We start from the raw sequence: 57,671 nt of genomic DNA on the forward strand, positions 1-57,671 counted from the left end.
ACCGGTTTCGACCTGCGCCGGATGCACATGCTACGGCGGCGGGGCCAACGAGGAGCTCATCGCCACCGCGCTGCACCCGTACCCCGCCGACCTCGTGATCGCCACGAAGGTCGGGGCGGCGCCCGGCCCGACGATCGACGGCAGGCCCGAGGTGCTGCGGGCCCAGGTGCACCGGGCCCTGCGCAGCCTGCGCGTGGAGCGGATCGAGCTGGTGCAGCTGCACCGCGTCGACCCGCACGTGCCCCTCGCCGAACAGGTCGGGACGCTGCGCGAGCTCCGTGACGAAGGGACCGTCGGGCGGGTCGGGCTGTCCGAGGTGGACGTCGCACAGCTCGCCGAGGCCCGCGGGATCGTGCCGGTCGCGAGCGTGCAGAACCGGTACAACCTGCTGGACCGCGAGCACGAGCCGGTCCTGGAGGCCTGCGCCGGGGCGGGGATCGCGTTCCTGCCGTGGCGCCCGGTCGCCGCGGGCGGAACGGGGCAGGAGGCGGAGGTGGCGGCCGTGGCCGCGGAGTGTGGGGCCACCCCGACCCAGGTCGCGCTCGCCTGGCTGCTCGCCCGCGCCCCCGTCGTCCTGCCGATCCCGGGCACCACGCGGATCGCGCACCTGGAGGAGAACCTGGCCGCGGGGGCGGTGCGGCTCACGCCCGAGCAGTACGCGCGGCTGGACCGATTAGGGTCGTCGGGTGCCGATCGACGCCGCTGAGGTCCCCGCCCTGCAGGACATGCCTCCGGGACAGCTGAACGACCGGATGGGGATCGAGATCCTCGCCGTCTCGCGGGAGGAGGTCCGGGGCCGGATGCCCGTGGCGGGCAACCTGCAGCCGTACGGCCTGCTGCACGGCGGCGCGAGCGGGGTGCTCGCGGAGACCCTCGGCTCGGTCCTGGCCGCCCAGCACGCCCTGCCGGAGCGGTTCCCCGTCGGCCTGGAGCTGGCCTGCACCCACCACCGGGCGGTCACCGAGGGCTGGGTCACCGGCGTGGCCCGCCCGATCCACGTGGGGCGCAGCACGTCCACCCACGAGATCGTGCTGACCGACGACCAGGGCCGCCGCACCTGCACGGCGCGGCTCACGTGCCTGCACCGGGACAGCCGCCCCAGGACGTAGCGGCACTCCCGTGCGGTGGGTCCGCACGGGAGTGCCGCTCGTGGGTCGTTACTCGGCCCCGACGCCCTCGCCGAGGTAGGCCTCCTGCACGCGCGGGTCCGCGAGCAGCTCGTGGCCCGTGCCCGAGAGGGTGGTGCGGCCCAGGTCGATCACGTACGCCCGGTCGGACAGGCCCAGCGCCGCAAGGGCGTTCTGCTCGACCAGCAGCACCGTGGTGCCCTCGGACCGCAGCTCCTTGACGGTGTCGAAGATCAGCTGGGTCATGATCGGCGAGAGGCCCATCGAGGGCTCGTCGAGCATGAGCAGCTTCGGCCGCGACATGAGCGCCCGGCCGATCGCGAGCATCTGCTGCTCGCCCCCGGAGAACAGCCCGGCCTTGTTGCCGCGCCGCTCCCCCAGCACCGGGAACAGGTCGTAGACCCGCTGCATGTCCTTGGCGATGCCCTCCTCGTCCTTGCGGGTGTACGCGCCGAGGCGGAGGTTCTCCTCGACCGTCATCCGGGCGAACAGCCGCCTGCCCTCGGGGCTGTGCGCCATCCCGCGGGACAGGATCGAGTGCGCGGGCTGCTTCTGGATCTGCTCGCCGTCGAACGAGATGGTGCCGGACACCGGCCGCAGCAGCCCGGACAGCGTCCTCAGCGTGGTGGTCTTGCCCGCGCCGTTCGAGCCGATGAGGGACACGATCTGGCCCTGCTCGACGTCGAACGACACCCCGCGCACGGCCTGGATCGCCCCGTAGGCGACCACCAGGTCGCGGACCTCGAGGAACGCCATCAGGACTCACCCTCCGTGGTGTGCAGCTGCGCCTCGATCTCCTCGGGCGGGGCGCCCAGGTACGCCTCGACGACCCGCGGGTCGCCGCGGACCTCGTCCGGCGTGCCCTCGACCAGCAGCTCACCCTGGACGAGGACCAACACCCTGTCGCACAGCGTGAAGATGAACTTGGTGTCGTGCTCGATGACCACCACCGACACGCCCAGGTCGCGGATCGCGAAGATCAGCTGCCGGGTCGCCTCGGTCTCCTGGGCGTTCATGCCCGCCGTGGGCTCGTCGAGCAGCAGCACCGACGGGTCCGTGGCCAGCGCGCGGGCGATCTCCAGCCTGCGTTGGTCGCCGTAGGGCAGGTTGCGGGCCAGCTCCTCGGAGAACCGCGTGAGCCCGACGAAGGCGAGCAGCTTCTCGGCGCGGTCTCGCGCCTCGGCCTCGCTGCGCCGGAACCGCGGCCCGTGCAGCAGCGAGGAGACCGGCCCCTGCTTCATCCGGACGTGCCTGCCGACCAGGACGTTCTCCATCGCGGTCATCGACGGGAACAGCCGGATGTTCTGGAACGTCCGGGCCACGCCCGCCTCGGTGACCCGGCTCGGGTCCTGCGGCATCGGCTTGCCGCGCAGGGTGACCGCACCCGACGTCGGCGTGTACAGCCCCGTCAGGCAGTTGAAGAAGGTGGTCTTGCCCGCGCCGTTCGGCCCGATCAGGCCGATGACCTCGCCCTCCTTGAGCGACATGGTCACCTCGTTCAGCGCGCGGAGCCCGCCGAACTGCATGGTGACGCCCGCGGCCTCCAGGATCGGCTCCCGGGTGCCCGTGGCGATGTGCATGTCGTCGGCGAGCTCGGCCTTGACCTCCTCGGGAGGCGCCTCGAGCTCCGGAGGCAGTTCGGTGCTCTCACTCATGTCACTTCACCTCCGTCGGAAGGGCGCCGGGACCCTCGCGGGCCACGTCCTCGGGATCGTCGTCGGCGAGCTCGGCCTTGCGGTGCTTGTCCGCGATGATGCCCTGCGGCCGGAACCGCATGATCAGGATCAGGGCGAGGCCGAACAGCAGCAGCCGGTAGTCCGCGAACTCGCGCAGCTTCTCCGGCAGGACGAACAGGATCGACGCGCCCAGCACCGCGCCCGGGATGGTCCCCATGCCGCCGAGGATGACCGCGGCGAGCAGGGTGACCGACTCGAGGAAGCGGAAGGAGTCGTACGCGACGACGGCGGTCTTGTGGGCGAAGAACGCGCCCGCGAGGCCGGCCAGCATCGCGCCGATGAGGAACGCGAGGATCTTGATGGGCCCGGTCCGGATGCCCATGGCGGAGGCGGCGTCCTCGTCCTCGCGGATGGCGATCCAGGCGCGGCCGAGGCGCGAGTTCTTCAGGTTGCCGAACACCAGCATCACGAACGCCACCAGCAGCACGATCGCCACGTAGTACATGACGCCGCTCGGCAGCCGGAGCGCACCGATGGTGATCGAGTCGTTGAACTGGAAGCCGCCCACACCCACCGGCGGGATGTTCGGGATGGCGTTCGCGCCGCCCGTCAGGCCTGCGATGTTGTTCTGCGCGCTGCGCACGAAGATCTCACCGAAGGCCAGCGTGACGATCGCGAGGTAGTCCCCGCGGACCCGCAGCGTCGGCGAGCCGACGATGGCGCCGAAGATCCCCGCGACGACCGCGGAGATCACCATGACCAGCAGGAACGGCAGGTGGATGCCGACGGCCGAGGCCGCGGCGCCGGACAGGTTGGCCGCCGTGAACGCCCCGATGCCGAGGAAGGCGACGTACCCGAGGTCCAGCAGGCCCGCGAGCCCGACGACGATGTTCAGCCCGATCGCCGTCGCGGCGTACACGCCGATGTTCGACGCGACCGTCATCCAGTACTCGGTGCCCGCGCCGGTGAACGGCAGCGCCAGCGCGCACAGCAGCAGGACCACGACGCTGAACACGCGGTGCCGCTCGGACACCACGCCGACCCAGGTGAGCAGCCCGGAGGCACTCAGCGCGCTGAGCGCCCCGGACAGCGCGGCCAGCAGGGACAGGAACACCACGCCCGCGTAAGGGTTGACGACGCCACCCTGGCCACCGCTGGTCAGCACCTCGGCGACCAGCAGCAGGACGAGCGCGAAGATCACCAGCAGCAGGATCCACTCGACCCACCACGGGAGCTCCCACTCCCACTCCGGCCGGGCCTCGAGCCCACCCGACGTCGCAGCCAGCACGGTGACCAGGCCGCCGATCAGCGCCACGATCGCGCCGAACGCGATCGTCCCGTCCGCCGCGGTGATCGCGCCGAGGCCGCCGCCCTCCACGGTGATCCAGATGCCGTTGAGCAGCGCGACGGCCGCCACGCCGATCCCGAGCCCGCGCACGATCCGGTGCTTCGCCGGGACCGTGAGCAGCGCGATCACGATCGCGGCGATGCCGAGCAGCGTGATGTGCAGCCGGAAGCCGGAGACCCCGAAGGGCTCCACGAACATGTTGAGCGACGCGCGCTCCGGGTAGGCGCCCTCGTTGAGCACGAAGGTCACCCACGGCAGGAAGGCGCCGAGGACCGAGAGCACCCCGCCGACGATCATGCCGATCTTGGCGAACGGGGCCACGGCGTTCAGCACGGCGCCGAAGCGGCCGGTGTGCTGCACGGGGGGTGCGGTGGTCGCCACGGGCGGGTCGATGGTCGTGCTCATGCGCGCACCCGCTCGGACTCGCCGAAGAAGCCTTGCGGCCGGAAGACCAGGACGATGATCAGGACCACGAAGATCCAGACGTAGTCGTAGGCCGTGCCGCCCGGCAGGTACTGCCCGCCGAGCGCCCTGACCAGGCCGATGACCAGGCCCCCGACGACGGCGCCCCGGATGTTCCCGATGCCGCCGAGCACCGCCGCGGTGAAGGCGAAGATGCCGTTCTGGAAGCCCATGTCGATGTTGATGTTGTTGAGGTAGCTGCCGTAGAGCACACCCGCGACCCCCGCGAGCGCGCCGCCGATGGCGAAGGTCAGCACGATCACGCGGTCCGGGTCGATGCCCATCAGCCGCGCGACGTCGCGGTCCTGCGAGGTGGCCCGCATCGCGCGGCCGAGCCGGGTCCGCTCGACGAACCGCTCCAGCGCGAAGGCGAGGGCGAGGGAGACGACGATCAGCAGCACCCCGGTGTAGCGGATGACCACGCCGTCGCCGATCGGGATGACGAACGCGCCGTCGAGGAACAGCGGCGGGAACGGGATCGCCGCGGTGGCGCCGGGATAGAACACCCGGACGGCCTCCTGCAGGGCGACCGAGACCCCGAGCGCGGTGATCAGGGGAGCCAGCCGGGGCGCGTTGCGCAGCGGCCGGTAGGCGAAGCGCTCCATGGCGATGGCGACCAGCATGGCGACCAGTGCGCCCGCGACCAGGGCGATCGGGAGCGCGAAGTACCACTGCGCGACGACGGCCGTGGGCACCCAGTAGGTCAGCGTGGCCAGGCCGCCGTAGGCGCCGACCATGAAGATCTCACCGTGGGCGAAGTTGATCAGCGTGATGATGCCGTAGACCATCGTGTAGCCGATGGCGATCAGGGCGATCAACGAGCCGAACATCAGCCCGTTCGCGATCTGGGACAGGAACGTGGACAACCGAGGGGTCTCCTCCACCCGCGTGCACGAACGGGGACGGGTGTGGTGGCCCGTCCCCGTTCGTGAACTTGCTTCAGCAGCGCCCCTGTAGGGGGCCGCCCGGTCAGCTCGCCGTGTAGGTCCCGGTCTCCAGCGGCTTGAAGGAGCCGCCCTGGACCGAGTAGACGGTCAGCTGCTTGTTGGTGGTGTCACCGAACTGGTCGAACGAGATGGCGCCCGTCGCACCCTGCAGGTTGGTGGCCTGCACCGCGGAGATCAGTCCGTCGCGGGTGGCGTCGGAGAAGGTGCCGTTGCCGACCGCCTTCGAGAGCCCGTCGATGATCACGTTCGCCGCGTCGTAGGTCAGCGCACCGTAGGCGCTGTACGGCTCCGGGTAGCCCGCGGCGGCGTACGCGTCGATGAAGGCCTTCGCGCTGGGCAGCTGCTCCGGCGGGGCGCCGACGTTGGTCGCGAAGTCACCCTCGCGGCCACCGAGCTGCGTGTAGGTGGCGTCGACGATGCCGTCGCCGCCCATCAGCGGGATGTTCAGGCCCGCGTCGGCGAGCTGCTTCGACAGCGGCCCGGCGACCGGGTACTCGCCGCCGTAGTAGACCGCGTCCGGGTTGGCCGCACGGACCTGCGTGATGACACCGGAGAAGTCGGTGTCCTTCTCGCCGACCTTCGCCTGCGTGACGATCGTGGCGCCCAGCTTCTGCGCCTCGGCGGCGAACTGCGCCGCGAGACCCGCGCCGTAGGTCTTGCCGTCGTCGATCACGGCGATGTTCTTCTTGCCCTGCTTCTGCACCAGGAACTGCGCGGCGAACGGGCCCTGGATGGCGTCCGTGGTCGCGGTGCGGAAGTAGGTGGCGTTCGGCCGGTTCGGCGCGGTGGCGTAGTTGTCGCCCTGGGTCAGCGCCGGGTTGGTGTTCGCAGGCGAGATCTCGACGATCTTCTTCTGCGCCAGGATCGGCGCCGCCGCCTGGGCGGTCGACGAGTTCAGCGTGCCGACGACACCGACCACGTTCGGGTCCGACGCCAGCTTGGTGGCCGCCTGGCCCGCGATCTGCGCGGTGCCCTGGTCGTCCTCGGCCTGCAGCGCCAGGCGGTAGCCCGGCACCTTGCAGGCCTGGTTCGCCTGGTTGACCGCGAGGTCGGTGGAGTTCTTCATGCCCAGGCCCAGGGCGGACAGGCTGCCCGAGAGCGGGGCGATGAAGCCGATGACGAGGGTGCCCTTGCTGGTGTCGCAGGTCCCTCCGCCGCCGCCCGACGCCTCTTCGCGGTTCGTGCTGCACGCGGAGAGCGCGAGCACCCCGGCGAGCAGTGCGGCGGTCGTGGCGACCTTCCGCGTCCGACTCATGTTGTGTCCTTCCGTACCAACCACGTCTAGGGCGGCCCCCGAAACGACCCGCCTCGTTCACGATCAGTGCTCGTGAGCGTCGCGGACGTTAGGGGAACGGAAGGGGGGCCGTCATCCCGAGACCGGCCAGCTTTACCAGACCGCAACCGGATATCGCGGAGCGTCACCACAGAGTGACCTACAGTGCGACGTTATCAGATCGTTATCAAGCGCCGAGCCGCTGACCAGCGCAGACGCCGTTAACACGTGGCCAAAGTCGCACCAGCCCCGGGGGCATTACCGCTGAGTAACAGGTGTTTCCGGCTCCGGACACGACTCGGGGCCGCCCCGAAAGAGGCGGCCCCGAGTGGGTGACGCGGTGGTGCGGGCGGGCGGTCAGCCCTTGGCCGGGGCCAGCCCCTCGATGACGGCCTCGGCGACCGCCTTCATCGTGGTGCGGCGGTCCATGGCGGTCCTCTGGATCCACCGGAACGCCTCGGGCTCGGTCATGCTCTGCTTCGCCATCAGCAGGCCCTTGGCGCGGTCGATCACCTTGCGGGTCTCGAACCGGTCGTTGAGGGAGGCGACCTCGTCCTCCAGCGCGCGCTTCTCGGCGAAGCGGGACACCGCCAGCTCGATCGCGGGCACCAGCTCGTGCCGGGCGAAAGGCTTGACCAGGTACGCCATCGCGCCGGCGTCCCGCGCCCGCTCGATGAGGTCGCGCTGGCTGAACGCCGTGAGCATCACGACGGGGGCGATCTTCTCGTCGACGATCGTCGCGGCCGCCTCGATGCCGTCCTTCTTGGGCATCTTGACGTCCATGATCACGAGATCGGGCTTGAGGTCGCGGGCCATCTCGATGGCCGCCTCACCGTCGGGGGCCTCGCCCGCGATCCGGTAACCCTCTTCCCCGAGCATCTCGGTCAGGTCGAGGCGGATCAGCGCCTCGTCCTCCACCACGAGGACACGCCAGCCGACGGCAGGACCGTCGTCGGTCGTCTTGTCCTCGGACACTGGCTGGCTCACGGGAGGTTCTCCTTAGTGGGACGGGTCGAGCGCGAGGTTCAAGAGTACCGGCGATAAGGTTGCTCCCTGGTTGCCCCGGCCGTGTGATCCCGCCCGACGCGAGCGAGAACACACCCTGGGCACCGGTGCGCCCCCGTAGCCCAACGGCAGAGGCAGCGGACTCAAAATCCGTCCAGTGTGAGTTCGAATCTCACCGGGGGCACCACCCTGACCTGCGGAAACGCGGGTTTCACGATCGACCCGCGGCCGCTTGGCCACAGTTTCGGCCACGAACCCGCGAACGAGCTTCTTCTCTTCTCGAGTTCGTGAGCCCGCCGAACACCCCCTCCGACCCCCGCCGACGCGGCACCATCCGCGCCCGCGGCGGGTCGCTGCAGGTGCGGGTCTCGGCCGCAACCGCCCCCGTCACGGGCCGCCGCTCGACGCTCACCGCCACCGTCCACGGCACCGACGCCGCGGCGTGGAAGCGGGCCGAGAAGCACCTGACCCGCCTCCTGCGGCGCGTGGACGTCTCCCGCACCGTCGAGAGCTCGGTGTCCCTGCGCGACGTCTCCGGCGAGTGGCTGCGGGCCGCCGAGCTCGAGGAGAGCACCCGCCGCGCCTACCCCGGCCTGCTCGACCTCACCCTGCTCCCGACCTTCGGTGACTTGCCGCTGCGCGACCTCAGCCCCCGCGTCCTGGAGTAGTTCTACGCCGACCTCCGACGCTGCCGCCTGCGCTGCACCCCGTCGCGGCCGTCGAGACCACGTCTGCCAGCCGTTCGCCGCGTCCACCGCCCGTCAGAGGCACTGGGTCACCAGCGGCACCATGCAGAGCGCCGTGCGCCGGAGCTGGCTGGACAGCAACCTCGCCCGCGGCACCCGCATCCCCCGCCCCAAGGTCCCCGAGCCGGACCCACCCACACCCCGCCAGCCGCCATCCTGCTCGACCGAGCGTTCGCGATGGACGACGACTGGGGCACCCTCATCTGGCTCGTCATGACCACCGGCATCCGCCGCGGCGAGCTCCTCCGCGAAGACCGCGAGCAGGTCTCCGAACGACTGCAAGCGCTGGGCACCCACCTGACCGACAAGACCTTCACCTGACCGACAAGACCTTCGTCTTCTCCGGCCACAGCACCCCGGAGAGCCCTACTCCCCCAACGCCGTCACCCAGCGGTACAAGTCGATGGCCGAACGAGCCGGCATCGACACCCACCTCCACGCCCTCCGCCACTTCTCCGCCACCGAGCTCCTCACCGCCGGCATCGACCTCCGCACCGTCGCGGGCCGCCTCGGCAACGGCGCAGGCGGCGCGACGGCCCTGAAGGTCTATGCAGCCTGGGTCGCCGCCGCCGACCGCAAAGCCGCCGAAATCCTCGCCTCCCGCATGCCACCCCCACCTTTGCGAACGAGAGCGAACGAGGTGTGAGCGGCAGCGAACGAGGATCGGGCCATGCCGAGCACCCGCACCTTCCTCACCGTCCCCGAAGCCGCCGAGCTCCTGAGAGTGGAAACCTCCACCCTCTACCGAGCCATCCGCGCCGAAGAGTTCCCCGCCGTCCGAATCCGCGCCGAGTCGTCGTCTGCGCCATGGCCGCGAACGGAGCCACGCCCGACCGACGCCTCCGACGGGCTGAGCGCGACCTGCGGTGTACGGAGCGCGTGATCGAGGGAGCGACGTTGCACGCCCACGACGCCTTCGTCAGCAGTGACAACGCCTGGCAGCAACGAGCACGGCTGCACCAGTCGCTGTGGCGCGAGGCGCACGGGCTCCCCGCGGGCCAGCACAACGGCCGCCGCCTCGGATCTCGCCTCGAGCCGGCAGACGCCGAACCGCCCACGCTGAGCAACTACCTGACGCCGTCAGCACGGAACCAGGTACAGCGGGCGGTCGAGATGTCGGCTGAGTCGGGAGCGCCGCTGTCCCGGCCCCGGCTCTGGGTCGACCTGTTGTCCAGCCAGCCGCTCTGCTTCAACCTCTTTGGCCCCCTCGCCGAGGATCTCGACCTCGCGACGAAGACCTTGCAGATGATGTGGCCCGACATTCGCACGGTTCGAGAGATTCGCTTCGAGTGGTCGCCGGGCCGCGGCAGCATGCGCTACACGGGCAACCGCTCGGCCTTCGACGTCTTCGTCGACTGCGACGGCGACCGAGGCCGCTCCTTTCTGGGCATCGAGGTCAAGTACCACGAGGACCTGAGCGGAAGCCCCGCGAAAGACGCAGACGGCAGGTACCCGAAGCTCGCAGCCGAGCACGGTGTCTTCCATCAGGACTCGCTCCCGGCGCTGATGCGGCTGCCCCTGCAGCAGATCTGGCTCGACCACCTGCTCGCCCTCCAGACGCTCGCCAAGGACGACTGGGGCAGCGGCAGGTTCGTCCTGCTCTCCCCCATGGGCAACACCGCCTGCACGAGCGCCGCCGCCCATTACCGCCGATGCCTGACCGACGACACGACCTTCGATGCCCGCACGCTCGACGACCTCGTCCAAGCGGCCCGGCTGGCGGCGCCGAGGTCCTGGCCTGACACGGTTCACGCTCGGTATATGGACCCGGCTCTGGTCGATTCGGTCGTCGCACCCGAGGTCGGTCGCCGCCAGACCGTCCGAGAGGACCAGCCGGACTATGTGGTCCACACTCCCCAGCCCGGCCGCGTTGTCGAGGGGTTCTCCCGCGTCCGGCTCCCCTTCGAGCCGAGGGACGGACTGCTCGCCTTCCGACGCGACCTCGCCCAGGCCTGTCGTGCGCTCATGGCGGAACCAGGCCAGGTTCTCCATGCGGTGTACGAGTCAGACGACACCAGCCGCGTCGACATCGAGAACGTCCTCACCTACAACCTCGGCGCCGGCGCTCTTCGAGACGCGGCGCGCAACGGCCTCGTCCTCGAGCGGTCTTACGCCAACCCGCCCCACGACTGGAACCACGGCCACCGCTACGCCCTCTCCTCGGCGGCCGCCCCTTGGGGGTTCTGGCACGAAGGCGACCGTCTGGCGTCGCTCGACCTCGACGCGCCGCCCGACCTGTTCGCCGACCCGAAGGCCGGACGATGGTGGCTCGCGGCCAAGCGAGGGGCGCTGGTCGCTCACACGACCAGCGACATCCCGCCTACCGCTTTCGCGGTACGGCTGACGGTGTCGCCGCCGGCAGGATGGCGTGGTCGCCTGATCGGGCTGCTCAAGCCGCTCGTCGACGGCGTCGTCTCGGCCCTGCACGCACACACCGGCCCGATCGAGACCGTCCTTGACCGCGCCGGCGGCATCGACCCTTCGCTCAGCCGCTCCGAGTTTCATGAGCTGCTGACGAATCCCGCGGTCGCGCCGTTGGGTGGCGTGCGGCTCGTCGTCCCCTGGGGCCAGACACTGCAATGGCACCCCGCCGACGACGGCATCGTCGTCCTCGACGCGCGACTCGACCCGTCAAGTCGACCCGGCCGCGTCACGGCCGAGGTCTGCCACGCCGTCGTTCTGACGGATCCAGCCATCGCCGGAGTCCCAGTAGGCGGCGGCACAGCCTGAGGCGCCTGCTCAGCTAGCCCGCTCGCCCAGACCTGTCCCTAGTGCGTCATAGCCGTGCCAGCAGGCGCACTACCGTCATTCCCGTGGCCGACCTCATTCTCGTGACCTGCGTGAAGGCCAAGCGCTCCACACCCGCCGCGGCAAAGGACCTCTACACCTCACCGTTGTTCACCAAGCAGCGCGCCTACGCCGAACGGCAACAAGCGCCGTGGTTCATTCTGTCCGCCGAGTACGGCCTGGTCGGGCCGGACGAATGGCTCGCCCCGTACGAGCGGTATCTCCCCGACACGCCCCGCAGCTACCGGGCCGCATGGGGTTCCTGGGTCGTCGAGCGACTGGCCCTTCTCGCAGGCCCGCTGGCTGGGAAGACGATCGAGGTCCATGCCGGATCGACCTACGTCGACGCCATCCACGACCAGCTGCTGGCGAAGGGCGCCACAATCACGCTCCCGCTGGCGGGGCTCGGCGTCGGTCAACGGCTGAGCTGGTACGCGTCTGCGGTGGGTGTCGAGGCGACGCGGATGGACGGCGTGTCCACGTCCGTCGCGGCGACCGCCCCACAGCCGAGTATCGCTGAGTTCCTCGCTGATCCCTCCGGGGCTTTGGCCCCGGCGGCCTTCCTTGCCCAGGGCAGCGACGACCTCAAGGTGCCCGGTCTCTACAGCTGGTGGGTCGACGAGGAAGGAGCCGGCGATCTCAGCGCCGGGCTCGGCATCCCGCTGACCGCGGGCCTGATCTACGCAGGGCTCGCGGGAGCGACTCGTTGGCCGAGTGGCCGTCGCTCGACCAACACCCTGTGGTCCCGCATCGCGGGGATGCACCTCGGCGGCCGCCACGAGTTCTCGACCTTCCGCCGGACGCTCGGCGCGATCCTGGCGCACGCCGCGGACTCGCCCGAGATCGACGAAACAGCGCTGACCGAGTGGATGTCCACGCATCTCGTCGTCGTCACGGCGCCCTACCCGGACCCGGACGACCTCGGACGACTCGAGGAGCAAGTCCTCGACACGCTCGACCCGCCCCTGAACCTTCGAGGGAGACCGACCTCACCGATCCGGGCGCGGCTCACTGAGCTGCGCCGCCCACACCGGTAGGAGCATCGTCACTCGCGGGACATGAATACCTTCCTGGCCTCGGCCTGGTCCGGCGTGGAAACGTAGGCCTCCCCCACGCCGAGCTTCTCCAGCGCCACGGACATGTTCTGTCCCTCGCGGCCTCGGAGGAAGCCCGCGACAGTCTTGCTCTGCGGGAAGTTGCAGCGGAACGAGACCTTGGTACCGGCGTTGCTGAGGACGTCCTTATGGAAGTCGTCCACGCCCTGGCTGGCGACGACCACCGCGACGCCGTACTTCCGTCCCTCCTTCATGATCTTGGGGAGGGTGACGTCTCGGGCGAGGCGGTGGGCCTCGTCCAGGACGACGGCGAGGCGCAGGCGACCGGTGGCGCCCCAGCGGAACATCTCCCGGTAGACCTTGCGGAGCACGAACGCTCCCGCCGCGAGCTGGACCTGTTCCATGAGCCCGTGGACGTCGAGCACGAGACCGCGGCGAAGCAGGTCGGCGAAGGTCGGACCGGAGTCCTGGTCCTCGACGAACAGGCCGAAGTCCGTCAGCGGTCGGAGTCGCGCGACGGTGTTCTTGCTCCTCCCGGACGCCTCCAACTCGGACATGATCTCGCCGAGCTCGGTCATCGAGGGCAGGCCGGTCGGTCCACCTGCGGAGCCGAAGCCGTGGCGCTCGTAGAGCTCCCGTGCACCCTCGTAGACGCCGTTGCGCTGGATTTCCCCCATCCCGCAGACGTAGGCGATCACCTCGGACAGCTCCCACGCGGCCTGGGCCGAGCGGCGGTGGTTGTCGTCCCGCATCTCGAAGGGCCGGATGGCGAGGCCTTCGGAGGCGTCGAGCACCGCGGCGCCGCCGGCCGGTTCCGCTGCCATGTCGCCGTGGAAGTCGAGGACGAGTGCGGGGAGGCCTTGGGCCGCAAACGAATTCAGCACGTGCCGGGTCGTCACGGACTTGCCCTGGCCGGGGATCCCGAGCACGAACATGTGCGGGCTACCTGCCGTGCTGATCCGCCAGCGCGCCGGTTCGCCGTGCCCGTCCTGCCCCAGGACGACCTCGACCTGTTGCGGGGCCCGCCGGTCGACACTGCTGGCGCCCAATGTGGCAGCAGGGAGCTCGACGGAAGGTGGTTCGGAACTGGTGGGCACCGGAGGCTCCGGACGCAGCGCGGGCTCGACCGCCGCTGCCGGGGTCTCAGGCGGCGCCACCGGGCGAGGCGCAGCGGCGTCACGATGGTCCGGCTGTGTCCCAGGGACCTCGACCGGCATCGCCGACCGCGGTCGCGGGGACGGACGGGGCCGCGGCGAGGGCCGAGCTGGCGCCTCGCGCAGCTCCTGAGCCTCCGCGACCTCAGGGGCGGGACCCCGACTCGGGTCCTGCTGCAACGACCGCTCAGATCCTCTCTCAGCCGCCGTGGAGGACCCGATAGTCCCCTCGGCCCCGGCTGTCGTCGCCGCCGCGGACTGCACGTCGCCATCCGGGGTGACCACCGGGGCCTTGTGGCTCGCGCGCAGCCCGATCGGCGCGAGGTGCTCGGCGGTGAGCACCTCGATGCTTACTCCGCGATGCTCTCGTGGGAAGACCTCCTTGGCCCCCAGGCTCACGACATACCCCCGCCTGCCGATCTCCGGCACCAGCGAGCCGTCCTCCACCTTCTCGAACATGCGCTCAGCGTCGGCGCGGCGGCGGTCGTCGAGCAGGCCGGTGGCCAGTGCACGGTCCGCGTGATGCCGCAGGATGCCGACCAGCCGGGCGCGCTGGAGCTGGGCGTCGATCCGGGGTGGGTCGGCGCGGAAGAAGGTGTCCAGCAACATGCTGCGGGTGGCGTCGACCTGCTCGACGATGTCGTCGACGAGCGCGGCAGGCAGGGCCGCCGCCTTCCTCGACTTCACCTCGACGCACTCCATGCGGAGGGTGCGGCTCGTCGCCCGGACGAGGATGAGATCGCAGCGCCGCGAGCCGGTTGCGTCGCCGGCGTCTCCGAACATCTCCTGATGGGCGTCGACCGGCACGATCACCGTGTCGTCGAGTTCCCCGCGGTGGCGCAGATACGCGACCAGTGCGGCGAGGCTGACCGCCTCGGTGGCCAGACTCGACTTGCCCACCAGCCGCAGGGCCAGCCGCCCCGACACGATCTGCAGGTTGCCCAGGATGTCGCGGATCGAGTCGTCCACGGTGGCCAGATCGAGCTCGGTCATGGCGTCGGCAAGCAGACGGGTCACCTCGCCGCGATGGCTCGTCGTGACGGTGAGGCGTGGGCCGAGGCCTTCGATGAAGTCCGGCGCGTAGTCCAGGATGTACGGCCGTTCCCGGCCCTCGGCCGCGACCGCCTCGGCGAATAGGTCGATTCCGACGTTGCGGTCCAGGGTGAGCACCCAGTCCGAACGCTCATGGACCGCGTGCAGCGCGGCTACCTCGTCGGAGCCGAGTCGCGCGGTGACCGCCATCCCTGCACCTGGGAAGCCCAGCCGCGTCGCCAAGGCGCGCTGGTAGGCCCGGTGGCAGTCGACGACGTCCGCCGCGCCGTCCCGCCCCCGAGCGCGCAGGGCGGGGGCGGTGCGCCAGGCGATCCCGTTGCCGTCGGCGACCCGGACCGTCGTGGCTGGCGTCAACAGGTTGCGGAACGAGGCGGCGACGTCCTGCGCCTGCTCGGCTCCGGAGGCTGACACCTGCGCGAGGTCGGACACCACGCTCAGCTGTGCGGCGGCGGACTGCTCGGAGAGCTCGTGGTGCGGCCGCACGCTCAGTCCGAGCGCCGGAGTGAGGTAGCTCCGAGTACCCCGGACCTGCTGGGAGGCGACCTGCTTCTGCAGATCGGTGAGCGCAGCCAGGGGGTCCGTGAACGAGGGCCTGCGGCTGTAGGCGATCACCTCGACGCGCGGCGGCGGGGCGACGACGTCGTCGTCATCGGTCGTCTGCTTGAGTGCCGACGCCGCGAGGGCCTGCGCGACGAGCTCACCGGAGCCCGGGTTGTAGGCGAGCATCCGCACCGAGTCCTGACCCGGATGCACGGTGCGGTACGCCTCGATGCGCTCCGCGACGACGGACGGTGGCAGGTCCGGCGGGACGTCACGGCGGTCCAGCCCGACCATGTCGAACACTGCCTGGACGGCGGCACCGGGCTCCGCTTCGCCCGGGTCGAGGTACAGGCCGGTGCCGAGCGTCGCCTCGCGGAGGTAGACCAGCGGCGAGCCCTCGACCGCGAGCACCGTGTACGGCAGGTTCGCGGGGGTGATCCGGGCGGCGAGGCGCGAGTCGACAGACAGCTTCCGTCGCGCCTTGGGCATCCCGGCGTCGATCATTTCGCGAGCCCAGGAGCGCAGGACCGCATCGTGCTCGGCGAACCACGCCAGTCGCATGGGGTGCAGCGGCAGGACGGCGACGGCGGCGATGGGGAGGTGCCCAGCCGTGTCGATGCTGATCGACACCGTGTCCATGGTCAGCAACGCGAACCGGGTCTCGTCGTCCGCCACCGCGTCCAGGGCCCGCCGATAGGTCTGGCAGTAGGCGGCGACCTCCTCGCGCAGTCCCTCGTCCCAGTCGAGGGTCTCGACGACGTCGCGGGGCGCGCGAGCGGCCAGCGTCGCGAAGAGCTTGCGGCGGCGCTCGGCGAGCGTCGGCGGGAGAGCGAGGGCGTGGCCCTCGATGTCCCGCTGGTCCAGCAACTCCCCCTGCCTGCCCTCGGTGGTCCACAGTGTCCGGCGACCCTGCTCCGCGAACGCCCTGCGCTGCAGGTCCACGAGCACGGGACTGAGCCCGAGCAGCACGGTGCGGCGGCCGCCGAGACGCAGCGAGAAGCCTCCGCCGCTCCAGCTCGGGGCATCCTCGGAGAGGTCGTTCTGCCCGTCGAGCGCGGCGTCGAGCCGAGCCTGGGCTAGGGAGAGCGCGGTCGAACGGCGTCCGCTGGTGCTGAGCACCTCCGCCTCCCACCGCAGGGCGAACTGCTCGCCGTCCGCGACGGCCTCGGAGCGGTCGGTGAGCAGGACCGGCTGGCCGTCGGCGTCGAGGCCGGTGACCCGGAGATACAGCAGAGCCGCCCCGGCGAGGTCGTCCTCGTCGAGTTCGATCTTGACGGTCGCCCGGCGCTTGTCCCCCTTCACCGTGGTCCGCGCGACGGGCTCGGCGTCCGCTTCGCGGAGGTCCTCCGGGGGCAGCGCTTCGACGAGCCAGCGATGGACCTCGTCGGACTTGTCCGGGTCCGTCTTCCAGGTCACCGTGACCGAGGCGGGGGTCGACTCGCCGATCTCGGCGTACGGGAGCGTGCCCGGGCCGTCCTGCTTCAGCTTGGTACCCACCCGGAGCAGGCCGTCCTCCTTGAGGAACGGCACGACGGTCACCGTGTGGATCGGCACCGACTGCTGAATCGCCAGCGGCCAACAGTCGAAGGTCAGCTGTTCGTCGACGAGACCGGCCGCCCAGGCGTGCGCATTGGACAGGTCGACGTCCGGGCGGCCGAGGTAGCGGGCGATCCGGTCGCGGACGGCGCCCGCCTGCAGTCCGGCAGCTGTGATCCGGTCGGCGACCGAGGCGACGGCCCGCAGCGGCCGGGAGATCTCCTTGACGCACCGGGCGTTGCGGTCGAGCCGCTCGCTCAGATCGTCACCGCCCAGGTCGGGGATGAGTCCCACTTCAGGGAGCATGCGGCCCAACGTTGTCCACTCCGGGTCGGCGGAGATCGCGGCCACGTACCGCGCCCACGCCTCGACCGGCCGGTTCCGCCCCAGTGCTCGCGCCACCCGCTGGACGGCACGGCGAAGGTCGTCGTCGAGGTCCTGCACCAACGCGTCGGCCGCGGCGCGCAGCAGCCCGGAGAGGTCGGTGCGCTCGAAGCTGTTGTCCAGCGAGCTCGCGGCGGAGCCCGATCCGACGGGCACCATCAAGAGGAGCTGGCGCTCCTTGCGGTTCCGCAACTCGACCGCGCGCTCCGCGGCGATCACCACCTGCCCGTCGGCGGTGGCGGGGTCGTCGGCGAGCACATGGACGTCGGCGACGTCGTTCGGCAGGGCGACCTGCACCGCACGGACGAGCAGCGGTGCGTCATCGGAGCGGATCGAGTCGATCCGCATGCAGTGGCCCGGTGCATGGGCGTCCGTCTGCTCGACGAGCTGCTCGGCGATCTTCTCGACGACGAGGGTGGGCAGCGGCGGGAACGTCACCGGCATCAGGCGGCTCCGAGGGGATGGTGGACGACCTGCACGGAGAAGTCGTCGGAGAGGCTGTCGAAGCAGCCGAGCAGCTGCAGGCGGACCTTGAAGGCCTCCAGGTTGGCGTCCGCGGCGGCACGGGCCTCGGCGCCGTCGAGGAAGGCGGGCGGCCGATCGATGAGAATGCCGAACCGCTCGTGGAGGAGGTCGAGGACGGCGCGCAGAGACAGTCGGGAGCTCACGACTCGGGTGTCCGAGTCGACGAAGACCGCCAGTAGGAGCGCCTGCAGGAGCTCGTCACTCGGGGCGTAACGCCAACTGCGGCGGTGCGGCTTGCTTCCCTGAAGGATCCCGTAGGGCTTCTTGATCCCGCCGACACTGGCGTACCAGTCCACGGAGTTCTTCGTCGCCTTCGACTGGTTCACGTAGTCCAGGACGTCGAGAAGCTTGTCCAGCTCGGAGCTGTCGGACGCCTGGATCCGGCGCAGGAACTCGATCTCCGCCTCGGTGGCGCCCTCCTCGGAGGCCCCGTCGATGAGATCGTCGAGCCGAGCTCCCGCGAAGCTCTCGACCCTTCGATGCCCCTTCAGCGCTGCAAGCGCGACCAACTCGTCTGGGCGCGGGAGCGCGCGGATCCGCTGCATCTCCTCCGGGACGCGCGACAGGGCGTTCTCGACGACGACGAAGGTCATGCGGTCGCGGAAGGCCTGTCGAACCCGGTCGAGGTCACGCTCGATGCAGCGGCGGGACATCCGGTCCGACTCCGAGCCGAGATCACCGGTGAAGTCGCAGTAGAGCTCCAGGCCCGACGCCGGAGCGGACTCCGCCATGTCCGCCGGCCGCTCGCCGGCGAGAATCAGCTCTCGAGCCACGCGGTCGGTGCGCAAGGTGTAGGTGAAGAGTCCCACCGCGAGAAGAGCGGAGAACGTCGACATCAACGCGGGGGTCGGCAGCCGGTCCCCGTAGCACTCCACGTGCGCGAGCAGCGTCGCTCCGAGATCGGCTGCGACTCCGGGGAGCGGACTCGGGAACACACCACCCACAACGGGGCGGGCGTCCCCCATCTCGATGCCCTGGACGAAGCGGAACTCCAGCAGCGCGCCGATGTCGAGCTGGTCGGCATTCATCAGCTGCGGATCCCATCGCGGCTCCGGGCCCAGAGTGAGCCCCTTCCCCGTGGCACGGGCGATGGTCTCGCGGAGGGTTGCCCGTGGGTTGCCGGCGCCTCGGCGCTCCAGATCCTCCACGAGGAGCCTGTATACGACGTCGTCGACTCCCCGGTGTCGCGCTCGCTGGGTGGGTAGGCCCGCCCGATAGGAGGCGAGGCTCAACGGAGCGGCAGCGAGCATCTGCTCGCCCTTTCGACTGAGGCCCACCGTCCCCATCTCCACCACGCACGACCGCAGCCAGCCGTCAAGCAGCACCCGGTCCGCCTTCTCGTCGAACCCGACGACGGCACCCGACGCCAGCATCTGGTCCCGATAACCCGCGAAATCCTCGGCGTCGGTTGTCGGCGGGCTGGAGCGGCCGCCTTTCACACAGAGTTCGAGAAGGCGAGGAAGTACCCGATCTGTGTCCACGTCGAGCAGGGAGAACACCGTCAGCGGCCGGTACTGGTACGTCCGCAGCGCCTTGGGCAGGCTGATCGTCACTGTCGCCTCCCGATGATCCGGCCGTCGACCGCCTCCGCGGTCAGCCTGTTCCCGGCCCCGTCGACGACGAGAACCGACCGCGCAGGCTCCAGCCGTAGCCGCTGCCCGAACCCCTCGATCTCCTGACGCAGCGCCGCGGAGGCGGTGTCGCCGAGGACCTCGCCGTCGGCTGCGCGCAGGATGAGCTCTGCGGCATCGAGAGCGATCGCCAGTCGCTGGCCGCGCGCGTGCCGCAGCTCCAGGCGGTCGGCGAAAGACTCGATGTAGCCCGAACCCGACCCCACCGCGGCCAGCTCGAAGGTCGACGCCGGAAGCTCCTTGACCACGACGATCGCGCGCACCGCCGGATCGTCGTAGGTGCGGTCGCGCAGGCCGAGCCCCTCCCCCTCGAAGCGCGGGAAGGCCAGGATCCGGGACAGCCCGAGGAGCACCCGCGGCAGCGCGGACCCCGGCTTGTCCAGCGCCTCGAGGTACTCCTCGTAGTACCGGTAGCTCCGCACCTCGGCGCGGCCGCCGGGAGCGGTCCACTCGCCGAAGTACAACGACCGCTTCAGTCGGCCGAGCGACTCCGTCGTGACTGCGGCCAGGTCGGGCACCAGCGACCTCGACGACCTGGCCGCGCGAGCGGCGGCGGGAGCCGCCTGCCGCGCCGGGTCCAGCTCCCGCCACTCCTCGACGAGGTAGTCACCGGTGTTCGCCGCGAAGGCCAGATCGGGGGCACGGCGGCCGGATCCCGCACGCGGGTCCTGCCCCGACCGATTCTCCGCGTGCACGTCCTCACAGGAGAGGTCTCCGGTGATCAGCCACCCGTAGGCCGACCGGACGTCTCGCATCGTGGCGCGCCGACGCCGTCGGAGATGGCTGGTCAGGAGCAGTTCGGACACCGCCTCACGAGCACCGGGGGTGCGAAGCCGTTCGGCGTTGTCCCGGATCGGACAGACGTCCCGGGCGGTGCAGTTCTCGCAGTCCTCCCATCGCTCGTCCGCGGTGAACAGCGCAAGGACGTCGGTACCGAGCCCGGCGGCTCGCCGGTCCGGGGTCGCCAGCGCGCGGCGCTTCAGGTCGACCAGCACGATTCGTCCTTCGGCGGGCTCTCCTGCACGCTGCCGGTCGATCTCCTCGGCCAGCTCCTGGTAGCGGTCACCGAAGTCGGTGAGGAACTGGGCGATCCGGCCGTCGTTGGCCGCGAGCAGGGCCGTGTGCGCATAACCACCGGACGGGGTGAGCGCGGCGTGGATCAGATCGTCCGAGCTGAGCTCGCCGTGCGACTCGGAGGCGTCGTAGACAGCACTGAAGGTGCGTCCGTCTAGCTCCTTGGTCCATCCCGCCGCGTCCGAGCGTCTGGTGGTGGCACCGCGACGGTCGAGTGCCACCCCGACCTGCACGAGGAACGACGTCTTGCCGTCCCCCGGATTCCCGCTGAGCACGACGACATCCAGTTCGCCCCCGACGACAGCCGGTAGCAGTGCCGTGTCAAGCAGCGTCTGCGCGTAGGTGCTACGGGCGAAGTCGTCGTCCATCCCGCGGTTTCCGGCGTTCCCGATCCCGCTGCGCCGGTACAACCCACGGAGTGCGGCGACGGTCGGGTTCACGACCGGACGTCCACTCCGGACGGACGTGTCGCGGGCGCGCAGGATCCGGTCCGCGTAGGTCGCGGCGTCCTGAGGCCGTGTGCCCGGATCGGCCGCGACGCCCTCGTACAACGCGGTGAGGAGGGCCCGGCCGAAGCGGGCGAAGTGCGCCTCGGTGGGCGGGACGAGGACCTCTCGCTCCTCCACACCCGGGCCGGAGTACGGGTACCGCCCCAGCATGACCCGCAGCAGAGACGCGCAGGCGCTGTAGATGTCCGCCGCCGGCGTCCAGTGCCGCCGTGCCCATACCTCCGGGGCGGTGAACGGCGGCGATCCGACCGCCGACTGCGCAGCGTCGGCCTTCGCGGCCAGGCCGAAGTCGATGAGCGCAGCACTGCCGTCGTCCCGCACGATGATGTTCGTCGGGCTCACGTCGCGGTGGTAGACGAGTTGCTCGTGAGCGTCGGCGAGCCCGCGCAGAACGTCCACGGCGATGCGACGGAACTGCTCCGCGTCGAGGTCGCGCCCCGCCGTGAGTTCCACCAGCGTCTGGCCGGGGATGTACTCCTGGACCAGGACGCCGGGTTCGGGCGCGTCGAGCACGTCGTACGGCCGAGCGCACCGCGAGCTGCGCAACGCGTTGCCATGGCGATACTCGTCGAGGACCTGCGCGTAGTCGACGCGACCGGGCCGCATGTGCTTGAGCGTGCGCGGCTCCCCGAGCTTCTCGTCGAAAGCCAGCCAGGTGACCGCCCACGCGCCCTCGCCGAGCTTGCGGTCGATTCGATACCGCGCAGCAAGCAGCGCCCCCGGCTCGAGGAGCGCGGGGCTCACCGGCGGCGTGACGGGTGGCGGGATCGGCTTCGGCATCGGCATCGGCTGGGGTGCCGTTGCATCGGCAGCCTCGGCGGCATCCGGACGGTCGTCGTAGCGCGGCGACAGACAGCGAGCCAACAGCGCCCCGACGGCGGGATAGGACTGCACCCACTCGCGAGCCTCGGCATGGTCCGGCTGGTCCGACGGGTCGCCGCGCAACCATTGTGTGAGGCAGAGCGCGAGGCTGTAGACGTCGTCACGAGCGGTCAGGAACTCCAGCGGCGTGCCGGGTGCTTGGAAGGCCGCCGAGGGATGGTCCTCGTCGAGCGACGGGGCGATGGTCTGGGTGCGGGGCAGCTTGGAGCGGCTGAAGTCCCGGAACCGAACCCGGTTCGCCGGTGTGACCTCGACAGTTCGGAGCTGGAGGGCACGATGGAGGATCCCGGCGGAGTGCACCTCGGCCAGCGCGGTGAACGCGTCGTGCACGACCGCCACGCCGATCTGCTCGGGAACCCGGCCCTCGACGTGCGGCGGGAGCTTCTCGGCTGCCAACTTGCCCAGGCTCGACGCGTCCAACGCGACAATGACCGGCGTGACCCGGTAGCCCTCCCAGTCGAACCACTGCTGGACCCGCCAGGTGCGGCGCGCCGCAGCGAGCCTGTCGAGCGCATCGTGGTCCCGCACCGCGAGGCGGGCCGCCTCAGCAGGGTTCTCCGAGCCGGCGACCGGGACGCAGTAGAGCATCACCGGGTGCCCGGCCGGAGTCTGCGCCGGGAAGGTCAGGGTGTTTCCCTGGACCGAGGGCTTACCCAGGACGTGGTACATCATGATCGTGGGTGGGAACTCCGCGTCCCGCCGCTGTGGCAAACCGACCAGGTAGTTCATCAGCGACGAACGCAGCGGGGCCATCGTCGGCGGGAGCGCCGCGTCCTCCGCCACCAGCACCGAGGCCGCATCCTTCAGCCGGACGACGACGTTCGCACCCAGCTCGGCCGCCCCCTCCAGCCGGAGCGCGTCGTGCGACATCACGATGTGCCCGACGACGGGATGGACACCGCGCGGCAGCTGCCGCTGCGCGCCGGCCCAGCCGGCCACCTTCTCGCGCAGCCGCCCGGCGAGGACCTTCGTGGCATGGACGACCTGGTTGCCGGGATTCGGCCGGTGCTCGCCATTGGAGTACCACCCGACCTCCCCGACGACGACGTGCGGCCCCCACGCCTTCTCCTCGCAGACGTACACGCCGTTCTCGCCCACCACGACGAGATCGAGGTCGACGGCGCTCATGTTGTGCGGGACCTGACGGCCCGCGATTACGTCCCACGACGATGGCAGCTCGGCCGCCAGCCGCCGCGCGGCCTTCTCCTCGCCCGGCCCGTGCCAGTCCCCCAGAACGTGCAGCCGTGCCATCAGCGAACGGGCCCGGCCGGTCCAGTCTCCACACTCATCGCTTCCCCACCCGGAACCCGTTCGGCATCAGCCATCCCCCTCGTGCGCTATCCACCCATCGCCAGAAGATCACCCACCGTTACCGCTACGCCCTCCGGGGTAACCACTACCGACGTCCGGCGCATCGTCCCGCTACTCGGCGCCTCCCGCGGAGCCAGTCACTCGTTCGAGTGAGTACGAGATGGTCGGCCGCCCTCGCGACAGCCCGCTTGCCACGTGCGTGCGAGCGAAGCGTTCGACACCCTCGGCGGCCAGGGCGCTCCTGCGCGCTTACCGCTGATCGGGTGTCCATTCCGCCGCCCGCCGCGAGAACTCGACGGCGAGCGCCACGACCTGATTCACCGTGATTTCCTTCGGAACCCGGCGATACCGGTAGACGAAGTCAGGGTCGTACTTGTTGAACCCGCCGGTCAGTGAGGCGTTCGCCCTGGGCCGGAGCGTCGTCTCCGCGACGCGAGGATCGAGGTCAGAGCGGTGAAGTCGAACCACTGCTCGTGGTCGAGGGCGACCGCGGCACGGTCCGGATGACGACCAACGCCCTTCAGGTGAGGCGATGTCAGGATCATCGCCAGCCGCCACTGTCCACCTTGGAGCTGCCAGCCCACCCACATGACCTCGGTGACCTGCCAGAAACCCGCCAGCAGGGGACGCTTGTTCGTGAACCCGATCTCGAGTGGGCGTCCCGGTGACGGAACGCCGGCCACCTCCAAGGCATTGCCGACACGCGCCATGACCTGGTGGGCGCGTGACTTCCCCACTGCGTCACCGAGGCCGACTTCGTCGAGATGGGCCTGCACGGTGGTCTCCAGCGCGAACGACTCCTCGCCGTCGCGCACCTCGACTTCTCGGATGATCTCGTGAAGACGCCGGAGCAAGTCGGCCTCGTGACGAACGACCTGAGACCGGAAGTCCGCGGCTACCGGGATGGATGCGAGCCTCGCGCCCAGCTCGTCATAGGACACCCACCGCCACTGTCGCCCCTCGGCCTCGTACGCGGACCAGCCGGGGTTCGAGAGGCTGAGCAGCACGAGCGACGAGCGCGGATCGAGCTTCGCGATAGGCCCCCGGGAGTAGCCGGCGAGTTGTGCCTCGTCGGGGAGCGCGAACGCCTTGTTCTCGATCACCAGCGGAGCGAAGCCCGGGAACTCCAGAACCAAGTCGAGCTTGCGGTACTCCCTACGCACCCGGAGTGCGGCGGTTCCGTCAGCCTTGACCAGCCAGGGACGGAAGACCTCGATCGCATTCTGCGGGTCCGTCGTTACGAACCACGCGAGCATGTCGGAGTGGAAGAGTTCTTTGGAGCCTCGTGACGCGTGGTAGAGCGGCTCCGCGTCGAGACGCTGGAGGAGCGCGGTCAGCCTTTCGATCGGTCAGCCCCCTCGTTCGGTCCCGACAACGGGACGATCCGAATCCTTGCGCCGGGAATTTCGCCGGCACCGGCCGTTCGCTTCGACGCGACGATTCTGTCCACGCACTCGTCATCGGCCTGAGGCATCCCCTGCCAGCGCCGCCACCCGAGCACACCCCCGAGAGCATCCAGCGTCGGCTTGATCAGGTTGTCGAGGTCCCAGCCGTCGTTGCGGGTCGCCGGAGCCGGAAGCCGGAACTCCAGCTCGACGGCGAAGCGCGATCCGGCGGGCACATCCCGGCTGCCGACGGCCGCGGCGACCGCCGCACGCCACGGACGCTCTCCCGCCGTCGCGAAGGTCGCCGGCCGGGCCGCGACGTCCACGACGAGGACAGCGAGCGGGACATGTGTCCGGGCGGGAACGCGTTCGACCGCGACGTCCGCCGACGGCGCCGGGCGCGGAGACGTCCCGGCGTGGGCCGCAACCCGCCGCAGTGCGGCGCGGATGTGGTCCTCGCGCCGAGCGCGCTCGGCCGGGTCCGGATGCTGCAGCGCCTGGCGACTCGGATGGTAGGTCTCCACCGCCCGGATCCGCCTCGCCATCACCGTGGCGCCGTGGACCTCGGTGAACAGCCGCCACGCGGCCTGCGCGTCCTTCCCGGCGAGCAGCACCACACGCAGGTCCGTCATCAGATCGACGACTCGGCGGAGCGGCTCGATCCCCCTCCGAAGCTGGTCCTTCGTCGGAGCGGCGTTGATGTACCAGGGATAGGCGTTCCAGGGCACTACCTCCGCCGGGTCGAGCCCCGCCTCGGCGAAGAATTGCATCTGCCGCTCGGCCGTCTGGTCGTCGTTCTCGATGGAGAGGAACCCGGATCCTGCGACACCGCCTGCCTTGGGCCCCGGGTCGCGGAGGATAGCCAGAACGCGAGCGTGCACGCCGCGGTACATCGGCGCGATGTAGGGCGGACGAGCGTCCGGATCGGACTCCCCCAGCTCGTCGACGAGCTGGTTCAGTGGCTCGACGTGCTCGGCGTAGCGATGCTTCCACTGCTCAGCCCTGTACCTCGGGTCCCGCATCCGTCGCGGCATCGCATCACCTTGTCGTCATTCCTCCGGGTGACAAGGGGCGACACGCCGAGTGGCAAGGCGGTGACCGTCTTAGCCTCCTCGATCGGGGGGATCCATGACTCAACTCGACGACGTTCCGCAGCCACTCCGCCACGCGTTCCACGAATGGGATCAGGCTGGCCGCCCATCCCAGCAGCCCAGTTCGTGGCGCTGGACGACCTGGGCGAAGTGGATCGACTCCGGTCGGCTACCCGGGACGACAAGCGTGGACCGCCACGCGGCCGAGGCAGCGGCACGAGCCGCGTCCGAGAGCGACGACCAGGCGATCACGGCCTTCGTCACCGCGATGATCTGGGGCTATGGCCCGGTCGGCTACGGAGCTTGGCGAACCCGCCGCGTCCTCGACCACAGCGGCGACACCGCCGGCCCACGGCTCCGCACCGTCGCGAAGGCGGCTCACGATGGTCCAGAAGCAGCGTTCGCTGCCATGGCCGCTACTCCGCTGCCCTACCTCGGCCCGGCGTTCGGCACGAAGTACATCTACTTCTGTACGGCTGCCGTTCGCGACCGGCACGAGGACCGGACGCTCCCGTCCTCGACGAGGTGGTGCGTCGGTGGCTCGCCCAGCACGCCGACCTGCGGCTCGCCGGGACCCGGTCCACCCGCCAGTACGGTGTCTATCTCGAGCGGCTGGAGGCCTGGGGAGCCCGCCTGGGCGTCCCGGGCGACCAGGTCGAGGAGCTGATCTTCCACGCTCAGGTCTCGGCGGACGGCAACCGTCTGTGGTCCGAGCAGTTTCTCGTGGAGTCCGACCCCCAGGGTGAGGCACTCGCTGCCCTCGATGATCTCCACACCGCCGTAGGCCTCCTCGGCCTCACCACGGCCGACGCCGCCGAGCACCCGTTGCAGCAGCTCCGAAAGTTGATCGAGGGGGATCCGACCCGAGGCTGAGCTCCGGTGAGCGATGACCGGGACGTCCGCCTCGCCACGGTTCGAGACACAGGGAGCTGACTGGGTCCTCGAGAACCTCCGAGACCGGCCCGGCTATGGCAGATCGCCCGCCGCAACCGCCCAGACGCGGGTCAGCGGAAGTCGGCTGCGCAGCTCCGACCCCAGTGCGTCGTAGTGCCGGAAGACTTCGTCCAGCAGGTCATCCGCGTCCCACAACCTAACTGCGAAGTGGCTCGTCCTCGCCTCCTGCCGCACCGATCCTTTGAAGCCCGCCCCGGAGCGCGGCGCCCGGTGCCGGACAGACGGCCCCACGACTGCCGACTCCCGGTGCGGTGCGCCGAGCGCGACCGCGCTTTCCGTGCTTCAGGCACCGCGCTGTCGTCGCGCGGCTTTCCATGCGGGATCGGCCGGAGTCGTCGACGCACCGCCGGGCCTGCGCAATGCCGCGGGCAGTGGGTTGGAATGGATGATCACGAGTTCGCGGTTCGCCCGGGTCAGGCTGGTGTAGAGCAGCCCGTGCCCGCCGAGTCGCGGCGGGAAGTTGCCCGGCTCGACGACGATCGCGGCGTCGAACTCCAGCCCGCGCGCCTCCTGCGGATCCAGCACCCGCACCCGCTCGCCATCTCGGACCATCGTGGTGTCGTCGGCTGGGTCCTCGTGGTAGCCGGCGATCCGGAGGGCACGCACGACCTGCTGTGGAGCCATGCTGATCACGGCCGCGGTCCCCTCCGGATGGCGAGAAAGCACGGCCGACACCTCAGCGGAGACCCGTATATAGAGCTCCGTCGGGCGCGCCTTCCGGATGGCCGGCGGGACACCTCCGGTTTGGAGTGACTCCACGGTCTGCTCTTCTCGAGACAGCAGCCTGCCGGCGAACTGCATGATCGCGGCCGTGCTTCGGTAGCCACACCGGAGAGTCTCGACAGCGAGGGGTCGCCCGAGCACGGTCGAGACCCGGGACCAGCTGTGGCAGCTCAGGTCAGAGCGACGCTGGTTGATGTCACCCAGCAGAGTCCAGGAACCGCGGTTCATCCTCATCAACACGGCCCACTCGAGAGCCGTGAGATCTTGCGCCTCATCGACGATCACATGGTCGTAGGCGTACGGGGGTGCTCCGGCCGCTGCCACCCCACAGGCCGCCAGCAACCCCAGGTAGCGGCGCTGAGTGCTCGCGAGCTCGAACTCCGGCAGTTCACGGAGGTACCTGGCCCAGTCACGATCGCGGGTGAGGCGTGCCCGACCTACTCTGTTGTGCCGAAGCGCCTCGTATACGTGCCGCACACAGTCGGCGTGCGCCACCCGCGGACCGATCTCACCCTCATCGCGGAGCAGGCGCGCGGCCTGCTCCGCGAATTCCGCGAGTTCGCTGTGGGTGTCACGGAGTACGACAGGCTGGCTCCCGTCGATCTGAGCGGAGAGCCCGCGGAACTCGAGCAGCACCTCCTCGATGGCCAGGGAATCGACGCTTCCCTCCTCCTCGACGAGGTCATCGATCACACCACTGATGTGCCGGACGTAGTGCGCAGTCGGCCCGACGATCAGGACACTGCGGCACCGCTGTTCGTTGTCGCGATGGACGAGGAACGCGGCACGATGCGCGGCGATGACGGTCTTCCCGGTTCCGGGGTGGCCCTGGATCACGACGGACGCGTCGGCAGCCGCCGTGACGTGCGTGTACTGGTCTGGCTGCAGGGTCGCCAGCACGCTGGTGAGCCGCTCGGCACGCGGCGCCTCGATGGCGGCCAACACGGCAAGTCCTGCGCGGAGCGTCGAGGCTGTCTGCTGAGGCTGGGCGGGCTGGCGATCGGTTCGCGCCTGCGCGGCGGACTTGAGGGAGCGCTGCTCAGGGATGGATCGACCGGGAAGCGGCCGCCGCGCAGGTGCCTTCGGAATCGAGAGCCTCCGGGCGGCGAACGGCTCGGCGGTCCGGGGCGCCGGCCCGTCGTCGTCCACGTAGTCGGTGATCTGCCCGCCGCGGCGCAGCAGCGTCCGACGTGCCGTGACCCGTGGGCACAGGTCATGCGTTCCGCGGTTCTGGAAGAACGTGCTCGCGATCGGCGCCGCCCAGCTGAACACCATCAGGCCGTCGGCATCGAGGGGGCGCGAGCCGATGTAGAAGTTCGTGCCGTCGAAGAAGTCGGTGTGCTCGGCCAGCTCGACGCGACCGAGCAGACCGCGGCGCGGTGGCACCGGGGTCAGGGCTGCCTTCGAGGGAATCCGTCGAGCATCGCCGTATCCCTGGTGGACGGGAACGCGGCGGCTCTCCTCTCGTCGCAGACCGATCCGGTACCGCTCGTCGGCGGCGCGCTCGTCGGCGATGGCACGCTCGGCACCGTGCTTCATCGCGCGACCTCCAGGTAGCAGACGGCGATGTGCTCCATCCGCAGCTCCGTCGACTTCTTGTCCTCGAGGAGGCGCAGCGCCTCTCGATGCCGCTCCCGAGCGCGGCGTTTCTGCCCTTCGAAGAGCTGGAGCGCTCCGCGCCCATTGGCACGGGCGGTCTGCATCCGGCGCTCGATCACGCCCTCCTTGCGGCGAAGCTGCTCCTCGAGGCTCAGCCGTCGGCTGTCGGCGAGGGCAGCGCCTTCAGCGGACCGTCGCTGCTCCTCGTCCCACTGCCGCTCGTCGAGCAGGTCGGTCGCCCGCGAGATCGGCCCGACGAGCTGTCCGGCATCGGCCGGGCCGTCGGCCTCCCTCAGCTCCCCCCGGGCCAGGGCCGCGAGGAGGGCGTGGGGCACAGCTGTCGGAGCCTCGCGTCCGTTCAGGTCAACTGCAGCGCCCCAGAGCTCTCGAACTGCGCGTTCGCCGCCGCCCTCGACGCGGGCGAGAACGACCGCGTACCGGCCGGGCTCGGCGACGCCGTCCGGATCGTGAACGCGAACCTGCGCGAAGCGGGCCTGCCTGTGGCCGGGCACCGACACCGCGGCGAGGACGAGCGGGTGGGTCGCGGTGAGCAGCGCTCCCCCCGTGGTGCGCGCGTCCTCCTGGTCGAGAGCGAGCGGCAGGTCGGCCTCGTCACGCAGCGCTCGCGCGAGTTCGACGACTTCGGTCTGCAGGCGGTCGCCCCGGCGGGCCACGTCCTGGAGTTGGTCGCCCATCGCCGCGTTCCCCCGCAGGGTGACGTGCACGTCGTCGGCACGGGTGATGCCAGGAGCCCCAGCCGTGTCCGCCCAGTCGTGCAGGAGGTGCGCCAGCTCCTTCTGACCGACATAGCGGCCGGCCCGCACGAGCTCACGCTCGAGCCCGGTGACGTCGACGTCGTTGCTGACAAGTAGATCTGCCGCGGCGCCTGCCAGCCGTTCGGCCTCGGCCTTCTTGGCGGCGATGGCGGTCATCACCTGGTCCGCCTTCGCCTCACGCTGCGCGACGTCGAGGTCGAAGCTGTAGACCGCTTCGCGAAGCGAGGAGAGCTCGGACTGGATGATCGGCTCCAACGCGCCGATGGCGCGGGTGAAGACGCCGATGCGCTCGAGCACGCGCGTGAGGATCTTCTCGTCGATGGTGTCCTCGTTGTAGAAGTTGACGATCCGGATCTTCTGCTCGCGCTGTCCGATCCTGTCGATCCGGCCGATCCTCTGCTCGACCTCCATGGGGTTCCAGGGCAGGTCATAGTTGATCACTGTCGAGCAGAACTCGAAGTCGAGGCCCTCACTGGCCACGCGGTTGGCGAGCACGACGTCGAACTCGCCCTTGCGGAACTGCGTCATGACGCGCCGCCGCTCCTCCCGTGGAACACCGCCGTGCAGGACCGCGACACGGGCCTCGCCCGAGAGGCGGTTCCTGAGATAGGTGAGCGTCGGCCGGGAGAACGTGAACAGCAGCGTCTGCTTGCCCTGCCGGATCAGGTCCTTGAGGATCGGCAGCAGCACGTCGAACTTGGAGTCGACTCCGCTCGGCAGGGCTTTCGCCGCCGCGAGCAGGTCGCTGTGGGGCGGCACCGTCGAGGCGGCGCTGGCGGCGGCGGGATCGTCCTCGTCCTGCGGTGCCCACTGCTCGGTGTGACCGAGGACGGCGGCGCGGGCGGCGGGGAGACAGGCACTGGCCAGCCGAAGCGGCATCTGCATCGCGAAATGCAGAGGCATGTTCACCGCCTCCGCACGCCGACGGCACCAGTTCAGGTACTCGCTGTAGAAGTCACGCTCGGCGTCGGTCCAGACGACCCGCTCGGTGTGCGGGTCACGGAGAGCCTTGGCGTCGTCGATCTCCGCCTTCCGGGTGCGGGTGACCGCAGAGGACAGGGCGTTCAGGTCCGCGAGGATGCGGCGCGCCTCGACGACTTGAGCCGGATCCAGGATGTCCTGGCCGACGAGCTCCCTGAGCACCTTGTAGTCCGGCCTGCTCATCAGCGCAGAGCCGAAGGTCATGTCCTTGAGGTCGTCGAGGACCGCGAGCCGCTCGGCGCCGTTCGCGGTCCGGTTGAGGAGCAGGCTCTCGATGCGGTGCAGGACCGCATTGGGCTCCAGCCGCAGCTCCAACACGTGGGGGTCGTCGAAGTCCTCGGGTGCCAGCAGCTCGAGCATGCTCGCCAGATCGTGGTAGCCGAGGTTGACCGGCGTCGCGGTGAGGAACACGCGGGCGTCTGCCCAGTCGTTCAGCCGCACACCGAGCTCGTGGCTCTTGGTGCCGGGGTTGCGCATCTGGTGTGCCTCGTCGACGACGATCAGGTCCAGTTGCGGCGGGGCGTCGTCGAACTCCTCGAGCCCACCCCACTTCCGCAGACGCTCGAGGCTTGTGATGTATCGGAAGCGCTTAGGCAGCCGGTCCTGCCGATGCTGCTCGAGGAACCGCGCCAGGCCCTTGGTGTCGAGCTCCTCCAGCTCGAAGGTGAAGCGCTCCTCCATCTCGTGCTGCCACTTCCCCACCAGCGACGACGGCGAGATGATCAGTACGCGGTCGGCCGCCCGCCGAGCCTCCAGCTCCGTCCAGATGAGACCCGCCTCGATGGTCTTGCCCAGGCCCACCTCGTCCGCGATGAGGATCCGGGTGGCTCCGGTGTGCAGCAGCCGGAGAACGGGCTTGAACTGATACGGGCGGAAGACGGTCCGGGTCGCCCGGAACGAGAAGACCGTGTCCGTCAGCGAGGCCGCGAGCTTGCCCCGGGTGAGAGTCGCGCCGAAGCGGTCGATGGCGGCCGGAGCCGATCGAACCCACTCCGCCGGGCCACCGAACTCGGGCGCAGACTCCAGCGCCGACTCCGTGAAGCGCTGCGAACGGCCGTCGAGCCGCACCTCGTAGCGCCACACGCCGGCAACGAATCTCCGGGACTTGATCTCGGAGTCCTTGCCGTCGGAGCGGGTGACGACGCTCTCGCCGATCCCGAACCGGGGCCGCGGCACGGCGTGCCCCTCATCCCATAGGTGTTCGGCCCATTCGTAGGCACTCATGAGCGGCGCATCCTGCGTCAGATCGTCGACAGCGATCGCAGACCCGTCCTCCGTGGCTAGTCCGCCGTCGACCACCATTGCGACCGGCGACTCTATCCCGGAGAACCAGTACACGCCGTTGGGCAGTTCCACCGTCGGGGCGGTACGGATCTGCGCGACCGAGGACGTGACGTCCGGAACTCCGCCGCCCACCACGACGAGCCTGGAGAACGGCGAAGCGTGGAGGAGCGCGGGAAGGTCGGTTGAGAGCGGGTGATACCCGAAGGTCCGAGCCACGTCACCGCCGGAACGAACGAACTGCTCCACGTCACTCCCCCGCCGCCATTGTCCAGTCGTCGTGACATCGCCACCGCAGGTGCGAATGCGACGAATCGCGCAGCAGATCATCTATTTGGAGTAGACCGTTGAACTGTTTGGGCCTGGTCACCAGTCCCAGTCGGTCCACGCAGCATCCTTTGCCGGTGGGCGCCCCTTCGGGCCGTACTTCGCGAGCACCGCGTCGAGATCCGCTTGTCCCGCAAGGGATGCCACCGCCGGTGGGATCGGACGCGCAGCGAGGACCTGCTTGGTTGGGGGTACCCCTTCGCCCTGTCCGAAGACGGAGAGCGGGGTACTCGGACGTCGCATCGCGTAGACGCGCCATTTCCCGATCGCAGAGTCGAGCATGGCCACCGCACCCTCGGCCCGCACCATCGTCACCGAGCGGGCGCCGTTCGTCGCGACGCAGGTCAACGGCGCACCGTCGTAGAGCTCGGTCGCTAGCTGCGCCGCCGGACGCATCGGGTTCTTGAAGGTGCCCTGTGCGACCCAGGCCCCGTGCTGCTCTTCGAGGTCCAGCCCCGCCGCGGCGAGGCCTGCCTTGACCTCCGCCTTCGGATCGGCGGTCGCCCGCCGCGCGAGTTCCACGGTGGCCAGTACCTCGGCACGACCCGCAAGCCGCGCGCCGATCTCGCTGGACCGCAGGAGAACGGCCTCGAGCACGACGTCCTCGGTCAAGGTCGCAACGTCGTGCGCGGGCTCCCATGCTCTCGTCAGCACGATGTCGGCGGGTCGACCACCGTGGACTCGGGCATCCTGCCCGAGCACCGCAAGACACACCGCCACGAGCGCACCGAGGTAGGCGTACGACTGTTCCGGGCTGTCGTCGATCTCGGCCCGGTCCTCGACGAGCGAGCGGACCACGTCGGCAAGATCGTCTCGCCACGACTCGTCGGCTCCCCAGATCCCGGCGGCAAGAAGCTCCAGGAAGAGGGCGGCCACCGTCATCCGCAGCGGAAGGGTGGGCAGAGCCGTCGAGGGGCCCGGTGAGATCGACCTGACCCACCGGTGTATCCACGCGCGGTACCGCGCCCGAGCCTCGGGTGGAACCCGGCGAGCCTCCCGGCCGAGTTCGACGTCGAGCAGCTCGATGTCGCTCTCCGTCTCGTCCTCGGCGAGCTCGGTCTCGTCGTCGACCGCGCCCACCGCCCACTCACTGGCCTCGACGGTGCTCACCGGGGAAGGCAGTGCGCCCGGGAACGCCAGCTCGACCAGCCCGGCGCCCATCGAGTGGGTCGCATGGTCGAGGAACTCCGTCCATGCGTCCTTCCCCGCCTGCACCTCGGCCGTGCCCGCTGCGGGCGCTCGCAGAGTCGCCGTGGACGCACGCTGCTCAGCCGACAGTTTCAGCAGGTTGAGAAGGTCCTTGCTGAAGCGCGCCATCACCTCGGAGTCCCCGATGAGCTCATCGAGCTCGTACGCCGCGCGAAGCCGTGGCTCCTTGCCGAAGTCCGTTCGCGGTCGGCACCGATGGGGATCGGTCACGAAGGCCGGCACGGACTCGACAACGGTCTCCCCGAGGGTCGCGACGAGTCGGATGGCGGCGCCCGCCGGTTCAGGCGAGTCGACGGTCCAGTGCACTGCGGCCGAGGCCCGGGCCGCAGCGAACACGCCACGCGGCTGCCAAGAACCCGGAGCTCCGTCCGGCGAAAGCTCGACGGTGACCGTGGCATCGATGCCGCTGACGACGGTCACCTCGATCGTCCGGTCCAGCCGGCGGGCGCCGAGCAGACGCAGGGCCGGCGACGGCTGCTCCCGCTCCGACGGCGCCGTCGACGGCCACTGAGCGACCACCTCGGCCGAGACGGGCCGGGCGTCGGGCAGCAGGCTGCGTTCCACCGACGCGGCGATGGCGAGCTCGCAGTTTCCGCCTTCTCGGACAGTCCTGAGTAGCGCCGGAGTGGTCACGTTCGCGCTGCCGACCACGACATGCACACGGCCGTCCCGGTCGACGTGCTCGATCAACTTGCCGTGCATCGTGCGCTCGTCGTCCACCTCACGGAACTCCGCCGTGGTGCGACTGGCAGCCGCAAGGAGAGTGCTGGGGACGAAGGACGACAGCTCGCTCTGGAGTGCGACGCGAACTCGGGTGGGACGGGCCCGATCGAGGACTGCGCGGACCGCTGCTCCGGAGGGATCGATGAAGGGGGCAGCCAGATTCACCTCGGCCGCCTCCGTCGGCAGTGCGTCGACCATCGGCACCTGCAGGTTGTGGAGCAGCCGGACGTCCGGGCGGCTGTCGTCGATCTCCGTCGGCCGTAGAGCGGCTCCGATGTCCGAGAGCGTCTCGGCGATCCAGCCGGGCATGGCGACGTGGCGTGGAAGGTCCTGCAGCCAGGACGCCAGCTCACCCTGCACGCGGAGCCCACGGTCGCGGCGACCGCGCAGGACGCACCACAGCTCGTGATTGTGGCCCCACCCCGACATGGTCGGGTTGCCCGAACCGATGGCCACCCATACATCCTCTTCCCCGACGAGGATTGCGAGCTTCGGGTGGAACGCTCCGGGAATCGTCGCGGCACCGTACTGGTAGACGTGGCCCGCGAAGCGGACGTCGATCGGGTCGTGAATCTGCTGGTCCGCGTCGGACAGGACGGTCACCCGCGCCCCCATCTGGCGCGCCTTGGACACTGCGAACCGCTCGAGGAACGCCAGGTCCGCCGTGTACCCGAGCACGAGGAACTCGCGGAGCGGATCTCCCTCCGGGCGGTCCTGCCACTGGCTGAGCAGGGTCAGCGGGGAGGCGAAGGCGGTGTGCTCGATCGTCGTCATCGGGGCAGCTCCAGGAGGTCACACCCGAGGTCGGTGACGGTGTCGTCGGTGAGACCGAGCTGCATGGCGAGCCCGGCCAGTTGCTCGACGCGCAGGCCCACGTTCCCGGAGCCCTCCCGGCTGTTCGCGGTGAAGGTGTCGTTGCGCTCGTGCAGGCGGGAGAACACCTGCATGCGGCCGTGTTGGAACTGCACCTTGCGAAACGCGACCCGCCGGGACTGGGCGAGCATGTCGTCGACGAGGGCGCATCCGAGATCACGAAGGGACCTCGCTACGTTGTCGCCGATACGTCGGCCCACCCACTCCGGGCCGAGGATGCTGTTCCGGACCGACTTGCCGCCGCGGAAGGCCTCGAGAGCGAGCCCGTCGAGGGACTCACGGCGGCGGGCACCGACGGCCAGCAGGGCGATGTTCTCGAAGACGTCCTCGCCCTGGTCCAGGACCTGTTGCTCAGCGGGAGCGGGATGCCCTGCCGTGTCCGTCAGCTCGGGGAGCATCGCCTCCCACTCCTGGAGGCTCAGCGGCGGGAGCCGGTCGGCTATCCAGGCGTGGATCTGAGCACGGGTGGTCACCCCGTTGTCGCGGACGAAGTCGACAAGCCCGGCCCACAACCGCCGCCACGCGCCGACCGAGTAGTGACGCAGCAGGAGGCCGCGCCACGCGAGAGCCCGCTCCTCGTCGGCGAGGACCGGGTCCTCCGTCGCACCGGGACCGAACGCCAGCGCTCGCCGGAGAGCAACCGACCAAGGCTCGCCTGGCGACAGTTGCTTGGCGCGCAACAGGATCCGCATCGTCGCCCGGCGCGTGAGGTCGGTGGTCTCCCAGCCGTCGGGGTCGTGCGTTCCGGCCCGGGTAGCAGTGAACAGCTCCCGCAGCGCTTCCGAGTCGGCTCCCTCTGACGACCCGACTGACAGCTGCGCGAGGTGGGGGAGGAGGTCACTCGGCGGCGTGGCATCACGGCTCGCGGCGGAGAAGACCGGAGCGAACATCCGGCGGACCGACTCCGGGCAGGCGTGCCGCGCCGGCCGGATCGCTCCGTCCTTCGTGGTCGCCGTCCCGAGCACATCGGACGGACCGCCGTACTGAGACCAGAACCCCCAGTTCCGCGGCGAGTATGACGTCTTGCCCAGCTCCGCCAGCTCCCAGGCTGAGCCACCCCTGTTCAGCCCTCGCTGCAGTGCGTCTGCGCCATGAGCGGTCACGCTGTCCGGGTCGTGGGTCTTCGTCGCCAGCGCCAGCAGAACCTCGGATCGGCGAAGGATTCGCTGACATCCCGCCCCGTCGAGATCCTGCCGCTCGGCGTAGTCGGCGAGTGCCCAGTAGAGGCCGTAGTACCGGGCGAAGTCGGTCAGCGTCGACACCCCGGGCATGAGCATCGCGACCATGCCCAACACAGGTGCCTCGACGGCGAGCGGGTAGCGCCCATCGCGCTGGTCGAGCCCCTTCTGCGCCCAGGCGGGCCCTTCGACGACCGCGGTCACGTCACCACCTCCACGAGCCGTCGCCATGCCTTCTCCTTCAGCTTCGTGCCCGCGCCGAGAGCGAGCCGCTCGTCACGGTCCTTGGTGAAGTCGCCGCGCTCGCACGCCTCGGACTCGTTGTCGAGAAAGGCGCAGATCCGGCCGAAGGCGTCGTAGGCCGAGTTGCAGAACCCGAGTTCGGCGGCGAGATATCGGCCAGGGTGCGATCCGGGCCGCTCAGGATTCGGCGGATCTTCCCACAAGTCGGTGAGCACTGGCGCGGACCACTCCACTTTCCATTCGGTCTTCTTGAGCTGCCACCGCCTGCTCTCGGTCTCCTCGAGGAACCGGTCGACCATCGCCCCGACGCGGAGCAGGTCGAGCTTCTCCTGCATGTCCCCGGTGTGTGCGATCTCGTGAGAGGACCAGATCGCCGGCGGCGCGAGGACGGCGTTCGTGTTCACATTGACCACGAAGGCCCGAACCCGGACAGCTCCTTCGCCACCATGCCGGTTCTGGACGAGGAGCATCAGCATCTCGTCCTCATCCAGGCGGATCACCCGGTAGGCGAAGTAGGTGCGTGCCCGGTTCCGCCCGAACGACGCTGCCCCCAGGCGACCCGCATCGGCTCCGTATCGCTTGGCGAGACCGAGCACGGCGCCCGCCAGGTCCCGGTTCTCCGCGACTCGATAGGACGATGAGACGACGCTCATCACCGTCTCGGGTAAGGGCCTCACGAGGGCGCGATAGCCCGAGACGAGTGCGTGATCGTCGCCGCTGTCGGTGTAGACGGGGCGGGAGTCGACTTCCCAGTCGAGCTTTGCACGGGCGAGTGTCGATTCAACGGACGGCGCCGACCCCAGCAGGTCACCGACCCCAGCGCCGTTCGTCTCGCAGAACCGGAGGAAGGGCGGAAAGCTCGGTCGAGCCGGCCTCAACTCGTGGGCGGGAGCGAGATGGAATGCCCCACCCTTGCTGTCGCGGTAGTGCTGCATGGCGTGTCTCCCCCAAGACCTTGCTGAACGATCACTCGGGCAAGCGCGGCTTGCACAAGTTCCGGCGCTTCCGCCGAGGTTGTGCAACGTGGCGCGCACCTCGCGCCTACCCCTCCGCGAACTTCTCGATCTGCCGCTCCAGGTTCTTGACGTGCGTCGACCCGGACCCGTAATGGTGTCGGAACTCCGATCGGAGTCCCTCGAGCTCCGCTCGCGCCTCCTCGGGCCGGCTGTCGGAGGCGAGCATCTGCGCGATGACGAACCGGCTTTCGAGAAGGGGCTCCGCGTTGTCGGGCTCCGTCGAGTCGACGTGCTGGAGGTAGAAGCGCAGCTGCGCCAGCGCCTTCAGCGGTTCACCGAGCTCGGCGTAGGCGTGACCTGCGTAGAAGGCGCACTGCACCGTACGAGGGTGGTCGTCGCCCAACCTCGCGCGGTAGGTCTCCTCGGCCATCGTCAAGTGCGCCGCCGCCGCGCGATACTCGCCGCGTAGGAACTGGATCATTCCGAGCTGGAAACCGAGCTCCAGCGTGAAGTACGGCTCGGCGGCTGCTCTCGTCAGCCCGTCCTCGAGGGTCTCGACCGCGAGGTTCTGCTGGTCATCCGCCATCAGCGCGGCCGCACCGTTCTGGATCCGCACGAACTCTTCGTCAGTGAGGGGGTCTCCGTGGCCCGGTTCCGCCGGCCTCGGACGGGGTGCGAGGAGCGGGACGCGGAACGGCCGCGTCGGGTCCTGCACGTCATCGCCGCCCGCACTCACTCCCCCGACCAGAGGAGCCAGTCCCGCGTAGACCTGCTCCGCGGTCGGGCGCGCCTCCGCCTCCTTGTCGAGCATCCGGCTGAGGAGGCCGTCCAGGTCCTCGGGGAGGTCGTCCCGGGCCTTCGCGGCAGAGGGGACCGGAGACTGCAGGTGGTGGGCCCGCACCGGCGTGCCCGACGAGTCGAGGTACGGCGGGTCCCCGACGAGCAGTTCGTAGAGGAGGCACCCCAGCGAGTACACGTCCGACGCCGCGGTGACGACGCGACCCAGGTGCTGCTCGGGCGACATGTAAACGGGCGTCCCGACGGTCCGGTCGACCTGGGTGAGGCGGGGCAGCGCGCTGGCTCCACGCAGAATGGCGATGCCGAAGTCCAGCACCTTGACCAGGCCGTTCTCGACGATCATCACGTTGGCTGGCTTGATGTCCCGGTGGACGACGTCGACGCGGTGCAGGTCGGTGAGCACCGCCGCGATCTGGGCCGCGATCGCCGTCGCCCAGGCGATGGTCGGCCTGGCGTCCACGTCGTAGGTGGTGCGATCGAGCACGGACTCCAAGGTGGAGCCACGGAGGAGCTGCATGACCAGCCAGATGCGGCCGTCGTCGGTGAGCCCGGTGTCGTAGACGGCGGGTGTGCCCGGGTGCTCGAGCTGCGCCGCCATGCGGACCTCACGCAGGAACCGTTGCCGATTGCTCGCCTGCGCCTCCTGAAGCTCGAGCAGTTCGGTGCTGCTGACGCCCGACCCGATCGACGGCTGGCGGAGCATCTTGATGGCGACGGGTCTGCCGAGCCTCTCGTCGTAGCCCTGGTACACCTCGCTCATCCCACCGCGGCCGAGTAGGCCGTCGACGCGATAGAGATCTCCGAGCAGGCGCCCCGGATCAGCCGACATGATCCCCCTCGTCCGGGCGCTCGATGGCGGTCAGCTCCTGCAGGTCGTCCCACTCCTCGATCGCCGCACGCTCCGCTTCCTCTTCGCGGCGACGGCCGTCGAACACCTCGTAGCGCTCACCTGTGGTCTCGCGCATGCTGGCTGCGGAGACGGAACCCGCTCCCGTGAGGACCTCCCGCTCGTCGAAGGTCAGGAACCTGTCCGTCTGCACCATCCAGTCGGCCATCACGGTGGTGAGACGGCGACGGGCCCGGTCTTCGGCGAAGTCCAGGAAGCGAGTGGTGAGGAGGTTGAGCTCGGACATCTCCCCCTGCAGGAGGTAGTTCTTCGCCGTGTCGATGTCCTTCTTCTGGACTCGCCGCCCGGCCCACGAGGTGAGCCCCAGGTTCATTACCGCCGGATCACACCGCATGACGATCAGCTCAGCAGCGGTGTGACCCGTCACCGCATAGAGCAGCTTGTTCTGGATCGTCTTGAAGAAGGTCCGAGCGGCCTCGGCGTCCTTGTCATAGTCGGCGCTCGTCGCGGCGAAGATGTCTCTGACCTTGAGGTAGAACCGCCGCTCGGACGCCCGGATGTCCCGGATGCGTTCCAGCAGCTCGTCGAAGTAGTCCGTGCCACCCGGGTCCTTGAGCCTCCGGTCGTCGATGGCGAAGCCCTTGACCAGGTACTCGCGCAGAACAGTCGTGGCCCACTGCCGAAACTGCACCGCTCGGGGCGTGGTAACCCGGTACCCGACGGCGAGGATCATGTCGAGGCTGTAGACCTTCACCTCGCGCCTGACCTGACGGCTGCCCTCCTGGCGAACTATCAACGCAGAGTTGATAGTTGCCTGGGTCACTTCGCCGTCGTCGAGAACGCGGCTGACGATCTGCTGAATGTTCTGCACAGATGTCGCGTACAGCTCCGCCAGCTGAGCCTGCGTCAGCCACACGGTCCCCCCGACCGCCCGCAGCTGCACCAGGCTCTGCCCGTCGTCGCTCCGATAGACGACCAGCTCTCCCCCCGGCTCGGTCATCAGCCCCCTGTCTCCCGCCGCATCTGCTCCCGCAGGGCCGCCAGCGCCTCGTCCCGGATCGGGTTGTTGATGATCTGGTAGGCGCGCTTGCGCGCCGCTTCCTTGATCATGCCCCGGAAGTCACCGTTGTCGAAGTAGTGCTTCACGAACTCGGCGTTGCCTGTTGCGTTGTCGATGATGATCTCGTCGAGCTTGTCGTCGGCGACCTGGCCGAACCGGGCCTCGTCGTTCATCAGCGCGATCTGCTGCATTTCCGCGTTTTCGACGAGGCTGATGACCTGCTGATACACCAGGACGGCGTCTTCGGTGCCCAGGCCGAGCCCGAAGCGGTCGTTGAGCTCGGAGATGACCTGGGACATCGGCACCAACTCGGGCTCGCGCCGCCCGCCGCCATCCGCCGCGTGGCCACGGACGGTCCGATCCCCCACGTCGGACAGCGACACGTCGTGCTGCCCGGTGAACTGGAGCCGGAAGTGCGTGAGGTCAGCGTCCCCGATGTCGACCTTCACCGGGGGGCGCCCGGGCAGGCGGACCAGCAAGAGCTTACCGAACTGGTAGAGGCGTTCGAGGTCGCGATCTCCCCAGTCGACGATCTGGGCGAGCAGGCTGTAGGCGCGGACGTAGGACTCGAGCGCGCCGCGGAAGCCCTCCCGCTCGTCGTCGTCGAGCTCGGCGAAGCGGTCCAGGGCCGGCTGGAGCACCCCGTGCAGCCGCGCATGGAGCTTCTTATCCGCCGATGCGCTCAGCCGCCCCGGCCCTGCCTCGCCGAGGATGTCGACGAGCGTCTCCATCTCGGACGTCACGACGATCTCGTAGTCCATGACCTCCCGCTGTCTGGCGTAGAGGACGTTGGGGTCCGACGGCGGGGTCAGCGTCGTCTCGAACCAGTCCTTAAAGGACTCACGAATGGACTCAGCGTCGTTGACGAAGTCGAGGATCCGGACGTCGTCCTGGGACTTGAGCGGATGGGTGCGGTTGAGCCGGGACAGCGTCTGCACCGCGGCCACGCCGGTGAGCGCCTTGTCCACGTACATCCCGCAGAGCAGCGGCTGGTCGAAGCCGGTCTGGTATTTGTCCGCGGCGACGAGCAGCCGGTACTCGTCCTGGTCGCGGGCGACGGCCTGCGGGTCGTCCGCCTTCGTGTAGGCGAACCGGTCCGGGAGCTGGCGCTCCGAGAAGCCATTGAGCTGGGCCTCGGTTCGCTCGACGCCTTGCTCGGTCAGACTGCCCGAGTAGGCGACGAGCACACCGAGCTTCTTCCCCGTATCGGCGAGGTGGGCCAGGATCGCCTGATAGAGGTCCAGGGCGTCCTGACGGCCGCGGGTCACCACCATCGCCTTCGCCCGGCCGCCGAGCCGCCCCGCGTGGTTGTCCTCGAAGTCCTCGATGATCAGCTTGGCCTTCTGCGCCACCGACGTGGGGTGCTGCATCGCGTACTTGACGAACGCAGCCTTGGCCTTGCTCTCGTCGACCTCGGGATCGTTGATCGTCGCGTTCTGCTCGACGGCCGCGTTGCGCAGCCGCCACTTGGACTCGTACGTCAGGTAGTTCGCCAGGACGTCGAGGATGTAGCCCTCGTCGATCGCCTGCCGCATCGAGTAGACGTGAAAGGGCTCGTACATCCCCTCGCTGTCGCCGTCAGGGCCGACAAGCTCGGGGTTCGTGCGACCGAACAGCTTGAGTGTCCCGGACTTCGGGGTGGCGGTGAACGCGAAGTACGACAGGTTGGGCTGCTTGCCCCGCACCCGCGTCCGGTAGGTCGCGTCGTCCTCCTCCTCGGGCTTGCGAACGGCGTTAGCGCCCAACGCCTCCTTGAGCCGGTTCGCGGCGTCCCCGCCCTGGGACGTGTGGGCCTCGTCGATGATGACCGCGTAGCGCCGCCCCTGAAGACCCATCTTCGCGATCTTGTCGAGGATGAACGGGTACTTCTGCAACGTGCTGACGATGATCTTCGAGGTCGAGTCGTCCAACGCCGCCGCCAGCTGCGTCGCATCCTCGTCAATCTTCTTGACGACGCCAGGCTCGTGGTCGAACTGGTAGATCGTGCGCTGGAGCTGCTGGTCGAGCGCCGTGCGGTCGGTGATGACCACGGTCTTGTGGAAGACGGGCTCGTTGGCCTTGTCGAACAGGTTCGACAGCCGATGAGCCAGCCAGGCGATGGTGTTGGACTTCCCGGAGCCCGCGGAGTGCTGGATCAGGTAGCTCTGGCCGGCGCCGTTGTGCTGCGCGTCCTTGACCATCTGCTGCACGGCGTGCCACTGGTGGAAGCGCGGGAAGATCCGGTTCGCGGTATGCGGGTTCGTTTTCACACCGCGCTTCTTCGGCGCCTCGACGTGGACGAAGCGCTGCAGGATCTCCAGCCAATTGTCCCGCTGCCAGATCTGCTCCCACAGATACGAGACGGCGTACTCCCCCGGCTTCGCCGCCGGGTTTCCCGCGGCCCCGCTCTTGCCGGGCCCGGCGGTGCCGACGTTGAACGGGAGGAAACGGGTGTCCGCGCGTTCCAGACGGGTCGCCACGTAGGCCCGGTCGGGGTCCACGGCGAAGTGGACCACAGCCCGCTTCGCGAAGATCAGCTCGTTCGGGTCGCGGCGACGGTACTGCGCGATCGCCTCGTCCGTCCCCTGCCCCGTGTTGGGGTTCTTCAGCTCGATCGTCGCGACGGGCAGCCCATTGACCAGCAACACCATGTCAATCGACTCGCCGGTGCGTGCGCTGAACCGCACCTGCCGGGCGACGGTCAGGAAGTTCTGGCTGTAGTCGTGGAGCGCGTCCGCGGCGAGCGTGTGGCCTGGGCGGAAGTAGGCGAGGTCAAATGCCACCCCCCGGTCCTTCACCCCCTGCCGCAGCACATCCAGCACACCCCGCTCGTCGATCTCCGCCGCGAGCCGCTTGGTGAACTGCTGCTGGGCGCTGTTCTGGTCCCCGCCGTACAGCTCGATCAGCTTGTCCCACTTGGCCTGCTGGGTGCGGCCGATAAAGACAAGCAAGTCGGACGAGTCGAGGCCGCGGTCGGGGCGGTACTGGCCGGAAGACGGAGCCCAACCACGGGCGAGCAATTCCCCCTCGGCAGCACCCTCGAACGCCTCCTCGCTGTGCGCCCGGCTCATGCCTCCACACCCCTCGCTGTACTGACGTCGATCTGACCGGTTACGGCGGCGGTGATCAGAGCGCGCCGACGCTCAGCAAGCAGAAGCTGCTGCCGCTCCAACGCAGCGCTCAGCGTCGCAAATTCTTCATCGATTTCTTGCAACTCCCGTACCGCAGCACTCTGCTCATCCACGCTTCGTGGCCATGCAATGGTGAAGTTGCCCAAGTCTTCCATCCCTAAGGTAGGTTGAGCACTGTCACTAGCAGTAGCCATCGCGGCCTGATCCGCAAACATCCCGGTCGACATCCACGCACTTAAGAGGGCTGGAGCCACATCTTTCGCCACACGAAGAATCGCAAGTGGACGATTCACATTTGCGCCAATGAGTTCTGCAGATGCGACAATCGACCTACCCAATGTGCCCACGACGCTAACGAGTACATCGTCGACCTGTATCACCGTACGAGGATACTGCTGGGACAGCGCTTCAGGGATACGACGGAGTTCTGAAACTCTCCCACTGAGACTTGCGAGGTCGCCGATTCGGATCAAGGGGACGCCTTCGTCCACAAACTGCGGGACAAGTACGCCATACCGCGGCTTCGAGCGCAGTAGATACTTAATGCGCGTGACCGAGCGCTGCTTCTCATAAAGACCTTCGACCGCTCGGCGGCGCCGCGCCGCACCAGCCTTCAATTGTCTACTACGAAGATCCAGCAGTGAGTCGACTCGCCGCGTCTCAACATCCAGGAAAGCTGCGACACGGCGTTGCTCTACGAGCGACGGCAGAAGAATTAAGGCGGATGCCAGTCGGTCCCGGTTGAGCTCGATCTGGTTCGTAGCTCCGACCACAAGCGATGAGAGCGCATATTCGTTGAACGCGGACGAAGCGAGCCAGTAGTACTGGAAGCGTGAATCCAACACCGCCTGGTTCGAGCGGGAGATCGTGACATGACCATCCGCCACACACGGTCGACTATCAGGCCCCTTCTCGAAGTATCCAACCCTTCCCAAGGTTCCCGTACCCGTTGAATTGATTAGACTATCACCGTCTATTAGGAGCCCTTGGAGATCGACACCTTTGCCATCAGGACTATGAAAGCGGGTTCGCGACCAGTCCAGACCGCTATCCTGATTCGCCGCCTGCCCGATGACTCGGACCGCGCCTTCGTCGATGTAGTTCGGCGCGACACCCCGATTCAGGAACGTCGTCACATACTTGAGAGGGATCCATCTCCACCCTTCGGGTGGCGCAACTCCGAGAATGCCACTCACCCGGTCACCACACCCAGGAGAGCCTGGACCTGCTTTTCCAGATCCCGCAGCTCAGCGTCGATCTCAGCCAGCGGTCGAGGCGGGGTGTAGACGTAGAAGTGGCGGGTGAAGGGGATCTCGTAGCCAACCTTCGTTTTCTCGTTGTCGATCCAGGCGTCCGGGACGTGCGGGATGACCTCGCGCTGGAAGTACTCCTTGATGTCCTCGTCGAGCGGCACGTTCTCGTAGTCGCGCAAGTCCGGGTCGGGGAGGACCTCGCCCTTTGCCGTCTGCACCTCGCCCTCGGGGTCCGACACCGCGACCGCGCCCCACAGCGCCTTGACGATCCCCGCAGTCGTCGGCCACGGGACCTCGGCGCCCTTCGAGGCAGCGCGCAGGTCGTCGCCCGCGGCGGCCTTGGTCCACCACACCTTGCCGAGCAGCGGGCGCAGGGCCTCCACGAAGCCGTCGCGGTCGGCCCATTTCACCAGGGGCTTTGCGTGCTGGAGGGCGAGCAGGGTGTCCTCGGTGATCTCGAAGCGCTGCTTGAGAGGGCGCTCGACGGTGATGCGGTGATAGCCGAAGTCTCGGGTGCCGAAGACCCTCACGCGGGCGTGGTCCGGGTCGTCCGGATTGTCGGCGATCTCCAGCGCGCGAGCGTAGACCTGCGTGATGTGGCCGATCTGGGCCTCGCTGATCTCCTTGCGCTTGTCCCCCAGAGACTTGCGCATCTTCTCCCACTGGTCTCGGGCGTCGAGCAGTATGACCTTCTTGCGCCGCGAGTCGTCCTTGCGGTTCGACAGGATCCAGAAGTACGTGGAGATGCCGGTGTTGTAGAACAGCTGGTCCGGCAGGGCTACGATGCCTTCGAGCAGGTCGTTCTCCAGGATCCACTGCCGGATTCGCGACTCCCCCGAGCCTGCGGCGCCGGTGAAGAGTGGCGAGCCGTTGAAGACGATCGCCAACCGCGAGCCCTTGCCATCCGCGGACTCCATCTTGGAAATCATGTGCTGCAGGAAGAGGAACGAGCCGTCGTTGATTCGCGGCAGGCCTGCGCCGAACCGGCCCGCGTGACCCAGCTCGGCCTCGGACTCGATGTCGTCCTTGACCTTCTTCCACTCCACACCGAAGGGCGGGTTGGCAAGCATGTAGTCGAACTTCACGTCCCCGTGGGCGGGCTCAGAGAAAGTGTTCGCGAACTCGACCTTGCCGGGGTTGCCGCTCATCAGCATGTCGGCCTGGCAGATAGCCCAGGACTCGCCGTTGACCTCCTGGCCGTACAGGTAGGTGTGCGCGTCGGGATTGATGCTCTTGATGTACTCGTCCGCCGCGGTGAGCATGCCACCCGTCCCGCACGCCGGGTCGAGGATGTTGATGACTTGGCCGGGACCCTTGACGTGCTCATCGTCCGGCCCGATCAACAGGCTGACCATCAGCCGGATGACTTCCCGCGGGGTGAAATGCTCACCGGCCGTCTCGTTCGAGTCCTCCGCGAACTTCCGGATGAGGTGCTCGAAGACGTAGCCCATGTCATGGTTCGACAAGTGCTCGAGGTCCTTCATCGCCGCGAACTTCCCGACGACCTGGTACAGCAGCTTGGAGCTTGCGAGCCGGGAGATCTGCTCGTCGAGCGAGAAGCGCGCCAGGATCTCGCGGACCGCAGGGTGGAACCCGTTCACGTAGTCACGAAGGTTCTTCGCGACGTTGCTCGGGTCCGCGACGATCGTGCGGAAGTCCTGAGCCGAGGTGTTGTAGAAGCGCCGCCCAGCCACCTTCTCCAAGATGATCGTCTTGTTGTTCATCTCCGGCAGCTCGGTATCCCGCTTGCGCACGGCGTCGCGAGTCGGCGCCATGACCGCGTCAAGCCGGCGCATCAGCGTGAACGGCAGGATGACACCGCCGTACTCGTGCCGCTTGTAGTCGCCGCGGAGCAGGTCGGCGACGGCCCAGATCTCGGCGGCCATGCGCGTGTGGGTGGGCCCGGAGCCGATGGGCTGCGTGGACGAGGTCACGTCGTTCTCTTCTCGTTCTTGGCTGTCTCGGTAGTCATGGTCTCGCGCCGCGTGACGGCGCTGGGATCGAGGGCACCCGTAGTGAGCCCGTAGCTGGTCTGGGCGACAACCGCCTTGGTGACGGTCGCGAGCTGAGTCGCGACGCGGCCGAGTTCCAGGAGGTGCCGGTATGCCTCGCCGTACCTGCGCTGCTCAGCGATCGGCAGCCGAGGCACCCGACATCGCTTGACGTCATCGCGGGTCAAGGCACTCAAGGTGTTTCCGACGGGAGCGGCAAGCGCATCGACTCGTACGAACAGGGCGAAGAAGTAGGCATCGAGCCGGTCGGGGTCGAGCCCGAGCACCTGAGCGACGCCGCGGTCGTCATCCGGTGTCCCGGTGGCGACGACCGGCTCCCTGTTCATCGTCCGAAACAGAATGTCGCCTGCGCGCGGTTCCGCGTCGCGCGGCAGGAGGGTGAGTGCACGCGACCGTTCGAGCTCGGCGACCGTCACCACGTCGGCGAGAGGTGAGCCCGTCCGACCGAGTGGCTGGGGCAACGCCCGCCCGACATCGCCGTACAGCGCACGGAGCCGCTCGGTTGCGGCGGCGAGCTCGGCCGGGTCCGGCTCGACGGGCCTGCGAACGTAGCGGGACGGGAGGAGCGGAGTCTCGCCGTCGAGCAGCTCGATCGTCGGCACGAGCTGGGAGACCAGCGGATCGCGGCCATCGAGCAGCCGCTGCCAGACGGGGTACTCCAGAGGCACGTCCCGGATGTCGCCGAGACCGCTCAGCTCGATCATCGCGACGCCGCGGCCCGGTTCTCGATGCTCCAGGACCCATAGCTGAGTCGCACCTTCGCCGGACCGGGTCAGGCCGGCGGGGAGTGCGATCACCGCGCTCAGCACGCCGGCCCGGACGAGCATGTCGCGGACGTGCCTGCCCGAGGGACGGACCGCCGCCACCGGCGACACCGCGACCACCGCCACACCGCGCGGGCTGAGAAAGGCGAGGCAGGCCTGTACCCAGGCAAGATCGGGATCGAGCGGATCGGGCAGACCGAAGCGCCACCGCGGATCGGCGGCCAGCTTGGTGGCAGGCCACGTCTTCTGCTGGGGCGGAGTGCAGACCACTGCTCGCGCCTGGCCCGCTACGTCTGTGAAGCGATCCTCCTCGAGGAATCGACCCACCCGCAGATCCACACCGCCGACGGCCCCGTTGACCAGCGACTCGCTGTGAGAGTCGGACACCTGACCCGCCAGCCGAGCCTGCGCACCGAAGCGCTCAGCGACGGCGCCGAGCAGCAGCCTGTCGACACATGCGGGATCGAGGACGACGGGGCTGTGCTCCGCTGAATCGTCAGCGTCGTCGAGCGGGGGAAGAACGGAAGCCATCACTCGCGCGAGCACCTCAGGGGCCGTGAGGTCGGACAGATCTCGGTCGATGCCTGGGCCGGCGTCTCGGAGGAGCTGAGTCCCGGTGCTTGTGCGGCCCGATGCCGCCAGTTGGTCGGCCTTCCCCGTGCCGACGAGCCATTTCTCCACCTGCTGCCAGGAGTAGAGCGTACCGCTCCCCGCGTCGCTGACCGGCTGCGGAAAGTCCGGGTAGCGCTTGCGCCAGTTGGCGACCGCGGCTCGACCGACCCCGGCGCGCCGGGCCACGGCTGCCGCCGTGACGAGGTCACGCTCCTCTAGGCTCACCACCCCAACGTAGCTCACGTTCACAGAATCGCGCAACTTTGTGAACATTGCTCGGGCGCTCACATCTGTGTACGCTCGTGCCTGCCGGGCTACCGCTCTGGCGCATTGGGCCCGGCGAGGCTGCGGCCCGCAACGCTTCTCGAGGCCGCAAAGCCTTGGCGGCTCCATCGCCGCGCCCGCCACCCGAAGCCCCGGGGCGACGGCTCCATCGGTCGGTTCGATCCCCCAAGGACGGCTCCCGCGTACCGAGAGGATCTGAGATGTCGAGTTCCGCCGAGCACGTCGTTCTCCCCGTCGAGGTCATCGGACGGTCGGACGACGCTTCTTCGAGCACCGTCGCTTCTGGTCAGCGGGCCGCGATCCTCGCTCTCGCGATCGCCACACCGGAGATCCACCTCGACGCGGAATCGGTGGTCCTCACCTCGCACGCGGTGCAGCGGTACCGCGAGCGGGTGGAGGGGGTGCAGCAGCGGATCGCGGTCCGCCGTCTCCGGCACCTGGTCAGCACCGCCGACTGGCAGCACCGGCCGCGGTCCTGGACCGAGATCGTGCTGCATCCCGACGTGGTTTACGGCTACAGCCCGGACCGGCCCGACGTCTGCCTGCTCGTGCGAGGCACTGCATTGGTGACCGTGTTGTCGCGACGGTTCTTCGCTCAGGCGATCCCGCTCCCCCGGTCTCGTCGAGCCGGCTGACGCCGCTCGACCGGCTGGTCGGCGCCCCGAACGCCGGAGGGGTGGGTTCGGGGCGTCGGCCGCTCCTCAGAACTGACGATCTTCCGCGCTCCGGCTGACACCGGACGAAATGACATCGATGTGACCTGCAGGAGGTTCTCATGCCGACGCTGGACGAGTTGTCCGTGCCTATCGAAGTCCCCACCTGGGCCACCGGATACGCGGTGCTCACCGTGGACTCCGACACCCTCGCCGTCTGGCAGGTGAGCCTGGACGGGCGACCCACCGGTGCGTGGATCACCCCGCTCGAGGAGCTGCGGGCCGAGCCGGACACGGCGCGGCGGCTGGCGAGCTGCATCGAGCGGCGGGCGATCGCGCGGTCGGACGTGTCCGGAGCGGACATGGTGCTGAGCGAGCTCACCACCTGCGCCAAGCTCGACGACGGTTGGTGGCGCGGGCAGACCTTCGACGTCGCCGGCGCGTTCGGCGACGTGCTGGAGCGCCGCGCCGGCGTGGAACACACCATCGCAGCAGTGCGGGAGTCCGGTCGGAAGGTCACCGACGTCGACTGGCGTCGTGAACTCGACGGGTCCGCCGGCTCGATCGCGGAACTCCGCCGCCTGGCCAGGCTGGGGGTGCCCAGCGGATCGCCTGCGGTGTCCGACGCCCTCGCCGTCGTGGGAGTGCTCAGGTGGATCGCCGAGGTGTGGGAGGAGACCGAGCAGGTCAAGAACCGGCGCAGCTACGTCCACACCGCCTTGGGGCCGCCGGAGCCGCTGCCGACGCGCTGGCGGGACGCGGCTCTGACGGCCGACCGCACCCGGCTGCCGCTGTGAGCGCCCCCGGCTACGCGGTCGTCGACGTCGAGACGACCGGGATCCAGCCCGGCTTCCGCCACCGCATCGCCGAGATCGCGATCGTGCACCTCGACCCGTCGGGCGTGGTCACGGACTCGTGGGACACGCTCATCAATCCCGGACGGGACCTCGGGCCGCAGTGGATCCACGGGATCCGGGCCGCCGACGTCCGGCGGGCGCCGGTCTTCGCGGAGGTCGCGGGCGAGATCGCGGCGCGGCTGTCGGGGCGGGTCGTCGTCGCACACAACTGGGCCTTCGACGCCATGCACCTGCGCGCCGAGTACCAGCGGCTCGGGCACGAGGTCCCGTTGCGCCGAGAGGCCGGGCTGTGCACCATGCGCGCCACCGGAGCGGCGATCCCGTGGACGCGTCGCTCGCTGGTCGAGTGCTGCGCGGCAGCGGGGCTGCCCGAGCGCGACTGGCACACCGCGGCGGCAGACGCGGCCGCGGCCGCTGACCTGCTGCGGTTCCTGCTCGCCGCCGCACCGCATGTCGTCCGCCTCAGCGAGGAGCAGCTCCGCACCGCGGCGTGGGGCTGGCCGCCCCTGAGTGGCCACCGAGCGCGTGCCGTTCATCGGACACCGTCCGGGACTACGCGACCGCACTTCCTCGCCCGTCTCGTCGACCGGATCCCACGGGCCGAGCGTCCCGAGACCGACGCCTACCTGGCCATGCTGGACCGCGCTCTGCTCGACCGGCACCTCTCCGACACCGAGGCGGACGGGCTGCTCGACCTCGCCCACGACTTGGGCCTGCACAAGGCCGAGGTCGTCGAGGTGCACCACAGCTACCTGACCGCACTCGCCCAGGCGGCGTGGGACGACGGTGTCGTGACACCCGAAGAGCACGCGGACCTGGTCTCAGTCGCAGGCTTGCTCGATCTCGACGAGGACGCGGTGGACGTTGCGCTGCGGACGGCGCTGGACGAGTCGACGACCGCACCGGTGGTCTCCGTCGGCGGCCTCTACCTCGAGCCCGGAGACACCGTGGTCCTGACGGGAACGATGCGCCGGGGCCGACGGGAGATCACAGCGGACGCCGTCGCCGTCGGGCTCAGGATGACGAGCTGTGTGAGCCGGCAGACGACCGTCGTCGTGGCCGCGGATCCCGACTCGTTGTCCGGCAAGGCGCAGAAGGCTCGCGACCTGGGCGTCCCGGTCGTCACCGAGGACGCCTTCCTCAGCCTTCTCGATTCGGTGCGGCATGGGTAAGCCGGATCAGCCGCGAAACGACGACGGGACGTGGCGCAAACGCGGCGTCACGTTCACCGTTGCCATCTCGATCGGGCTGGGCATGGCCTATTTCGGGACGACGGGTGGAGTGTCGACGGCGGCTCGGCCCGCCAGCTCCACCTCAGTGAAGGCCAAGGACCGGAGCTTCGCCAAGGTCGTCACCAGGCTGGAGAAGCAGGGCCGAGCGATCCGGCGACTCGACGAGGCCTTCGACCAGGACTGCGCGAGGCAGTCCTACGGCCAGGTGCAGGACTACCTCCGAGCGAATCCCTGCGAGGGACTCGGACGGGCGCTGTTCGAGATCACAGAGGCCGGGATCACCGTCGTCGTCGCCGTCGCGGTGGTCGACATGGCCGATGAGAACGACGCCCGGGAGCTGCACCGGCTCCTCGACACCCACGGCACCGGCAACATCACGGAGCTCCGCGGTACGCGCCGGGTCACGTGGACCGGCGAGCAGTACGCGTCCGGACGCCACGAGACGACGGTCGTGAACGCCCAGGCGGAGCCCACCGGCCGAACCGCCGCCGCGGTTCGCCTGGCTTCCAGCCTCGCGGACAGCCTGGTGTGACGAAACACCGCGACACCCGCCGCCATCACCCGATCGTGAGCCCCCATGAGCGTTGGGTGACCGATCACCGCTAGCGTTCTCGAAGCACGACCATCCGGGGGGATGTATGGACAAGGCAGAGCTGGGTCTCTACGAGCTGCTCATCGAGCGCCTGCTTGCGGACGACGGCGTCGACGACGCGACGTCTGGACTGGTCCTCGCCGCGTGGTCCGGCGACGGCGCACTCGCCGACGCTCTCGCCGGTCGTGGAGCACCCACCGCTGAGCCTCCCGGCGAGACCGAGGTCGAACACCCCGACGTCTACCTGGCCGCGGTCCGCGTCGAGGGGTTCCGAGGTATCGGCAGGCCCGCAACTCTGCAGCTGGCGCCAGGGCCTGGACTGACCCTGGTCACCGGCCGCAACGGTTCCGGGAAGTCGAGCTTCGCGGAAGCAGCCGAGCTCGTGATGACCGGCAGGAACGAGCGGTGGTCCGGCAGGACGGCCGTGTGGCGTGACGGCTGGCGCAATCTCCATTCCGGCGACGACGCGTCGGTCGCCGTCGACCTCACCGTCGCCGGCACGAACGGCACCACGAAGGTGCAGCGCCGTTGGGCCCCGGAGGACAAGCTCGAGGGCGGCCGCTGGACCCGGCAGGAGCCGAAGGCCAAGGTTCAGGACTTCGACGGGTCCGCATGGGGTGCGTCGATGCAGACCTACCGCCCCTTCCTCTCCTACAGCGAGCTCGGCGCCCTGATCGACGGCAGGCCGACGGAACTCCACGATGCGGTGCACGATCTCCTCGGACTCGGAGCCCTCACCGCGACACAGACGCGGCTCAAAGCGGCACGCAAGCCGCTCGCCGACCGCGCCCGGGACGCGAACGCCGAACGCAGGGCCATCCGGACCGACCTGGCGAGCGCGGACGACCCGCGCATCGTCGAGGCGCTCGCTCTGCTGAAGTCGACGTCGCCGGACTTGGGACGGATCGCCGGACTCCTCAGTGCCGCCGAGGATCCCGGTGGCAGTGCCGCAGGCCTGCGCGCGGTCCTGGACCTGAGGCTGCCGGCTGCTGAGGACGTGCGAGCTGCGGCCGAGCGGATCCGCGCCGCCGTCGACGCGCACACCGCGGTCGCCTCCGCCGAAAGCAGCCGCGCCGACCTCGTCGCCCGGCTCCTGCGCGAGGCGCTGCACGTTCATACCGACTACGGATCCACGACCTGTCCCCTCTGTGAACAAGGCACCCTCGACGACGCCTGGCGGGCCTCCGCCGCCACCCGTGCCGACCAGCTCGAACGCTCGGCCGCCGAGGTGCGCGGGGCAACCTCCGAGCTCGAGGCCGCCATCGCTGCCGGGCGCTCGCTGGTGCGGAGCCTCCCCGCTGTCCTCACTGGACGAGCGCGCGAGACCTGGCAGGACTGGGTGCAGGCCGGTCGAGCAGAGGGACCTGCGGCACTCGCACAGGGGTTGGAGACGGCCCACCCCGTCGTCGCGGCCGCCCTGGTGGAGGCGCGCACCGAGTCCGAGGCCGAGCTGGCTCGACGGGACGAGGTCTGGGCGCCGGTCGTTCGCAGGCTCGGCGCCTACCACGATGCGGCCGCGGAGGTCGCCGCCGAAGCCGACGCGAATGCCACACTGGCCAGAGCCGAGAAATGGCTCGCCGACACCGCGACCGAGTTGCGGAGCCAGCGCCTCGCTCCTTTCGCCGAACAGTCCCAGCATGTGTGGCAGGCACTGCGCCAGCAGAGCAACGTCGGGCTGGGGGCGGTGCGACTGACCGGCGCGCACAATCAACGCCGGGTGGCGGTGGACGTCAGCATCGACGGGGTAGACGGGGGTGCGGCGCTCGGTGTGATGAGCCAGGGGGAGCTTCACGCGCTCGGTCTCGCGTTGTTCCTCCCCCGCGCGACGGTCGACCAGAGCCCCTTCCGCTTCATCGTCATCGACGACCCCGTGCAGGCCATGGACCCGGCAAAGGTCGACGGGCTGGCCCGCGTCCTCGCCGAGGTCGCGCTCACCCGACAGGTCGTGGTCTTCACCCACGACGACCGCCTCGCCGACGCCGTGCGCCGCCTTGAGCTGCCCGCCACGATCTGGGAGGTCGTACGCGGCGAGCAATCGGCGGTCGAGATGCGACGCAGCGATGATCCGATCGCCCGCTACCTCGAGGACGCCAAGGCGATGGCCTCCACGAAGGAGCTCCCGTCGGACATCCGCAGCGAGCTGGTCGCCTCCTGCTGCCGCAGCGCCGTCGAGGCCGCGTGCCATTCCAAGATCCGCTCGGTTCGTCTCGCTGCAGGCCACACGCATGCCGACGTCGAACTCGTGCTCAAGAAGGCCGAGACGACGAACAAGAAGGCGACGCTCGCCGTCTTCAACGATCCGAAGCGCGGCAGCGACCTGCTCGGCCGCATCAGGTCAGGGCTCGGGCCGGGCGCGGTCGATGCCTTCCAGATGTGCAAACAGGGCGCTCACAAGGGCCTGGTCGGTGACCTCCACCCCTTCGTGAAGGACGTGAAGAAGCTCGCCGAGTGGCTGCAGAAATGAGCCACTCCGCAATCCACCGCCTCGACGTCGCCGACCGGATCCTCCACGCGCCGGATCTGGTCGAGGACGGTGCCTGGCCGCGCGCTTGCACGTGGCTCATCCGCCTGGCCCTCGAGCACGGTCTCGACGACTTCTGGGCCACCCATCGGCCGGAGGTCGCCGAGGTGTCCAGACGAGCGCAGCTCCTCACCCTGACCCGCACGGTCGACTCCGACCTCGGCTCGCGCGCCACGGAGCTCTGGTACGCCCTCAGCCGAGCGGCCCACCACCACGCCTACGAGCTCGCCCCCACCGGCGCCGAACTCAGGACCTGGCACACCGATGTCCACCTGCTCACCGAGGATTTGAGGTCTCGCAGCGCATGAAGGCCACGGAAGCATCCCTCCTTCAGTTTCTGAAGAAGTCCCCACAGTTCGTCATCCCGATCTACCAGCGCACCTACAGCTGGACGGACAAGGAGTGCCTCGAGCTGTGGACGGACCTCCTGCGCGCGGGAAGCGACGACGAGATCAAGGCGCATTTCGTCGGATCGGTGGTCTACGTCGAGGAGGGGCTCTACCAGGTCTCCAGCCAGTCTCCGCTCCTCGTGATCGACGGGCAGCAGCGTCTGACGACGGTCTCACTCTTGCTGGAGGCCCTTTGCCGGCACCTCGACGGGGAGCCCGTGGACGGTTTTTCGGCGAGGAAGATTCGCAACTACTACCTGCTCAACCCGGAGGAGGACGGAGAGAAGGCGTACAAGCTCCTCCTGACCCGAACCGATCGGGAGAGCCTCAAGGCTCTGGTGCAGCAGCAGTCGCTTCCCGAAGAGCATTCGTTGCGCATCGCGGAGAACTTCGCCCTCTTCGACCGGCTTGTTGCCGATCGGAAGGGCGACTTGGAGTCGCTCTGCCGCGGGTTGAGCAAACTCGTCGTCGTCGACGTCGCTCTGAACCGCGACCAGGACAACCCGCAGCTGATCTTCGAGAGCATGAACTCGACCGGTCGCGAGTTGAGCCAGGCCGATCTCATCCGCAACTTCGTCCTGATGGGCCTGGAGCCGAAGCATCAGACGACGCTGTACGAGCAGCACTGGCGGCCGATGGAACGCGGCTTCGGTCAGGAGGGCTACGGCACCTACTTCGATGCGTTCATGCGGCACTACCTGACGGTGAAGACCGGCGACATCCCGAATGTCAAGGCCGTCTACGAGGCGTTCAAGTCGTACTCGCGTCAGGGAACGATCGCCGAGGCCGGAGTCGACGCACTGGTTGCGGAGGTACACCAGTTCGCAGGCCACTATTGCGCGATGGCGCTCGGTCTGGAGAAGGACCCCGACCTTGGAGAGGCGTTCCACGATCTACGTGAGCTGAAGGTCGAGGTGGCCTACCCGATCCTGCTCGAGCTCTACCACGCGTATGACACGAAGACATTGACGAAAGCAGACTTCCTCAACGCTATTCGCTTCATCGAGTCCTACGTCTTCCGTCGAGCCGTCTGCGCGATCCCGACGAACTCGATGAACAAGACCTTCGCCACGATCGGCCGATCGCTGAACCACGAAAGCTACTTGCAGGACCTGCAGGTAGGCCTTCTCACGCTGCCGTCGTACCGACGATTCCCGTCCGACGACGAGTTCAAGCGCGAGCTCGCCAGCCGAGACCTCTACAACCAGCCTCGGCGGAGCTACTGGCTCCGTCGAATGGAGACCGACGGACGCAAGGAGAAGGTGTTCGTCGAGGCATACACGATCGAGCACATCATGCCCCAGAACCCCAACCTGTCCGCCGAGTGGCAAGCAGCGTTGGGTCCGGACTGGGGAGAGATCCACGCCAGGAAGCTGCACACTCTCGGCAACCTGACGCTGACCGGTTACAACAGCGAATACAGCGACCACCCGTTCCCCGCCAAGCGAGACATGCCCGGAGGCTTCAGTGAGAGCCCGCTCCGGTTGAACAAGGGCCTCGGCGCTGTCGACGTCTGGGACGAGGCTGCCATCGACGCTCGCGCCCAGGACTTGGCGGAGAAGGCTGTCGCGATCTGGCAACGTCCGCCCCTCCCGCCCGGAGTATCGGTGTCACGCCGCGGCTTCCAGGCAGCGAGCAACTCCGTGTACACCCTCGCCGATCATCCTCAGCTCGCTGTCGGTCGCCCCGCGCGAGCGCTCTTCGATCTCCTCCGGCCGCAGTTGCTCGACCTCGACCCGACCGTGACCCAGGAGATCAAGAAGCTATACATTGCGTTCAAGGCGGAAACCAACTTCGCCGATATCGTGCCGCAGGCCAGTCGGCTTCGGCTCGCCTTGAACATGCCGTTCCCCGAGATCCGCGACCCGCGCGGATTATCGAAGGACGTCACCAACGTGGGCCGTTGGGGCAATGGGGACGTTGAGGTCATGCTCACGAACGCCGATGACCTGCCCTACGTCGTAGGCCTCATCCGACAGGCTCTCGAGCGTCAGCTGGAGACGAGCTCGCTCCAGTTGGACCTGCCCGTCGCGGGCGCCTGACCCCCTCGGCCAAGTCCTCGTGCTCAACCGCCCAGCTCACAGCCCGCAAGCTGGAGCTTCGCTCGGCTGAAGGTGTTCAGGATCCGCTGGTGGGTCTGCCTGGGAAGTGAGCGCGTGCCCGGCTCCCCCAGCGGCGTTCCCGGCTGAGCGGCGGCGTCGTCGAGGAGCTGGTCCAGGCCGTTGCGGGCGACCATTAGCAAGCCGTGGGTGGCTCGCGTGCAGGTCACGGCGAGGCGGCCGAAGGCGGAGTTGAAGTCGTCGAGCTTGTCGGCGCCGGAGAGGGGATGGATCGCGACCGTGATGGCGTTGGTCTGGCCCTGCCATGAGTCGACCGTCGAGGCGCGGATGACGCCTTCGGGCAGGTCAAGGCGGGTGGTGAGGCGCTCGACCATCTCGGCGGCGTCGTCCACCGCCTGGTTGCGGGTCGCGAGAATGACGATCAACGGGTCGTCGCCCGGTGCTGCCGAGTCGACGATCTTCTCATCGGTCGGCTGGCCGGTGCCGTCGTAGCGGGTGGAGACGGCAGAGAAGCCGCCTGCGAGGAGGGGCTCGAGGAGCCGCTCCAGCTCGTCCAGCAGGGGCTGGTCGATGTCCGCCGCCTCGGCCTCGGCGAGCCCGTCGATCTCGACGAGGGTCGGCGCACCGGTTGCCACTGCCTCCCAGACCGTCCGGGCGGGGCCGTCGAGCGCCGGCAGGTCGAGGCGGCGGTCGCCCGGAGCCGCGACGCAGTCGAGGTGGTCCCAGTCGCTGTAGAAGGCCCGCCAGAGTGGGAGCTGTGCGGCCGTCGGGCGCCACACAGCGGGCAGGTCCACAGCAAAGGTCTTCGGCTTGTCCTCGTACGCCGTCGGCCAGGCCCGGTACGGGTTGTAGCCGGGGTCGCCGCGCCACGGGTTCTCCGACGGATCGATCGGCGGGAGCTGCCCGACATCGCCGACGCCCACCGACAGCGGCGCCAGCTTCTCCACGGTGACGTACCGGTGGAGCGGGAGCTGCCAGGCCTCGTCGACGAACAGGACGTCGAAAGGGGCCTTGCCGTTCGCCGACGCTCCGAGTTGGAACCACTTGTTCCGATAGGCCATCGAGCCGAGCTTGTGCGAGGTCCCGAGGACGACGGTCGTCGTGCCCGGGATCTCGTCGAGCTTGGTCGCCACCGTGACGGCGGACAGCACGTGGTCGGGGATCTCGTCGAGACGTTCGGCGCTGACGAAGAGGCAGACCTGCGGCGCGCCCAGCTCCGTGCCGAGTGCCCCGGCGAGCGGAAAGATCTGTTTGTTGGCGAAGGCCGTGACCGCTACTCGACGGCATTGTGCGTGTTCGAGG

38 protein-coding genes, 1 tRNA gene and 2 pseudogenes (1 of these 41 running past the window's edge) are annotated in these 57,671 nt (G+C 69.1%); 18 read left to right on the forward strand and 23 right to left on the reverse strand.

The features are described from left to right. Both H5J29_RS00325 and H5J29_RS00330 read left to right on the forward strand, forming a co-directional pair. A partial coding sequence (locus H5J29_RS00325; RefSeq protein ID WP_181778831.1) for an aldo/keto reductase occupies positions 1-706 on the forward strand: 706 nt, incomplete at its 5' end. Between the two features lie 19 nt (positions 707-725). Beyond that, entirely contained in the window at positions 726-1,109 is a 384-nt protein-coding gene (locus H5J29_RS00330) for a PaaI family thioesterase (RefSeq protein WP_181778868.1), read from the forward strand. Positions 1,110-1,157: 48 nt separating this feature from the next. On the opposite strand, the gene H5J29_RS00335 is transcribed toward H5J29_RS00330, so the two are convergent. The 6 genes from H5J29_RS00335 to H5J29_RS00360 all read right to left on the reverse strand — a co-directional run bounded on the left by H5J29_RS00335 (position 1,158) and on the right by H5J29_RS00360 (position 7,820). After that, the gene (locus H5J29_RS00335) at positions 1,158-1,883 is read right to left on the reverse strand and encodes an ABC transporter ATP-binding protein (RefSeq protein ID WP_246393215.1); all 726 of its coding nucleotides are present in this window, start codon (positions 1,881-1,883) and stop codon (positions 1,158-1,160) included. Continuing rightward, on the reverse strand, positions 1,883-2,782 hold the full coding sequence (locus H5J29_RS00340; protein ID WP_246393217.1) for an ABC transporter ATP-binding protein: 900 nt from the start codon (positions 2,780-2,782) through the stop codon (positions 1,883-1,885). The genes H5J29_RS00335 and H5J29_RS00340 overlap by 1 nt, the downstream gene beginning before the upstream one ends. 1 nt (position 2,783) lies before the next feature. Next, complete coding sequence (locus H5J29_RS00345; RefSeq protein ID WP_181778832.1) at positions 2,784-4,556, reverse strand: branched-chain amino acid ABC transporter permease; 1,773 nt, start codon at positions 4,554-4,556, stop codon at positions 2,784-2,786. Then, positions 4,553-5,479 (reverse strand): branched-chain amino acid ABC transporter permease, encoded by a 927-nt coding sequence (locus H5J29_RS00350; RefSeq protein ID WP_181778833.1) that lies wholly within the window; start codon positions 5,477-5,479, stop codon positions 4,553-4,555. The genes H5J29_RS00345 and H5J29_RS00350 overlap by 4 nt, the downstream gene beginning before the upstream one ends. 103 nt (positions 5,480-5,582) lie before the next feature. Next, positions 5,583-6,815, reverse strand: coding sequence for a branched-chain amino acid ABC transporter substrate-binding protein (locus H5J29_RS00355; RefSeq protein ID WP_181778834.1), 1,233 nt, complete (start codon positions 6,813-6,815; stop codon positions 5,583-5,585). Positions 6,816-7,190: 375 nt separating this feature from the next. Beyond that, entirely contained in the window at positions 7,191-7,820 is a 630-nt protein-coding gene (locus tag H5J29_RS00360) for an ANTAR domain-containing response regulator (RefSeq protein WP_181778835.1), read from the reverse strand. Between the two features lie 129 nt (positions 7,821-7,949). Between H5J29_RS00360 and H5J29_RS00365 the strand changes: the two genes are divergently transcribed. From H5J29_RS00365 to H5J29_RS00395, 7 genes and pseudogenes are all read left to right on the forward strand, one after another. Next, positions 7,950-8,025, forward strand: a tRNA-Leu gene (locus tag H5J29_RS00365). 100 nt (positions 8,026-8,125) lie between these two features. Then, a complete protein-coding gene (locus H5J29_RS00370) occupies positions 8,126-8,506 on the forward strand; it encodes a hypothetical protein (protein WP_181778836.1) in 381 nt (126 codons plus the stop codon). 255 nt (positions 8,507-8,761) lie between these two features. Beyond that, the gene (locus H5J29_RS00375; RefSeq protein WP_181778837.1) at positions 8,762-8,905 is read left to right on the forward strand and encodes a hypothetical protein; all 144 of its coding nucleotides are present in this window, start codon (positions 8,762-8,764) and stop codon (positions 8,903-8,905) included. A gap of 79 nt (positions 8,906-8,984) precedes the next feature. Then, positions 8,985-9,230: pseudogene (locus H5J29_RS00380) on the forward strand (hypothetical protein); the annotation flags it as partial. A gap of 24 nt (positions 9,231-9,254) precedes the next feature. Then, positions 9,255-9,467 (forward strand): helix-turn-helix domain-containing protein, encoded by a 213-nt coding sequence (locus H5J29_RS34580; RefSeq protein WP_181778838.1) that lies wholly within the window; start codon positions 9,255-9,257, stop codon positions 9,465-9,467. Next, positions 9,464-11,314, forward strand: coding sequence for a PGN_0703 family putative restriction endonuclease (locus tag H5J29_RS00390; RefSeq protein ID WP_181778839.1), 1,851 nt, complete (start codon positions 9,464-9,466; stop codon positions 11,312-11,314). Before H5J29_RS34580 ends, H5J29_RS00390 begins: the two co-directional genes overlap by 4 nt. 83 nt (positions 11,315-11,397) lie before the next feature. Continuing rightward, positions 11,398-12,408, forward strand: a complete 1,011-nt coding sequence (locus H5J29_RS00395; RefSeq protein WP_220186835.1) for a DUF6884 domain-containing protein — start codon at positions 11,398-11,400, stop codon at positions 12,406-12,408. A gap of 8 nt (positions 12,409-12,416) precedes the next feature. Here H5J29_RS00395 and H5J29_RS00400 read toward each other — a convergent pair whose 3' ends face one another. The 5 genes from H5J29_RS00400 to H5J29_RS00420 all read right to left on the reverse strand — a co-directional run bounded on the left by H5J29_RS00400 (position 12,417) and on the right by H5J29_RS00420 (position 25,444). Beyond that, a complete protein-coding gene (locus H5J29_RS00400; RefSeq protein ID WP_181778840.1) occupies positions 12,417-17,537 on the reverse strand; it encodes a helicase HerA domain-containing protein in 5,121 nt (1,706 codons plus the stop codon). Then, a complete protein-coding gene (gene mads7, locus H5J29_RS00405) occupies positions 17,537-19,171 on the reverse strand; it encodes a methylation-associated defense system protein MAD7 (protein WP_446686470.1) in 1,635 nt (544 codons plus the stop codon). Before mads7 ends, H5J29_RS00400 begins: the two co-directional genes overlap by 1 nt. Beyond that, the gene (locus H5J29_RS00410) at positions 19,168-22,965 is read right to left on the reverse strand and encodes a protein kinase domain-containing protein (protein WP_181778842.1); all 3,798 of its coding nucleotides are present in this window, start codon (positions 22,963-22,965) and stop codon (positions 19,168-19,170) included. Before H5J29_RS00410 ends, mads7 begins: the two co-directional genes overlap by 4 nt. 449 nt (positions 22,966-23,414) lie before the next feature. Continuing rightward, a complete protein-coding gene (locus H5J29_RS00415; protein WP_312858005.1) occupies positions 23,415-24,371 on the reverse strand; it encodes a PD-(D/E)XK nuclease family protein in 957 nt (318 codons plus the stop codon). Continuing rightward, the gene (locus tag H5J29_RS00420) at positions 24,359-25,444 is read right to left on the reverse strand and encodes a uracil-DNA glycosylase family protein (protein WP_181778843.1); all 1,086 of its coding nucleotides are present in this window, start codon (positions 25,442-25,444) and stop codon (positions 24,359-24,361) included. Before H5J29_RS00420 ends, H5J29_RS00415 begins: the two co-directional genes overlap by 13 nt. A 94-nt stretch (positions 25,445-25,538) precedes the next feature. Between H5J29_RS00420 and H5J29_RS36435 the strand changes: the two are divergent. Together H5J29_RS36435 and H5J29_RS00425 are read left to right on the forward strand one after the other, a co-directional pair. Then, a pseudogene (locus H5J29_RS36435) lies at positions 25,539-25,949 on the forward strand (8-oxoguanine DNA glycosylase OGG fold protein); the annotation flags it as partial. Positions 25,950-25,969: 20 nt separating this feature from the next. Beyond that, a complete protein-coding gene (locus H5J29_RS00425; RefSeq protein WP_376768481.1) occupies positions 25,970-26,374 on the forward strand; it encodes an 8-oxoguanine DNA glycosylase OGG fold protein in 405 nt (134 codons plus the stop codon). A 363-nt stretch (positions 26,375-26,737) separates the two neighbouring features. Here the strand turns inward: H5J29_RS00425 and H5J29_RS00430 are convergent, their stop codons facing one another. The 11 genes from H5J29_RS00430 to H5J29_RS00480 form a co-directional block, all read right to left on the reverse strand. After that, the gene (locus H5J29_RS00430) at positions 26,738-28,717 is read right to left on the reverse strand and encodes an AAA family ATPase (RefSeq protein WP_181778845.1); all 1,980 of its coding nucleotides are present in this window, start codon (positions 28,715-28,717) and stop codon (positions 26,738-26,740) included. After that, positions 28,714-32,064, reverse strand: coding sequence for a DEAD/DEAH box helicase (locus H5J29_RS00435; RefSeq protein ID WP_181778846.1), 3,351 nt, complete (start codon positions 32,062-32,064; stop codon positions 28,714-28,716). Before H5J29_RS00435 ends, H5J29_RS00430 begins: the two co-directional genes overlap by 4 nt. Positions 32,065-32,181: 117 nt before the next feature. Next, a complete protein-coding gene (locus H5J29_RS00440; RefSeq protein ID WP_181778847.1) occupies positions 32,182-34,848 on the reverse strand; it encodes a phospholipase D-like domain-containing protein in 2,667 nt (888 codons plus the stop codon). Continuing rightward, entirely contained in the window at positions 34,845-36,329 is a 1,485-nt protein-coding gene (locus H5J29_RS00445) for a hypothetical protein (RefSeq protein ID WP_181778848.1), read from the reverse strand. Before H5J29_RS00445 ends, H5J29_RS00440 begins: the two co-directional genes overlap by 4 nt. Beyond that, on the reverse strand, positions 36,326-37,303 hold the full coding sequence (locus H5J29_RS00450; protein WP_181778849.1) for a DUF932 domain-containing protein: 978 nt from the start codon (positions 37,301-37,303) through the stop codon (positions 36,326-36,328). Before H5J29_RS00450 ends, H5J29_RS00445 begins: the two co-directional genes overlap by 4 nt. Before the next feature lie 106 nt (positions 37,304-37,409). After that, entirely contained in the window at positions 37,410-38,951 is a 1,542-nt protein-coding gene (locus tag H5J29_RS00455) for a protein kinase domain-containing protein (protein WP_181778850.1), read from the reverse strand. Then, a complete protein-coding gene (locus tag H5J29_RS00460) occupies positions 38,941-39,969 on the reverse strand; it encodes a virulence RhuM family protein (RefSeq protein ID WP_181778851.1) in 1,029 nt (342 codons plus the stop codon). Before H5J29_RS00460 ends, H5J29_RS00455 begins: the two co-directional genes overlap by 11 nt. Continuing rightward, entirely contained in the window at positions 39,969-43,079 is a 3,111-nt protein-coding gene (locus tag H5J29_RS00465; protein ID WP_181778852.1) for a type I restriction endonuclease subunit R, read from the reverse strand. Before H5J29_RS00465 ends, H5J29_RS00460 begins: the two co-directional genes overlap by 1 nt. After that, positions 43,076-44,275 carry a restriction endonuclease subunit S gene (locus tag H5J29_RS00470; RefSeq protein ID WP_181778853.1) on the reverse strand — a complete coding sequence of 400 codons (1,200 nt, stop codon included), beginning with the start codon at positions 44,273-44,275 and terminating at the stop codon, positions 43,076-43,078. Before H5J29_RS00470 ends, H5J29_RS00465 begins: the two co-directional genes overlap by 4 nt. Positions 44,276-44,331: 56 nt before the next feature. Continuing rightward, positions 44,332-46,278, reverse strand: coding sequence for a type I restriction-modification system subunit M (locus H5J29_RS00475; protein ID WP_181778854.1), 1,947 nt, complete (start codon positions 46,276-46,278; stop codon positions 44,332-44,334). A gap of 44 nt (positions 46,279-46,322) precedes the next feature. After that, positions 46,323-48,053, reverse strand: coding sequence for an N-6 DNA methylase (locus tag H5J29_RS00480; protein WP_181778855.1), 1,731 nt, complete (start codon positions 48,051-48,053; stop codon positions 46,323-46,325). A gap of 212 nt (positions 48,054-48,265) precedes the next feature. On the opposite strand from H5J29_RS00480, the gene H5J29_RS00485 reads away from it, so the two are divergent. The 7 genes from H5J29_RS00485 to H5J29_RS00515 all read left to right on the forward strand — a co-directional run bounded on the left by H5J29_RS00485 (position 48,266) and on the right by H5J29_RS00515 (position 56,351). Then, the gene (locus H5J29_RS00485) at positions 48,266-48,700 is read left to right on the forward strand and encodes a hypothetical protein (RefSeq protein ID WP_181778856.1); all 435 of its coding nucleotides are present in this window, start codon (positions 48,266-48,268) and stop codon (positions 48,698-48,700) included. A gap of 164 nt (positions 48,701-48,864) precedes the next feature. Then, entirely contained in the window at positions 48,865-49,515 is a 651-nt protein-coding gene (locus H5J29_RS00490) for a DUF6218 family protein (protein ID WP_181778857.1), read from the forward strand. Continuing rightward, positions 49,512-50,747, forward strand: coding sequence for an exonuclease domain-containing protein (locus H5J29_RS00495; protein ID WP_181778858.1), 1,236 nt, complete (start codon positions 49,512-49,514; stop codon positions 50,745-50,747). The genes H5J29_RS00490 and H5J29_RS00495 overlap by 4 nt, the downstream gene beginning before the upstream one ends. Before the next feature lie 145 nt (positions 50,748-50,892). Further along, complete coding sequence (locus H5J29_RS00500) at positions 50,893-51,339, forward strand: hypothetical protein (protein WP_181778859.1); 447 nt, start codon at positions 50,893-50,895, stop codon at positions 51,337-51,339. A 52-nt stretch (positions 51,340-51,391) separates the two neighbouring features. Further along, positions 51,392-53,863 (forward strand): AAA family ATPase, encoded by a 2,472-nt coding sequence (locus H5J29_RS00505; RefSeq protein ID WP_181778860.1) that lies wholly within the window; start codon positions 51,392-51,394, stop codon positions 53,861-53,863. Then, positions 53,860-54,228, forward strand: a complete 369-nt coding sequence (locus H5J29_RS00510; RefSeq protein ID WP_181778861.1) for a hypothetical protein — start codon at positions 53,860-53,862, stop codon at positions 54,226-54,228. The genes H5J29_RS00505 and H5J29_RS00510 overlap by 4 nt, the downstream gene beginning before the upstream one ends. After that, positions 54,225-56,351: a DUF262 and DUF1524 domain-containing protein gene (locus tag H5J29_RS00515; RefSeq protein WP_181778862.1), complete on the forward strand. Its 2,127-nt coding sequence runs from the start codon at positions 54,225-54,227 to the stop codon at positions 56,349-56,351. The genes H5J29_RS00510 and H5J29_RS00515 overlap by 4 nt, the downstream gene beginning before the upstream one ends. Before the next feature lie 23 nt (positions 56,352-56,374). On the opposite strand, the gene H5J29_RS00520 is transcribed toward H5J29_RS00515, so the two are convergent. After that, positions 56,375-57,671: the 3' portion of an AAA family ATPase gene (locus tag H5J29_RS00520; protein WP_181778863.1), read on the reverse strand. The gene runs 209 nt beyond the window's last position; the window shows 1,297 of its 1,506 coding nt (coding positions 210-1,506); its start codon lies beyond the right edge, outside the window — the gene reads right to left on this strand; the stop codon is at positions 56,375-56,377.

The organism is Pseudonocardia pini, assembly GCF_013870575.1.
Classification (GTDB): Bacteria; Actinomycetota; Actinomycetes; order Mycobacteriales; family Pseudonocardiaceae; genus Pseudonocardia; species Pseudonocardia pini.

What these genes read in the sequence shown, in the direction of transcription:
- H5J29_RS00460 (WP_181778851.1), bottom strand. Translation starts at nt 39,969, where the DNA reads ATGACCGAGCCGGGGGGAGAGCTGGTCGTCTATCGGAGCGACGACGGG.
- H5J29_RS34580 (WP_181778838.1), top strand. Translation starts at nt 9,255, where the DNA reads ATGCCGAGCACCCGCACCTTCCTCACCGTCCCCGAAGCCGCCGAGCTC.
- H5J29_RS00440 (WP_181778847.1), bottom strand. Translation starts at nt 34,848, where the DNA reads ATGACGACGATCGAGCACACCGCCTTCGCCTCCCCGCTGACCCTGCTC.
- H5J29_RS00515 (WP_181778862.1), top strand. Translation starts at nt 54,225, where the DNA reads ATGAAGGCCACGGAAGCATCCCTCCTTCAGTTTCTGAAGAAGTCCCCA.
- H5J29_RS00465 (WP_181778852.1), bottom strand. Translation starts at nt 43,079, where the DNA reads ATGAGCCGGGCGCACAGCGAGGAGGCGTTCGAGGGTGCTGCCGAGGGG.
- H5J29_RS00485 (WP_181778856.1), top strand. Translation starts at nt 48,266, where the DNA reads ATGTCGAGTTCCGCCGAGCACGTCGTTCTCCCCGTCGAGGTCATCGGA.
- H5J29_RS00375 (WP_181778837.1), top strand. Translation starts at nt 8,762, where the DNA reads ATGGACGACGACTGGGGCACCCTCATCTGGCTCGTCATGACCACCGGC.
- H5J29_RS00450 (WP_181778849.1), bottom strand. Translation starts at nt 37,303, where the DNA reads ATGCAGCACTACCGCGACAGCAAGGGTGGGGCATTCCATCTCGCTCCC.
- H5J29_RS00420 (WP_181778843.1), bottom strand. Translation starts at nt 25,444, where the DNA reads ATGCCGCGACGGATGCGGGACCCGAGGTACAGGGCTGAGCAGTGGAAG.
- H5J29_RS00510 (WP_181778861.1), top strand. Translation starts at nt 53,860, where the DNA reads ATGAGCCACTCCGCAATCCACCGCCTCGACGTCGCCGACCGGATCCTC.
- H5J29_RS00455 (WP_181778850.1), bottom strand. Translation starts at nt 38,951, where the DNA reads ATGTCGGCTGATCCGGGGCGCCTGCTCGGAGATCTCTATCGCGTCGAC.
- H5J29_RS00330 (WP_181778868.1), top strand. Translation starts at nt 726, where the DNA reads ATGCCTCCGGGACAGCTGAACGACCGGATGGGGATCGAGATCCTCGCC.
- H5J29_RS00480 (WP_181778855.1), bottom strand. Translation starts at nt 48,053, where the DNA reads ATGTTCACAAAGTTGCGCGATTCTGTGAACGTGAGCTACGTTGGGGTG.
- H5J29_RS00340 (WP_246393217.1), bottom strand. Translation starts at nt 2,782, where the DNA reads ATGAGTGAGAGCACCGAACTGCCTCCGGAGCTCGAGGCGCCTCCCGAG.
- H5J29_RS00410 (WP_181778842.1), bottom strand. Translation starts at nt 22,965, where the DNA reads ATGGCACGGCTGCACGTTCTGGGGGACTGGCACGGGCCGGGCGAGGAG.
- H5J29_RS00475 (WP_181778854.1), bottom strand. Translation starts at nt 46,278, where the DNA reads ATGGCCGCCGAGATCTGGGCCGTCGCCGACCTGCTCCGCGGCGACTAC.
- H5J29_RS00430 (WP_181778845.1), bottom strand. Translation starts at nt 28,717, where the DNA reads ATGAAGCACGGTGCCGAGCGTGCCATCGCCGACGAGCGCGCCGCCGAC.
- H5J29_RS00400 (WP_181778840.1), bottom strand. Translation starts at nt 17,537, where the DNA reads ATGCCGGTGACGTTCCCGCCGCTGCCCACCCTCGTCGTCGAGAAGATC.
- H5J29_RS00345 (WP_181778832.1), bottom strand. Translation starts at nt 4,556, where the DNA reads ATGAGCACGACCATCGACCCGCCCGTGGCGACCACCGCACCCCCCGTG.
- H5J29_RS00335 (WP_246393215.1), bottom strand. Translation starts at nt 1,883, where the DNA reads ATGGCGTTCCTCGAGGTCCGCGACCTGGTGGTCGCCTACGGGGCGATC.
- H5J29_RS00355 (WP_181778834.1), bottom strand. Translation starts at nt 6,815, where the DNA reads ATGAGTCGGACGCGGAAGGTCGCCACGACCGCCGCACTGCTCGCCGGG.